Origin of the sequence: Arthrobacter gengyunqii (assembly GCF_023022985.1) — a bacterium.
GTDB lineage: Bacteria > Actinomycetota > Actinomycetes > Actinomycetales > Micrococcaceae > Arthrobacter_B > Arthrobacter_B gengyunqii.
On the sequence record NZ_CP095461.1, the window covers coordinates 167895 to 224267 of the forward strand.

At 63.1% G+C, this 56373-nt stretch carries 51 protein-coding genes, 1 tRNA gene, 3 rRNA genes, 1 other RNA gene and 1 riboswitch (2 of these 57 running past the window's edge); of the genes, 27 read left to right on the top strand and 29 right to left on the bottom strand.

Translation table 11 applies throughout. The features are described 5' to 3' along the window. The 3 genes from MUG94_RS00870 to MUG94_RS00880 all read left to right on the top strand — a co-directional run. On the top strand, positions 1-485 hold the 3' portion of the coding sequence (locus MUG94_RS00870; protein WP_227891084.1) for a carbon-nitrogen hydrolase family protein. 322 nt of this gene lie to the left of the window's left edge; the window shows 485 of its 807 coding nt (coding positions 323-807); its start codon lies off the left edge, out of view; the stop codon is at positions 483-485. A gap of 185 nt (positions 486-670) precedes the next feature. Then, complete coding sequence (locus MUG94_RS00875) at positions 671-1231, top strand: RNA polymerase sigma factor (protein ID WP_227907542.1); 561 nt, start codon at positions 671-673, stop codon at positions 1229-1231. Next, positions 1215-2093 carry a hypothetical protein gene (locus tag MUG94_RS00880; RefSeq protein WP_227891086.1) on the top strand — a complete coding sequence of 293 codons (879 nt, stop codon included), beginning with the start codon at positions 1215-1217 and terminating at the stop codon, positions 2091-2093. Before MUG94_RS00875 ends, MUG94_RS00880 begins: the two co-directional genes overlap by 17 nt. On the opposite strand, the gene MUG94_RS00885 is transcribed toward MUG94_RS00880, so the two are convergent. Further along, positions 2090-2593 carry a CoA-binding protein gene (locus MUG94_RS00885; protein ID WP_227891087.1) on the bottom strand — a complete coding sequence of 168 codons (504 nt, stop codon included), beginning with the start codon at positions 2591-2593 and terminating at the stop codon, positions 2090-2092. The genes MUG94_RS00880 and MUG94_RS00885 overlap by 4 nt on opposite strands. Further along, a complete protein-coding gene (locus MUG94_RS00890; protein WP_227891088.1) occupies positions 2583-3911 on the bottom strand; it encodes an O-acetylhomoserine aminocarboxypropyltransferase/cysteine synthase family protein in 1329 nt (442 codons plus the stop codon). Before MUG94_RS00890 ends, MUG94_RS00885 begins: the two co-directional genes overlap by 11 nt. Positions 3912-4081: 170 nt before the next feature. On the opposite strand from MUG94_RS00890, the gene MUG94_RS00895 reads away from it, so the two are divergent. Further along, positions 4082-4342, top strand: a complete 261-nt coding sequence (locus MUG94_RS00895; protein WP_227907543.1) for a hypothetical protein — start codon at positions 4082-4084, stop codon at positions 4340-4342. Here the strand turns inward: MUG94_RS00895 and acs are convergent. From acs to MUG94_RS00915, 4 genes are all read right to left on the bottom strand, one after another. Continuing rightward, positions 4336-6339: an acetate--CoA ligase gene (gene acs, locus MUG94_RS00900; protein WP_227907544.1), complete on the bottom strand. Its 2004-nt coding sequence runs from the start codon at positions 6337-6339 to the stop codon at positions 4336-4338. The two genes, MUG94_RS00895 and acs, sit on opposite strands and share 7 nt — an antisense overlap. After that, positions 6330-7157 (bottom strand): ABC transporter permease, encoded by an 828-nt coding sequence (locus MUG94_RS00905; protein ID WP_227891091.1) that lies wholly within the window; start codon positions 7155-7157, stop codon positions 6330-6332. The genes acs and MUG94_RS00905 overlap by 10 nt, the downstream gene beginning before the upstream one ends. Further along, positions 7154-8212 (bottom strand): aliphatic sulfonate ABC transporter substrate-binding protein, encoded by a 1059-nt coding sequence (locus MUG94_RS00910; protein ID WP_227891092.1) that lies wholly within the window; start codon positions 8210-8212, stop codon positions 7154-7156. Before MUG94_RS00910 ends, MUG94_RS00905 begins: the two co-directional genes overlap by 4 nt. A gap of 116 nt (positions 8213-8328) precedes the next feature. Beyond that, a complete protein-coding gene (locus tag MUG94_RS00915; RefSeq protein WP_227891093.1) occupies positions 8329-9153 on the bottom strand; it encodes an ABC transporter ATP-binding protein in 825 nt (274 codons plus the stop codon). A 327-nt stretch (positions 9154-9480) separates the two neighbouring features. Further along, positions 9481-9595, top strand: a riboswitch (SAM riboswitch). A 119-nt stretch (positions 9596-9714) separates the two neighbouring features. Between MUG94_RS00915 and MUG94_RS00920 the strand changes: the two genes are divergently transcribed. From MUG94_RS00920 to MUG94_RS00930, 3 genes are all read left to right on the top strand, one after another. Continuing rightward, positions 9715-11094, top strand: coding sequence for an LLM class flavin-dependent oxidoreductase (locus MUG94_RS00920; RefSeq protein ID WP_279324703.1), 1380 nt, complete (start codon positions 9715-9717; stop codon positions 11092-11094). A 69-nt stretch (positions 11095-11163) separates the two neighbouring features. Beyond that, on the top strand, positions 11164-11781 hold the full coding sequence (locus MUG94_RS00925; RefSeq protein ID WP_227891094.1) for an alpha/beta fold hydrolase: 618 nt from the start codon (positions 11164-11166) through the stop codon (positions 11779-11781). A gap of 62 nt (positions 11782-11843) precedes the next feature. Beyond that, on the top strand, positions 11844-12263 hold the full coding sequence (locus MUG94_RS00930; protein ID WP_227891095.1) for a CoA-binding protein: 420 nt from the start codon (positions 11844-11846) through the stop codon (positions 12261-12263). Positions 12264-12267: 4 nt separating this feature from the next. On the opposite strand, the gene MUG94_RS00935 is transcribed toward MUG94_RS00930, so the two are convergent. After that, positions 12268-13095: a DUF1206 domain-containing protein gene (locus tag MUG94_RS00935; RefSeq protein ID WP_227891096.1), complete on the bottom strand. Its 828-nt coding sequence runs from the start codon at positions 13093-13095 to the stop codon at positions 12268-12270. A 112-nt stretch (positions 13096-13207) separates the two neighbouring features. Between MUG94_RS00935 and MUG94_RS00940 the strand changes: the two genes are divergently transcribed. Both MUG94_RS00940 and MUG94_RS00945 read left to right on the top strand, forming a co-directional pair. Continuing rightward, the gene (locus MUG94_RS00940; RefSeq protein ID WP_227891097.1) at positions 13208-13594 is read left to right on the top strand and encodes an MmcQ/YjbR family DNA-binding protein; all 387 of its coding nucleotides are present in this window, start codon (positions 13208-13210) and stop codon (positions 13592-13594) included. Next, positions 13591-14160 carry a DUF1990 domain-containing protein gene (locus MUG94_RS00945; RefSeq protein WP_227891098.1) on the top strand — a complete coding sequence of 190 codons (570 nt, stop codon included), beginning with the start codon at positions 13591-13593 and terminating at the stop codon, positions 14158-14160. Before MUG94_RS00940 ends, MUG94_RS00945 begins: the two co-directional genes overlap by 4 nt. On the opposite strand, the gene MUG94_RS00950 is transcribed toward MUG94_RS00945, so the two are convergent. Further along, positions 14121-14672, bottom strand: a complete 552-nt coding sequence (locus MUG94_RS00950) for a GNAT family N-acetyltransferase (protein ID WP_227891099.1) — start codon at positions 14670-14672, stop codon at positions 14121-14123. The two genes, MUG94_RS00945 and MUG94_RS00950, sit on opposite strands and share 40 nt — an antisense overlap. Before the next feature lie 172 nt (positions 14673-14844). Here MUG94_RS00950 and MUG94_RS00955 point away from each other — a divergent pair, with 172 nt between their 5' ends. After that, complete coding sequence (locus tag MUG94_RS00955) at positions 14845-15807, top strand: hypothetical protein (protein ID WP_227907545.1); 963 nt, start codon at positions 14845-14847, stop codon at positions 15805-15807. A gap of 75 nt (positions 15808-15882) precedes the next feature. On the opposite strand, the gene purL is transcribed toward MUG94_RS00955, so the two are convergent. From purL to MUG94_RS00975, 4 genes are all read right to left on the bottom strand, one after another. Beyond that, a complete protein-coding gene (gene purL / locus MUG94_RS00960) occupies positions 15883-18192 on the bottom strand; it encodes a phosphoribosylformylglycinamidine synthase subunit PurL (protein ID WP_227907546.1) in 2310 nt (769 codons plus the stop codon). After that, positions 18192-18968 (bottom strand): phosphoribosylformylglycinamidine synthase subunit PurQ, encoded by a 777-nt coding sequence (gene purQ, locus MUG94_RS00965; RefSeq protein WP_423724185.1) that lies wholly within the window; start codon positions 18966-18968, stop codon positions 18192-18194. Before purQ ends, purL begins: the two co-directional genes overlap by 1 nt. Beyond that, the gene (gene purS, locus MUG94_RS00970; RefSeq protein WP_104053637.1) at positions 18968-19222 is read right to left on the bottom strand and encodes a phosphoribosylformylglycinamidine synthase subunit PurS; all 255 of its coding nucleotides are present in this window, start codon (positions 19220-19222) and stop codon (positions 18968-18970) included. The genes purQ and purS overlap by 1 nt, the downstream gene beginning before the upstream one ends. Positions 19223-19386: 164 nt before the next feature. Continuing rightward, complete coding sequence (locus tag MUG94_RS00975; protein ID WP_227891102.1) at positions 19387-19797, bottom strand: hypothetical protein; 411 nt, start codon at positions 19795-19797, stop codon at positions 19387-19389. Between the two features lie 152 nt (positions 19798-19949). On the opposite strand from MUG94_RS00975, the gene MUG94_RS00980 reads away from it, so the two are divergent. Continuing rightward, positions 19950-20447 (top strand): DUF4442 domain-containing protein, encoded by a 498-nt coding sequence (locus MUG94_RS00980; protein ID WP_227907547.1) that lies wholly within the window; start codon positions 19950-19952, stop codon positions 20445-20447. Then, complete coding sequence (locus tag MUG94_RS00985) at positions 20440-20724, top strand: hypothetical protein (RefSeq protein WP_227891104.1); 285 nt, start codon at positions 20440-20442, stop codon at positions 20722-20724. Before MUG94_RS00980 ends, MUG94_RS00985 begins: the two co-directional genes overlap by 8 nt. Here the strand turns inward: MUG94_RS00985 and MUG94_RS00990 are convergent. The 4 genes from MUG94_RS00990 to MUG94_RS01005 all read right to left on the bottom strand — a co-directional run bounded on the left by MUG94_RS00990 (position 20687) and on the right by MUG94_RS01005 (position 23223). Continuing rightward, positions 20687-21208 carry a hypothetical protein gene (locus MUG94_RS00990; protein WP_227907548.1) on the bottom strand — a complete coding sequence of 174 codons (522 nt, stop codon included), beginning with the start codon at positions 21206-21208 and terminating at the stop codon, positions 20687-20689. The two genes, MUG94_RS00985 and MUG94_RS00990, sit on opposite strands and share 38 nt — an antisense overlap. 31 nt (positions 21209-21239) lie before the next feature. Then, positions 21240-21776, bottom strand: coding sequence for an SRPBCC domain-containing protein (locus MUG94_RS00995; protein ID WP_227891106.1), 537 nt, complete (start codon positions 21774-21776; stop codon positions 21240-21242). Continuing rightward, entirely contained in the window at positions 21719-22699 is a 981-nt protein-coding gene (locus tag MUG94_RS01000; protein WP_227907549.1) for a 3-methyladenine DNA glycosylase, read from the bottom strand. The genes MUG94_RS00995 and MUG94_RS01000 overlap by 58 nt, the downstream gene beginning before the upstream one ends. Positions 22700-22764: 65 nt before the next feature. Next, positions 22765-23223, bottom strand: coding sequence for a MarR family winged helix-turn-helix transcriptional regulator (locus tag MUG94_RS01005; RefSeq protein WP_227907550.1), 459 nt, complete (start codon positions 23221-23223; stop codon positions 22765-22767). Between the two features lie 87 nt (positions 23224-23310). Between MUG94_RS01005 and MUG94_RS01010 the strand changes: the two genes are divergently transcribed. Next, complete coding sequence (locus MUG94_RS01010) at positions 23311-23526, top strand: hypothetical protein (protein WP_227891109.1); 216 nt, start codon at positions 23311-23313, stop codon at positions 23524-23526. A gap of 139 nt (positions 23527-23665) precedes the next feature. Beyond that, a complete protein-coding gene (locus MUG94_RS01015) occupies positions 23666-23977 on the top strand; it encodes a hypothetical protein (protein WP_227907551.1) in 312 nt (103 codons plus the stop codon). A gap of 53 nt (positions 23978-24030) precedes the next feature. Here the strand turns inward: MUG94_RS01015 and MUG94_RS01020 are convergent, their stop codons facing one another. The 5 genes from MUG94_RS01020 to MUG94_RS01040 form a co-directional block, all read right to left on the bottom strand. Further along, positions 24031-25317: an aspartate kinase gene (locus MUG94_RS01020; RefSeq protein WP_227907552.1), complete on the bottom strand. Its 1287-nt coding sequence runs from the start codon at positions 25315-25317 to the stop codon at positions 24031-24033. 265 nt (positions 25318-25582) lie between these two features. Further along, on the bottom strand, positions 25583-26179 hold the full coding sequence (gene recR, locus MUG94_RS01025; protein ID WP_227891112.1) for a recombination mediator RecR: 597 nt from the start codon (positions 26177-26179) through the stop codon (positions 25583-25585). 127 nt (positions 26180-26306) lie between these two features. After that, positions 26307-29360: a DNA polymerase III subunit gamma and tau gene (locus tag MUG94_RS01030; RefSeq protein WP_227907553.1), complete on the bottom strand. Its 3054-nt coding sequence runs from the start codon at positions 29358-29360 to the stop codon at positions 26307-26309. Positions 29361-29438: 78 nt separating this feature from the next. Next, positions 29439-29534: signal recognition particle sRNA small type (ffs, locus tag MUG94_RS01035), an RNA gene on the bottom strand. Positions 29535-29667: 133 nt separating this feature from the next. Then, the gene (locus tag MUG94_RS01040; RefSeq protein ID WP_227907554.1) at positions 29668-30261 is read right to left on the bottom strand and encodes a GNAT family N-acetyltransferase; all 594 of its coding nucleotides are present in this window, start codon (positions 30259-30261) and stop codon (positions 29668-29670) included. Between the two features lie 635 nt (positions 30262-30896). On the opposite strand from MUG94_RS01040, the gene MUG94_RS01045 reads away from it, so the two are divergent. The 3 genes from MUG94_RS01045 to rrf all read left to right on the top strand — a co-directional run bounded on the left by MUG94_RS01045 (position 30897) and on the right by rrf (position 36546). Next, a 16S ribosomal RNA gene (locus tag MUG94_RS01045) occupies positions 30897-32424 on the top strand. A gap of 540 nt (positions 32425-32964) precedes the next feature. After that, positions 32965-36129: ribosomal RNA gene (locus MUG94_RS01050) — 23S ribosomal RNA — on the top strand. Between the two features lie 300 nt (positions 36130-36429). Continuing rightward, positions 36430-36546 (top strand): 5S ribosomal RNA (rrf, locus tag MUG94_RS01055). Together the 16S, 23S and 5S rRNA genes form the textbook arrangement of a ribosomal RNA operon. A gap of 150 nt (positions 36547-36696) precedes the next feature. On the opposite strand, the gene MUG94_RS01060 is transcribed toward rrf, so the two are convergent. From MUG94_RS01060 to MUG94_RS01075, 4 genes are all read right to left on the bottom strand, one after another. Next, a complete protein-coding gene (locus tag MUG94_RS01060) occupies positions 36697-37419 on the bottom strand; it encodes a hypothetical protein (RefSeq protein ID WP_227909176.1) in 723 nt (240 codons plus the stop codon). Next, entirely contained in the window at positions 37416-38249 is an 834-nt protein-coding gene (locus MUG94_RS01065) for a class II fructose-bisphosphate aldolase (RefSeq protein ID WP_227909175.1), read from the bottom strand. The genes MUG94_RS01060 and MUG94_RS01065 overlap by 4 nt, the downstream gene beginning before the upstream one ends. A 7-nt stretch (positions 38250-38256) precedes the next feature. Then, positions 38257-39216 carry a 1-phosphofructokinase family hexose kinase gene (locus tag MUG94_RS01070; RefSeq protein ID WP_227909174.1) on the bottom strand — a complete coding sequence of 320 codons (960 nt, stop codon included), beginning with the start codon at positions 39214-39216 and terminating at the stop codon, positions 38257-38259. A 91-nt stretch (positions 39217-39307) separates the two neighbouring features. Continuing rightward, positions 39308-40186, bottom strand: coding sequence for an SIS domain-containing protein (locus MUG94_RS01075; protein WP_227909173.1), 879 nt, complete (start codon positions 40184-40186; stop codon positions 39308-39310). A 137-nt stretch (positions 40187-40323) separates the two neighbouring features. On the opposite strand from MUG94_RS01075, the gene MUG94_RS01080 reads away from it, so the two are divergent. The 10 genes from MUG94_RS01080 to MUG94_RS01125 all read left to right on the top strand — a co-directional run bounded on the left by MUG94_RS01080 (position 40324) and on the right by MUG94_RS01125 (position 50781). Continuing rightward, entirely contained in the window at positions 40324-41118 is a 795-nt protein-coding gene (locus tag MUG94_RS01080) for a DeoR/GlpR family DNA-binding transcription regulator (protein WP_227909172.1), read from the top strand. A gap of 181 nt (positions 41119-41299) precedes the next feature. Further along, complete coding sequence (locus MUG94_RS01085; RefSeq protein WP_227909171.1) at positions 41300-42586, top strand: Gfo/Idh/MocA family protein; 1287 nt, start codon at positions 41300-41302, stop codon at positions 42584-42586. A 59-nt stretch (positions 42587-42645) separates the two neighbouring features. Continuing rightward, positions 42646-43917 carry an ABC transporter substrate-binding protein gene (locus tag MUG94_RS01090; protein WP_247098824.1) on the top strand — a complete coding sequence of 424 codons (1272 nt, stop codon included), beginning with the start codon at positions 42646-42648 and terminating at the stop codon, positions 43915-43917. 4 nt (positions 43918-43921) lie between these two features. Next, positions 43922-44902, top strand: coding sequence for a carbohydrate ABC transporter permease (locus tag MUG94_RS01095; RefSeq protein ID WP_227909169.1), 981 nt, complete (start codon positions 43922-43924; stop codon positions 44900-44902). Positions 44903-45062: 160 nt separating this feature from the next. Further along, complete coding sequence (locus MUG94_RS01100; protein ID WP_227909168.1) at positions 45063-45827, top strand: carbohydrate ABC transporter permease; 765 nt, start codon at positions 45063-45065, stop codon at positions 45825-45827. 161 nt (positions 45828-45988) lie between these two features. Continuing rightward, entirely contained in the window at positions 45989-47629 is a 1641-nt protein-coding gene (locus MUG94_RS01105; protein ID WP_247098825.1) for a DUF4832 domain-containing protein, read from the top strand. A gap of 148 nt (positions 47630-47777) precedes the next feature. Then, positions 47778-48698, top strand: a complete 921-nt coding sequence (locus MUG94_RS01110; protein ID WP_341482177.1) for an ROK family protein — start codon at positions 47778-47780, stop codon at positions 48696-48698. A 33-nt stretch (positions 48699-48731) separates the two neighbouring features. Continuing rightward, entirely contained in the window at positions 48732-49886 is a 1155-nt protein-coding gene (gene nagA, locus MUG94_RS01115; RefSeq protein ID WP_227909166.1) for an N-acetylglucosamine-6-phosphate deacetylase, read from the top strand. A gap of 97 nt (positions 49887-49983) precedes the next feature. Further along, entirely contained in the window at positions 49984-50625 is a 642-nt protein-coding gene (locus MUG94_RS01120) for a TMEM175 family protein (RefSeq protein ID WP_227909165.1), read from the top strand. A gap of 68 nt (positions 50626-50693) precedes the next feature. After that, positions 50694-50781, top strand: a tRNA-Ser gene (locus MUG94_RS01125). Positions 50782-50882: 101 nt separating this feature from the next. Here MUG94_RS01125 and MUG94_RS01130 read toward each other — a convergent pair. From MUG94_RS01130 to MUG94_RS01145, 4 genes are all read right to left on the bottom strand, one after another. Next, complete coding sequence (locus MUG94_RS01130) at positions 50883-51572, bottom strand: DsbA family protein (RefSeq protein WP_227909164.1); 690 nt, start codon at positions 51570-51572, stop codon at positions 50883-50885. 198 nt (positions 51573-51770) lie between these two features. Continuing rightward, entirely contained in the window at positions 51771-52352 is a 582-nt protein-coding gene (locus tag MUG94_RS01135) for a GNAT family N-acetyltransferase (RefSeq protein ID WP_227909163.1), read from the bottom strand. 132 nt (positions 52353-52484) lie between these two features. Then, positions 52485-53402: an oxygenase MpaB family protein gene (locus MUG94_RS01140; protein ID WP_227909162.1), complete on the bottom strand. Its 918-nt coding sequence runs from the start codon at positions 53400-53402 to the stop codon at positions 52485-52487. A gap of 104 nt (positions 53403-53506) precedes the next feature. Beyond that, a protein-coding gene (locus MUG94_RS01145) for an ATP-binding protein (protein ID WP_227909161.1) crosses the window boundary here: on the bottom strand, positions 53507-56373 show its 3' portion. 487 nt of this gene lie beyond the right edge of the window; only the last 2867 of its 3354 coding nucleotides appear in the window; its start codon lies off the right edge, out of view; it ends in the stop codon at positions 53507-53509.

Sequence of the window (56373 nt, forward strand, 5' to 3'; positions counted from 1 at the left end):
CCTACCGCAAGCTGCACCTCTACGACGCGTTCAGCTACTCCGAATCCACCCGGATCAAACCGGGCGACGGCGGCGTCAAGGTGGTTGACCTCAACGGCATCAAGGTGGGCCTTATGACCTGCTATGACATCCGCTTTCCCGAGCTGGCCCGCGCCCTGACCGACAAAGGCGCGGACTTGCTGGCCGTTCCGGCCGCGTGGTTCAAGGGTGAGCACAAGATCGAACACTGGGAAACCCTGCTCAAGGCCCGCGCCATTGAAAACACGGTGTGGGTGGCTGCCGCGGGCACTTCCAGCCGCCACACGGTGGGGCATTCGGTGATCCTCGACCCCATGGGAGTGCCGCAGGCCTTCCTCGATGACGAACCCGAGGCCGTGGTCACCGCGGAAATCACCCGAAAACGAATAGATGACGTGCGTGAGTTCCTGCCGGTGTTGAAGAACCGCCGGTTTGCCGCCAACGAACAGATAAATTCCGCCGGGTAGGTACGCCGAAAAGAAATAAAGAAAGTTTCGAGTGGGGCGTAACCTTTTGTCGCTCCGTTGCGATTACTCTCTTGGAACGGCCGCACCGAGGCTTATCCCCCCAACGAGCCCCGGTGCGGCCGTTTCGCTGTGCCTGCAGGATAGGATGTGATACGCCCATCCTTCCGCGAGGGAAAGACCGAGCCTTGGCCACAACCCTGACAGAGGAGATCCTTTCCGCTGCGCGTGGGGGAGAGCCTCAGTCGCTGAGAGAGGTTTACGAGTCACTCGCGCCTTCGATTCTGGCGTATCTCACCGGCAAGGGCTGTGACGATCCGGAAGCGCTTTGCCAAGAGGTCTTTCTGACCCTATTCGGCAAGTTGAAGAATCTCACTGGCGGAATCAGCGGATTGCGGACCTTTGCTTTTTCCGTCGCCCATGCCCGCATGGTCGACGATGTCCGGCGGCGGGAGCGGCAACCCGTGTTGGCGCAGTTCGATCCCCAGGCCGATGCCCGGTTGAGTTCATCCGCTGAAGAAACCGTCCTGGGATCAGGCCCCGGCGTGGCAGCGATGCTCGACGGCCTGCCTGCCCGTCAAAAAGAAGTGCTGCTGCTGCGCGTCGTGGCGGACCTTTCGATTGAAGAAGCGGCCAAAATCATGGGCAGCACCGCCGGGGCCGTCAAGCAATTGCAGACCCGGGCTTTGAGAACCCTGAAGGACCGGATGGAACGAGAGGAGGTGCCCGATCATGAACGAATTGCCTGAGCATGACGACGTCATGATCCGGCGGCTCCTGAAGGAATCGGGAGTCGACGAAAGCCCTGAACTGTTGGAGGGGCTGCGGAGGCTGCGGTCCTTCACCGCCACCCCGGCGCCGGTTCCAGTCGGAGAGCTGGCCGAGCTGCTGTCGGAAACAGCGCAGGACCTGTCCAAGCGGCCGCCGCACCGCCATCGGGGCCTCATCCTGAGCTTTACGCTGGCTGCTGCCATGGCTGCGGGAGCAACGGGGGTGGCTGCCAGCACCGCCACCGGCCTGCGCCTGACCAGCGAATCCCCCGCCCCGGCCGAGGTGCGTGAAGCAGCTCCGGTGCAGGAAGACAACGGAACGGACGCGGAATCGGACATGATTCCCGGCTCCGAAACTCCGGCCGCTCCGGAGGTTGCTTCCCCGGAAACAGTGTCTCCCGAGGAGACGGCCGCCGCGTCGGAACCCCAGACTGAAGCGGACACTGCGCCGGATAACGCGGACGCCAACCTCCCGGCTCCGCCCGCGCCGCCCGCTGACCTCTCCGGTCCGGCAGCTCCGGACGGCAGCGTCCCGGCCCCGTCCGCCGGCGCTGCGCCCGATCCTGTGCCTCAGCCAGTCCACCCGGAGGAAGCCGACTGCGAGCACGGCGACGGGGAGCCTGGTGCTCCAGCACACCGCGGAAAGCCCGAACTTCCGGAAAGTCCCGGCCGGGACCGTGGAGCCGGCGACACCAACCGCAGTCACGCTGGAGAATTTGGTCGCGGAGGAGAACCAGGTCGTGACACCGGGGACGACCCCCGTCACGGCGGTGGCGAGAACGCCGGCAACCACCCCCGCCAGGAGTTCTCAGAAGGAAACCGTGCGTCCGGCAGGCCCTAAACGGTCAGCTGACGCTTCGAGGAGATGACTCCGGTGTTGAATCCGGCCAGATTCAATCCGCCATGGAAGCGGGCGTGCTCGATTTTCACGCAACGGTCCATCACCACGTCCAGCCCGGCGGCTTCCGCGTCGCGGGCCACTTCCTCGTGCCAGGACCCCAGCTGCAGCCACAGCGTTTTCGCTCCAACGGCAATGCTCTCCTGCAGCACGGAGGGCAGGTCATCATGGCGGCGGAACACATCCACGATGTCCGGGACTTCCGGCAGGTCAGCCAGCGACGCGTAGACGGGCCGACCCAGGATCTCCTTGGCCACCGGATTCACAAAGTACACCGTGTACGGCGACGATGAGAGCAGATAGGTTGCCACGAAATAGGACGCCCGTGACGGTTTATCCGAGGCACCCACAATCGCAATCGACCTTGCCCGGCGCAGCAGCGCCAGCCTCTCCGGAGCGCTCGGGCTCTCCCAGGTGCGCGGTGCGGCAGCTTCAGCGGACATGTTCGGACTCCTCAAGTTCACGGACAGAATCGGGTACAACGGCAATCGAAAGGGCCTGGTCCAGGTCCCAGAGAATGTCCTCCAGGTCCTCGAGGCCAACCGAAATCCGGACTAGATCTTCAGCCACTCCGGCGGCGGTGAGCTGCTCCGAAGAGAGCTGTCCGTGCGTGGTGGATCCTGGATGAATGACCAGGGTCCGTGAATCGCCCACGTTGGCCAGATGCGAGGCCAGCTGCAGGGCCTCAATGAAGGTCTTGCCGGCCTCCCGGCCGCCGCGCACACCGAAGCTGAAGACCGAGCCCGGGCCCTTGGGCAGGTACTTCCGGGCACGGTCAAAGTGCGGATGGGAGGGCAGGCCCGCATAGCTGACCCAGGACACCCGCTCATCGGCTTCGAGCCATTCAGCCACGGCCTGCGCGTTTTTGAGGTGCTCGTCCAGGCGCTGCGGGAGGGTTTCCACCCCCTGCAGCAGTGCAAATGCCGAGGTTGCGCTCAGGGAGGGACCGATGTCCCGGAGCTGTTCCGAGCGCAGCTTCGTCAGGAACCCGTATTCGCCGAAGTTCCCCCACCAGGAGATGTTGCCGTAGCTGGCCACCGGTTCGGTCATCGCCGGGAACTTTCCGTTGCCCCAGTTGAACTTTCCGGATTCGACGACGACGCCGCCCAGAGTGGTGCCATGCCCGCCCAGGAACTTGGTGGCGGAGTGGATCACAATGTCCGCGCCGTGCTCAAACGGCCGCACCAGGTACGGCGTGCTTAGGGTGGCGTCCAGGATCAGCGGCACACCGGCGTCGTGCGCCACTTTGGCCAGCCCGGCAATGTCGGTGACCTCGCCGCTGGGGTTGGCGACCACCTCGGCGTAGACGGCCTTGGTATTCTCCCGAATGGCCGCGGCATAGTCGGCCGGATCGGTGCCGGCCACGAAGGTGGTGTCGATCCCGAACCGTCGCAGGGTCACGTCCAGCTGGGTGACGGTGCCGCCGTAGAGCTGCGCGGCCGCCACAATGTGGTCACCGGCGCCGCACAGCGCGGCGAAGGTGACAAATTCCGCGGACATGCCCGACGCCGTCGCCACCGCTCCGATGCCGCCCTCCAGAGACGCGATGCGCTCCTCGAAGGCCGCCACCGTGGGGTTGCCGATCCGGGAATAGATGTTGCCGTACTTCTGCAGCGAGAACAGGTTTGCGGCGTCGTCGGTGTCCTTGAAAACAAAGGACGTGGACTGGTAGATGGGCACGGCACGGGCGCCGTGCGTGGCGTCGGGGGTGCCGCCGGCGTGCAGGGCACGGGTACGGAAGCCGAACTGGCGATCACTCATGAAATGAGTGCTCCTTCCTGGTGTGCCGCCGCAAAGCGGCGGGTGGATCGTTGCAAGTAGAGGGCGGCGGACGAACAATGGGGAACAGGACTGCAAGGCTGGGCAGGACCGCAGATCCGAGACGGACAGCGGCGGGGGAGCCGGACGGCACGACGAAGGGCAAGATCCCAATGGACCAATACGTGGTTGTCATCGAGACCGGCTACAAAGTTGCCGCCGCAACACACAAGGTCACCGCAACAGATCCGATGCCGCAGGTGGAGGCGAACCGGCTGTTCCTGGAACTGCTGGAGGGCATGCACGCTGACCTGCTGCCGGCCAAGGCGGACACCACCATGCTGGAGGTTTCCGCCACGGAATTTGTGCGCATCCACCGCCTGATGGGCGGAGTGGTGGTGCTGGACCGGGTGACTCTGGCCCGCGTTCACTGACCCGCCCCGCGGCGGCGCGCTTCGCACACATTCTCGATGTCCGCGATGCACGGTTCATTCTGCAGGCTGGTGGTGTCGCCCAGTTGCGTGCCCTCGAAGAGCTGGGTCAGCAGCCGGCGCATGATTTTCCCGGACCGGGTCTTGGGAACATCAGGAACCACGACGACGGCGGCCGGCTTGGCGATCGGTCCGATCTGGCGGGCGATATGTTGCCGAAGCTCCGCCGTGACCAGCCGGGCGAAATCCGGGTCAGGTGCGGTCGTCGGTTCAGTTCCCGCGGCGGGCGCCGCGGAGGACAGCACGACAAACGCGGCAATGGCATGTCCGGTCTTCGGATCCGCGACCGGGCAGACACCGGCTTCGGTGACCCAGGGGTGGGACACCAGGGCTGACTCGATCTCGATTGTGGAGAGCCGGTGCCCGGAGACGTTGAGGACGTCGTCGGTGCGCCCCAGGATCCAAGTGTCGCCGTCGTCGTCGTATTTGGCGCCGTCCCCGGCGAGGAACCAGCCCTGCCGCGCGTACTGCCGCCAGTAGGAAGCCAGGTAGCGCTGCTGATCGCCCCAGACGGTGCGGGCCATGGCCGGACCGGTCTTGTCCACCACGATGAACCCCTGGGTGTTTGGGGGCACGGGGTTTCCACCCTCGTCCACAATCCGGGTGGACACCCCGGGCAGGGCGCGGGAGGCGCAGCCGGGTTTGAAACCGGTGTCGGTGGGACGCGGGGAGAGGATGGTGGCGCCGGTTTCGGACTGCCACCAGGTGTCAATCACGGGCACTTCACCGCGGCCGAGCTGCTCGCGCATCCACCGCCACGCCTCGGGATTCACCGCCTCGCCCACGGTGCCAAGCAGCCGGATGGAGGAGAGATCCCAGGTGTCCGGCACGCCGTCCGGGAACCAGCCCATCAGCGACCGGACCAGCGTGGGAGCGGTGTAGTAGCTGGTGACTTTGTAGCGTTCGATGATTTCGAAGTGGCGTCCCGGATGCGGGGTGTTCGGGGTGCCTTCGAAGATCACCTGTGTGGCACCGTTGGAGAGCGGCCCGTAGATTTCGTAGGTGTGCGCGGTGACCCAGGCCAGGTCCGCGGTGCACCAGTGAACGTCCGCTTCCCGTGCACGTTCGTCCGGGTTCGCGAAAAGGAACTCGTAGCTCCAGGACGCCTGGGTCAGGTAACCGCCCATGGTGTGTACGAGGCCTTTGGGACGTCCGGTGGTTCCGGACGTGTACATGATGAACAGCGGCGTTTCGGCGTCGAAGGCCTCGGCTGCGTGGACGTCGGAGGCGGTGTCCACGGTCTCGTGCCACCAGAGGTCGCGGCCCTCGGTCCAGGCGATGTCGCACCCGGTGCGGCGGACCACCAGGACGTGTTCGACGGCGTTGGTCCCGGCGACCGCGGCATCGGCGTTGTCCTTGACCGGCACGGCGGTGCCGCGGCGGAACTGGCCGTCGGTGGTGACCAGCAGCTTGGCGCCGGTGTCCTCGACCCGGAATTTCAGGGCTTCGGCGGAGAAGCCGCCGAACACCAGGGAGTGGACGGCGCCGATCCGGGCACACGCCAGCGTGATGACGATGGTTTCCACGATGACCGGCAGGTAGATGACCACGCGGTCACCTTTGCCGATGCCCAGGTTCAGCAGTGCGTTCGCGGCGCGGCAGACCTCGCGCTGCAGATCCGCATAGGTGACGGTGCGCCGGTCACCGGGCTCGCCCTCAAAGTGCAGGGCCACCTTGTCCCCGCGGCCGGCGGCAACGTGGCGGTCCACGCAGTTCACGGCCACGTTCAGGGTTCCGCCGGCGAACCACTCGATGGCCGGGACGCTGTAGTCGGCGTCGGACTCCGGGATCTCCGGTCCGCTCAGCCGCTGCGGCGGGGTAAACGTATGCGCGGTGTGCCAGGGCTGCTCCCACTGCAGCTGCCTGGCTGCGGCTTCCCAGAACGCGATCCGCTCGGTTTCGGCGGTTGGGTCCGCAGTAAGAGTGGATGTCAGGCCCATTTTGCCACCGCCCATTTTTCCGCCAGGCCGAGCAAAGCATCGGTGATCTTGCCGATGACGGCCAGCAGCACGATGGCCAGCAGCAGACGGTCCGTGCGCCCGTTGTTCTGCGAATCGATCAGCAGGAATCCCAGACCCATGGACGATGCAATAAGTTCAGCGGCAACCAGGAACAGCCAGGCCTGTGCCAGTGCCAACCGCAGGCCGGAGAACACCGCCGGCACGACGGCGGGCAGCTGCACCGTTCTCAGTAGCTTCAGCCCGTTGAGTCCAAAGGCGCGGGCAGCCTCCACCAGGTTCCGGTCCACGTGGCGCAGCGCCAGGGACACGGTGGTGAACACGGGAAAAAACGCGCCGATGGCAATCAGGGTGATCTTCGAATCCTCGCCGATCTTCAGCCACAGGATCAGCAGCGGCACCCAGGCCAGGGACGGCACCGCGCGCAGCGCGCCGATCATCGGACCCAGCAGGACTTCCGCCAGCCGGGACAGCCCCAGCACCGCGCCCAGCGCTAGGCCCAGCAGGGCGCCGATGGCAAAGCCGACCAGCACCCGCTGGGTGGAAATGGCAACGTGCAGGCCAAGCTGTCCACGGCCGATCAGGTCAACCGCCGCGGTGTAGACGGCCGACGGCGAAGGCAGCTGGACCGGGCTGAAGATCCCGGCCGCCGTGGTGATCTGCCAGGCGGCCAGTACCAGGGCGGGAACCACCAGGCCCAGACCCGCGCGGGTCCAGCGACTGGTCAGGATGGTGCCGGCCGGCGCTGTATTCCCGGCACCGGCGCTCGCGGATGCCGGGGTCTTCAGGACCGAACTCATTGTGCATCCGAAATGGACTCGGGATCAGCGGACTTCACGAAGGAGTCATCGAACAGGCCGTCCAGTGCCTTGTCCACGGCGTCCTGGCCGGCCACGTCTCCGGTTTCCACCAGTGTGGGGCCGATTTTCTCCAGCACGCTGCGCTGGGCCTCACCCGGGGCGGGGTCCACGTCGAGGTTGCTGCGTTCCAGCACCACGGTCTGGGCCACTGCCAGGTCCAGGCCGGCAACATCGGCCAGGATCTGCGCCGTTTCCTCCGGGTTTTCAGCAGCCCACGCGCGGGCCTTCTCATATGCGTTGACCACGGCCTGGGCCAGTTCCGGATCCTCTGTCAGGAAGGATTCGTTGGCGGCAAGGATGCCGTAGGTGTTGAAGTCCAGGTTGCGGTGGATCAACCGGGCACCGTTTTGTTCGGCACCCGCCATGATCGGGTCCAGCCCTGCCCAGGCATCCACTGATCCGTTTTCCAGGGCGCTCCGGCCATCCGCGTGCTGCAGTTGCTCAACGGTGACGTCCTCCAGAGTCAGGCCGGCCTCCTCCAGCGCCTGCACCAGGAAGAAGTAGGGGTCGGTGCCCTTGGTTGCGGCGACCGACTTGCCCTTGAGGTCCGCTACCGAGGTGATGGCGGAGTCGGCGCCCACCGCCAGGGCCGCCCATTCCGGCTGGGAGAAAATGTCGATGGCCTTGATCGGGGATCCGTTGGCGCGGTTCAGCAGGGCTGCGGACCCTGCGGTGGAACCGACATCGATTGCCCCGGAGCGCAGGTTCTCATTGGCCTTGTTGGAGCCGGCGGACTGCACCCACTCCACCGTGACGCCGTCGTCGGCCAGGGCGGATTCCAGCCAACCCTGGTCCTTGATGATCAGGCTCAGCGGGTTGTAGGTGGCGAAATCGAGCGTGAGGGTTCCGCCGTCGGCTGCGCCTGCGTTGGCGGCGGCATCGGAATCCTCGCCTGCCACGCACCCGGTCAGCAGCAGGGAAGCCGCGGCGGCAACGGCGGCCAGGGTTCTAAGGGTGGTGCGGGCGGGGCGGGAACTGTGGGAACGGCTGTTCATGGGAGTTCTTTCTGAAGAGTTGGCTGCGAATAGTCGCGGTTCAGGCGCAAAAGGGGCGCAGAACTGCTGATGGAGCGGCCCCAAGCAAGGAGGGGGCGACGCCGGGGAGGAGCGGCTTAGTGGCGATCGACGCCGAGGCGGGCCAGGAGTTCGCCGCGCATTCGGGCCAGCTCCGCCGAGGCGCGGTCTCGTGGACGCGGGCCGGGCACGGTGATGGTCTCGGTGATGGCGGCCCCGGTAACACCGGGTTCCTTGCCCAGGATGATGATGCGGTCGGCCAGTTGGAGGGCCTCATCCACGTCATGGGTCACCAGCAGTACCGTGGTGGGGCTGGCGCGGTGCACCGCGAGCAGCAGGTCCTGCATCTTGAGTCGGGTCAAAGCATCGAGCGCGCCGAACGGCTCATCCAGCAGCAGCACCCCGGGGGTTCGTGCCAGGGCCCGAGCCAGGGAAGCGCGCTGCGCCATACCTCCGGAGACTGCCCGCGGCCGGTGCTTGGCAAACGCCGCCAGTTCCACCAGCTCCAGGAGTTCGGCCACTTTGGCCTTACCGTTTTTAGCGCTCATGCTCTTGGGCAGGCCCATGGCAATGTTGGCCTGCAGAGTTTGCCAAGGCAACAGCCGCGGTTCCTGGAACGCGACGGCGCACCGGTCATCGATGCCGCGGACCGGTGTTCCGTCGATGCGGACTTCTCCGGTCGTTGGAGCATCCAGGCCGGCGGCGGCGCGCAGGAGCGTGGACTTTCCGCAGCCGCTGGAGCCCAGAATGGCCAGGACCTCACCGGCGTGAATGTCAAAGGTTATGTCCCGCAGCACCTGATGAGTTTCACTGCCGGAGCCGAAGGCGCGGCCCAGCGAGGAAAAGGTGACGGGCAGTGCGGAGCCGGCGGTGCGCCCGTGGGGCGGCGCGGCGGCAGGGGACTGTGAAGCCAGAGCGGTCATGTTAACTCTCCATCGGTCCTGGCAGTAGCACCCTACGGATAACACCTTGGGCCGTTGCGGGCCTCCTGCGGTGCTGTCCTCGCTATTGCCGTTCCTCAAGGAGGAGGGACGGCAACCAGGGTTGCTGCGGCTTCACTGATCCAGGTCTCTCAGCCGCTCGGGATGGTCAAGTGCAACTAAACGCTCGATTGCGGAAAGCGGCAAGTCCCCTGCGTAATATTTCGACGCCGCCTTCACCGCAGGCACCTGGGCCGCCGTCTGCCGTTACGCTCCGTGACGGCTACGGCTTGCCCGCTGATCAGCGCTGTGCGAATACTGGAGCCGAAGGATCATGAGTCCCAACGCAAAGCTCTGGCTGGTTGGGCGGCAACCCTCTTTCCGTAGCGGGGTGCCCCAGATGAGGATCCGGCCGTGTCGCGTCCGCGAACGGCAAGTACGGCGCTCCTTCGCAGGTGCGTCCCGTTTCCGAAGGATGTCCCCGTGGCCAGCCTGCCCAGCCAATCCGACCAGTCCAGCCAGTCCGAGCCGGTCGAACAGCTCGACCAGCGCACCCCGCGGCAGATCCGGTTCAACGCCTTCGACATGAACTGCGTGGGCCACCAGTCGCCCGGACTCTGGCGCCACCCTGAAGACCGCTCGGCTGACTACACCAAGCTCAGCTACTGGACGCATCTGGCCCGGACCTGCGAACGCGGCCTGTTCGACGGAATCTTCATTGCCGATGTCCTGGGCACCTATGACGTCTACGGGTCCTCCAACGATGCCACCCTTCGCCAGGGCACCCAGGTGCCGGTGAATGACCCGCTGCTGCTGGTCTCCGCCATGGCCCTGGTCACCGAACACCTCGGCTTCGGCGTCACGGCCGGCACCGCGTATGAGCACCCCTACCCGTTTGCCCGGCGCCTCTCCACCCTGGACCACCTCACCAACGGCCGGGTCGGCTGGAACGTGGTGACCGGGTATCTGCCCTCGGCGGCACGCAACATGGGTGCCGAAGACCAACTGGAGCACGACGAGCGCTACAACCACGCCGATGAATATCTTGAGGTGGTTTACAAGCTGCTTGAAGGATCCTGGGAGGACGACGCCGTTGTCCGGGACCGGGAGACCGGCGTGTTCACCGATCCGGCGAAGGTCCACGACATCAACCACGAGGGCAAGTACTTCAAGGTCCCGGGCATTCACATCAGCGAGCCCTCGCCGCAGCGCACTCCGGTGATCTACCAGGCCGGTGCCTCACCGAGGGGCATCGCCTTTGCTGCCGGGAACGCCGAAGCAGTGTTTGTCGGCGCGTCCACGGTGGAGAAGCTCAAGGAAACCGTCACCAAAATCCGCGACGCCGCCGAGGCCGCCGGCCGGGACCGGCACTCCATCCGGATTTACACCCTGCTGACCATCATCACGGCCGCAACAACGGAGGAAGCCGAAGCCAAGCACCTGGACTACCAGAGCTACATCAGCGACGAGGGCGCCCTCGCCCTGATGTCCGGCTGGATGGGAGTTGATCTCTCCACCTACGAACTCGACCAGCCGCTGGGCGCCGTGAAATCCAATGCCATCCAGTCCGCGGCCGCCAACTTCCAGAAAGTAAAGGACGACGGCGAACCCTGGACGGTGCGGGACATCGCCGAGAGCGCCGGCATTGGGGGCCTGGGCCCGAGGCTGGTCGGATCCGGTGCGGAGGTGGCCGAGGAGCTGATCCGTTGGGTGGAGGAGACCGACGTCGACGGCTTTAACCTGGCCTACGCCGTTACTCCGGGCACGTTCGAGGATGTGGTGGAATTCGTGGTTCCCGAGCTGCAGAAGCGCGGGGCATATCCCACGGAGTACGCTCCCGGGACCCTGCGGAATAAGCTCTTCGGTGCCGGGGACAAGCTGCCGGAAAACCACCGCGGCGCGTCCTTCCGGCTGCAGAAGGCTGGTTCGGTGCGGAGCCATTGACCGGGGACGGACCGCCTCTTTACGTTTGAAGGGTCCGCGCAGCGCCCCTTCAGCGAGCAGGAGTCCGCCATGGAACCCTCACCCAGTGCCACCGGCATGGCCCTTTCCGCAGACGGCACCCGCATTGCCTGGTCCCGGCAGGGTGACGGACCGCCGCTGGTGATCGTGGATCCGTTGACCGCCGACCGCAACAGCTCCAGCACCCGTGCGCTGGCCGAGCTGCTTTCGAGCAATCACACCGTCTACACCTATGACCGCCGGGGGCTGGGTGAAAGCGGCGTCGGTGAGGAGTACACGGCGGAATCCGACGTCGATGACCTGCTGGCGGTGGTGCAGGTGGCCGGTGGAACCGCTGACCTTTACGGCTTCGCTTCGGGTGCCTTCCTGGCGCTGCGCGCTGCCGAGGAATCCGCGGTGATTACGCGCGTCGTTGCCCTGGAACCGACGCTGGCCCTGAACGAGGGCGACGACGAGATGCTGGTCCTGCAGACTGAACTGGAAGGACTCGGCGGCGTCCAGGTTCCGGTGCTGGTGCTGGCCGGGAACGCCAGCGGCGACGAGACGCAGGACCTCGCACGCCAGGCCGCCGATGCCTTGGAAGAAGGAGAGTTCCAGCTGCTGGAAGGAAGCAGTGTCAGTGTGCCGGAGGAAGCCCTTGCTGAGGCAATCGAGTCTTTCCTGAGCTGAGCCGAGGCACAGCGGCGGGCGTAAGCTGGAGCCCGATCCAGCACCCCACCAAAGGACGGCCGATGCCACACGTCAATGACTCCGCAGTTGTCGAATCCCTCCTGAGCAACAGGGGTGCCCGCTGGGCGGTGGTGGGACTGTCCAACAATCCGCGCCGCACCGCCGTCGGGGTGTCCCGCTACATCCAGGACCACCTGGGCATGGAAATCATTCCGGTCAGCCTCAAGGGCGACGACGTCCACGGCAACACGGGTTACCGGCGGCTCAGCGAGGTTCCCGGGCAGATCGACGTGGTCGACTGCTTTGTAAACTCGTCCCGTGTCGGGGACATCGTGGACCAGGCCATCGAAGCGGGCGCCAAAGCCGTCTGGCTGCAGCTGGGCGTCATCGACGAGGCGGCTGCGCAGCGTGCGGCCGACGCCGGATTGGACGTGGTCATGGACACCTGTCCGGTCATCGAGGCGCCCGGCTTCGGCCTGTAACCGGCTACAGCTTGGCGAACCGGGCGCGCAGGATCCCGGTGTACAACCCGTAACAGATCATTCCCGCGCCCACGGCTCCCAGCGCCAGCCCGCCGAAGGGCTGCTCGCGCAGGGCGTGGAGTGCGCCGTCGAGCCCGGTGGACTTCTCCGGGGCGGCCGTGAAAGCGGCCACCATCACCAGGATGCCCAGGATAGCCAGGGACACTCCCTTGGCGACAAAGCCCAGCGTGCCGGTAATGGTGACGGCGCGGTCCCAGGTGCCCGCCGGGATCGCCGACAAATCCTTGCGGAAACGTCCGGTGGCGCCCTTGAAAATGAAATATCCGCCAACAACGACGATGCCGAGTCCCACCAGGCCCAGCAGGACGGCGCCCGCCGGCTGAGCCATCAGCTTGGCGCTCCAGCCTGCGGAACTCTCGCCGCTGTCCGTGCCGCCGCCCAAGGCAACGGTGCCGAAGGATACGCCGATCGCACCGTAGGTGATGGCCTGGGTGGCCGCGGAGCCGCGCACTTTCCAGGCGTCTTTGCCCTGCAGTCCGCGGCCGTCCAGCCAGACGCGCGATGCCTGGAATAATGCGAGGGCAAGGCAGCCCAGGAAACAGATCCAGAGCAGGATCAGTCCGCCGGGCTGGGCAGCCAGGGCAGCGACGGCTCCGGAGGAATCCGCACTGCCGCCGCTGCCGGAGGCGATCTGCAGGGCAATCACGCCGATCAGCAGGTGCAGCACTCCGCTGGCGACGTATCCAACGCGCGCGGCCCGCTCAAATCCCTGTGAATCCGCCGCTTTTTCTGCGGCCGAAGCGAGCCGGTCCCCATGTCCTGTGTGAGCCAAAACTGTCCTCCGTCAGGTGAGCACACGTGCGGTGTGTGCCGGGTTGCTGCTGGTCTGGTTTCCATTTTGTCACCTGTGGCGCTGCGGCGTGGCAGCGGACTACGCTCGAATGATGGACGCGGCAGAAGTGAGGCGGGTATGCCTGGGGTTCCCGGGCGCTTACGAGGATTTCCCGTTTGGCCCGGAATCGTCTGTGTTCAAGGTGCAGGCAACCGGTGGCAAAGCGAAAATGTTTGCCCTGTGTGCGTTGGCCGGCATGCCCCTGACGATCAGCCTGAAGTGTGAGCCGGAGCTGGCCCAGCAGCTGCGGGCCGCCCATCCGCAGATCAACGGAGCCTGGCACATGAACAAGAAACACTGGAATTCCGTGGTGCTGGATGACGGACTGGAGGACGGGCTGGTGCGTGACTTGGTGGAGGATTCCTACGATTTGGTAGTGGCGTCGCTGCCGGCCCGGGACCGGGAGTCGCTGGCCTGGAAAGGGCTGGCGGGCGGATGAGCCGGGAACTGACTTATTCGGAAAGCGGCTACACGCGCCGGCCCTATCCGAGGCCGCTGACTGACCGGTGGCCTGAGGGCTACCGGCTGGTGCTGCGCCGGGAGAGCCTGGATGTCCCGGATCCGGCGGCCGGGTACCTGCGGCTGGCGAACGGGATCCTGAACTGGGATCTGCACCGGAAGGCCGGACTGTGGGTGGTGCCGGGCACGCCGCGTGCGGCTCCGGGAGTGGAGGTGGCCTCGGGCATCGGCGTGGGCCCGCTGCGCTACTACGCTCCCTGCCGGGTGCTGTGGGCTGAGGAACCGGCAGTGGACGACGACGGCATGCCGGTTCCCGGCCAGCGGGCAGGTTTTGGCTACGGCACGCTTCGCGGCCATCCGGAACGGGGAGAAGAGGGTTTTTATGCGGAGCTGGACGGCGACGGAAAACTCATCTTCCGGATCGCCGCCTACAGCCGCCCCGCCAACCGGGTGATGGCTGCCGGGGACTTCGCGAACCGCGGTGCGCAGGCGTTCTTCACCCGGCGCTACTTGGCCGCGGCCTCCGTGCTGGCTGCCGGCAGCTGATCGCGGAGCAGGACAAACGCCAGTCCCAAACCGGGAACTTCCTCCGGCATAAAACCGGCGGTGAGCAGGAGTTCCTGCGAGGCGGTGTTCTCCTCCTCCGTGTGGGCAATGACCCGGGAGACTACGGGCTCGTCCAGGGCCACCCGGGCGAGCGAAATCAGTGCCTCAGTGGCGTAGCCACGGTTCCTGCGGGAAGGAACCACGCTGTAACTCACTTCCACGTCACCGTCTTCGGGCAGCAGCAGGAAACCGACGGTCCCCACCACCTCACCCGTCTCTTGCTCGCGGATAAGTCGCGTCGCCAGAGCAGCAGGCGCAGCGGTGTGAATTCCCTGCTCAAAAAACTGGCGGGCGGCGTCGAGGTCGGTGGGCTGGGGAAAGTCCTCAGCCCAGCCGGGCAGTCGGGAGTGGGAGATGAGGGCATCCATCTCCGCTGGGGACACGGGGTCCAGGCTCAGGCGGTCAGTGATGACGCCGGAAGCCGGTGCCGGGAGGTCGGGAGTTAGAGTCACAGCACAATTGTGCACGGTCGGCGGCGATTTCCCCCATTTCATGGGACACCTACCCCTACTCGCGAACTAGCAGAAGGTGTCCTTCCCAGCGCTGAGACGTGCATCGTTTGTCATCTCGGCGGGACTGTGGATATCTTTTGCAGCGGCACGGGGAAAGGGCCATTCTTGCCGCATGCGAATCCCCGAGCCGTTGCCTGCTCCCTTAAGCTTCGAACCGTTCACCGTCGACGAGGCCGATGCCTACGGTGTCAGCCGCGGCCGGCTCCGGCACGGCCGGATTGTTCGGTTGAGCCGGTCCATCAAGTGCGTGGACGCCCTGGACCTGGCGGATCAGCAGCAGTTGCCGCCGCACCGCCGCTACCGGGCCTACACCCGCGTGACTCTGTATTCGGTGGCCTCCCACCGCACGGCCGCCGAGGTGTGGGGTTTCCCCCTGCCGGCCGCGCAGAACGATGGGCTGCTGCACATCCTTCGTCCGGCCGGGATGGCACCACAGCGGCGCGAGGGGGTATGCGGGCATACCGGCCGACTGTTCAGCGGCGAGGTCTGCGTTGTGGACGGGCTTGCCCTCACCTCAAGGGAAAAGACTTGGCTGGATCTGGCCCACCGGCTCAGCATTGTCGACTTGACGGTGATTGCCGATTTCCTGATCCGGGTGCCCCGGCCCGAATACGACCAGAGGGTGGCGCCTTATGCCACGAAGTCGTCACTGCAGGCCATAATCTCCCGGCACGGCGGAAAACGGGGGATTCGCAAGGCCCGGCTGGCGCTGGAGCTGAGCCGGGTTGGCGCGGACTCACCGCCGGAAACCCGGCTTCGGCTCGCCCTGGCGGAGGCGAGCCTGCCTGAGCCGCAGGTGAACGAGCCAATTCAGGATGACGACGGCGGCCTCCACCACCAGCCCGATCTCTCCTATCCGCTGTACCGGGTTGCGGTGGAATATGAGGGCGCCGGGCACAGTCGAACAGATCAGGTGGAGCGGGACATCGGACGGGAGGAGCGGATCCGCGGCCTCGGCTGGACGGAGGTCCGGATCTCGCGCCGGCACATGCTGGGGGACGCCCGTGCCGCGGTCAACAAAGTCCGGGCAGCGCTAGCCGCCGCTGGCTGGCGGCCCGGTCCTTCCCCCGCCTAAACGCCGCGAGATGACAGAAGGTGCACGTCTCAGGGCTGAGACATGCACCTTCTGCTATTTCGAGGGTGGGGGGCCTTAGCCGAAGTGCTTCGGCAGGGTTCCCTCGTAGGCTTCCTTCAGTTCCGACAACGGCAGCGAGAAGCGGCCCTGGAAGTCCAGCGCCTCAATCTCGGTGTCCACCACGCCAATGCGCATGTGCGCGTAACCGCGCGCCGAGCACATGTCCTTGAACCGGACCTCTTCGCTGCGGGCCACGGCCACCAGGGCACGGGACTGGGATTCGGAGAACAGCATCGTGAACAGGTCCACACCGTCCCGCTCGCAGACTTCGTCCAGCCCAATCCGGGCTCCGACGCCGAAGCGCAGCGCCATTTCGGACAGCGCGGCTGCCAGTCCGCCCTCGGACAAGTCATGCGCGGCGTCGATCATGCCGTCGCGGGAGGCATTGACCAGCAGTTCGCCGAGCAGTTTCTCCGTCTTCAGGTCCACCGCGGGCGGCTGTCCGCCGAGGTGGCCGTGCAGGTTCGCGAATTCCGAGCCGTCCAACTCGTCCTTCGTGACGCCCATCAGGTAGATGGCTTGGCCGTCCTCGCGCCAGCCCGACGGCGTGCGGCGGGCGACGTCGTCGAACACGCCCAGGACACCCACCACGGGGGTGGGGTGGATGGCAACGCCGCCGGTCTGGTTGTACAGCGAGACGTTGCCTCCGGTGACCGGAATGCCCAACTCCCGGCAGCCGTCAGCCAGGCCGCGGACGGCCTCGGCAAACTGCCACATGACCTCGGGATCCTCGGGGGAACCGAAGTTCAGGCAGTCGGTGACTGCCAGCGGGGTGGCCCCGGAGGTGGCCACGTTGCGGTAGGACTCGGCCAAGGCCAGGCGGGCACCCTCATACGGATTGAGGTAGGCGTACCGGCCGTTGGCGTCGGTGGAGATGGCCACACCCAGACCGGTGGTTTCATCCACGCGGATGACGCCGGCGTCGTCGGGCATCGCCAGCGCGGTGTTGCCCTGCACGTAGCGGTCAAACTGGTTGGTGACCCAGGACTTGTCGCACATGTTCGGCGAAGCCATCAGTTCCAGGATGGACTTCTTGATGGCTTCGGCTCCGAACGGGCGCTCCGCCGCGAAGGAATCCGACTGCAGCTGATCCTGCCACTCGGGGCGGTGGAAGGGGCGGTTGTACACCGGTCCCTCGTGCGCCACGGTCTTCGGATCGACGTCGACGATCGTTTCGCCGTCCCAGTCGATGATCAGCCGGCCGGTGCCGGTGACCTCGCCGAGCCAGGAGTATTCCACGTTCCACTTGTCCATGATGGCTTCGAACGCCTCAACGTTCTCCGGCGTGACCACGGCCATCATGCGTTCCTGCGACTCGGACATCAGGATTTCGCCCGGGGTCAGGGTGGGATCGCGCAGCAGCACCTTGGTCAGTTCTACGTGCATGCCGCCGTCGCCGTTGGATGCCAGTTCCGACGTCGCGCAGGAGATGCCGGCCGCACCCAGGTCCTGGATGCCCTCCACCACTGAGGACTTGAACAGTTCCAGACAGCACTCAATGAGCACCTTTTCGGCGAACGGATCGCCCACCTGGACGGCGGGCCGCTTCGAGGGCTTGTCCGCGTCGAAGGATTCCGAGGCCAGCACTGAGGCGCCGCCGATGCCGTCGCCGCCGGTGCGGGCTCCGAAGAGCACCACCTTGTTACCGGCGCCGGAGGCGTTGGCCAGCCGGATGTCCTCGTGCCGCATGACGCCCACGGCCAGGGCGTTGACCAGCGGGTTGCCCTGGTAGACGGAGTCGAAAACGAGTTCCCCGCCGATGTTCGGCAGGCCCAGGGAGTTGCCGTAGCCGCCGATGCCGGAGACGATGCCGTGCACCAGGCGGGCGGTGTCGGGGTGGTCGATGGCGCCGAAGCGCAGCGGGTCCATCACGGCCACCGGGCGGGCGCCCATGGAAATGATGTCGCGGACAATGCCGCCGACGCCGGTCGCGGCACCCTGGTAGGGCTCCACGAAGGAGGGGTGGTTGTGGGATTCCACCTTGAAGGTCACGGCCCAGCCCTCGCCGATGTCGACGACGCCGGCGTTTTCGCCGATGCCGACCAGCAGGTGTTCCTTCATTTTCTCGGTGACCTTCTCGCCGAACTGCGAGAGGTGCACCTTGGAGGACTTGTAGGAGCAGTGCTCGGACCACATGACCGAGTACATGGCCAGTTCTGCGGCGGTGGGGCGGCGGCCCAGGATCTCAACGACGCGGTTGAATTCGTCTTCCTTCAGGCCGAGTTCGGCCCAGGGAAGGTCGGTGTCCGGGGTGGCGGCGGCGTGCTCGACGGTGTCGATGCGGAATTTCTTCGCGCCGGCGGTGGAGTCTGCGGACACTGTCATTATTTGCCTCCGGCAACGAGCGAGGTGAGAACTGAGGTGAAGATGCCCAGGCCGTCGGTGCCGTAGCCCAGCCCGACCTCGCCGTAGGCGGAGGAGTCCGGGCCGAAACCCGGCTCCACTGCGTGTTCGGGGTGCGGCATGAGGCCGACGACGTTGCCGGCGGCGTTGGTGATGCCGGCAATGTTCCGGCGGGAACCGTTGGGGTTGGCGCCGTCGTAGCGGAACACCACGCGGCCTTCACCCTCGAGCTCGTCCAGTGTCTTTTCATCGGCGACGTACTGGCCGTCCTGGTTTTTCAGGGGAATGACCATGCCGGAGTTCTTTTCGTAGGAACCGGTCCAGGCCGTGGTGTTGTTTTCCACGCGCAGCAGCTGGTCCGCGCAGGAGAACTTGAGGTGGTTGTTTTTGATCATGGAGCCGGGCAGCAGATGTGCCTCGGTGAGGATCTGGAAACCGTTGCAGATGCCCAGCACGGGCATGCCGCCCTTGGAAGCATCCACCACTTTGTCCATCAGCGGCGCGAAGCGGGCAATGGCGCCGGCGCGGAGGTAGTCCCCGTAGGAGAAACCGCCGGGAATAATGACGGCGTCAACGCTTTGCAGGTTCGCTTCGTTGTGCCAGAGGCCGACGGCGGTGCCGCCGGCGAGGGTGACCGCACGGGCGGCGTCGCGGTCGTCGAGGGTGCCGGGGAAGGTGATGATGCCGATCCGGACGGCCCGCAGGGCATCATTTTCGGGGGCGACTGAGAAGTCGCCAATCAGGGGAGTACTCAAAATCAGGCCTCCGGGATTACTTCAACGCGGGTGACGTCCTCGATGACGGGGTTGGACAGCAGCGTGGCGGCTGCCGTGCGGGCCTGCTCGAGGACTTCTTCAGTCACGTCGCCGTCCACGGTCAGTTCGAAGCGCTTGCCCTGGCGGACGCCGGTAAATCCGGTCAGGCCCAGGCGCGGGAGGGCGCCGGCGATGGCCTTTCCCTGCGGATCGAGGATTTCGGGTTTGGGCATAACGTCAACAACGATCCGGGGCATCCGGGCAACTCCTGTGAGAGAAAAATGGGTGGCCGCGGACCCTGCCGTCTCACGCTGATTCAGCGCTCCGCGAGCTTGCACTGTTCAGTCTAGCGGCGTTTTTCGCGCCCGTCCTTTCGTGTCTTTTGCGGACGGTGAAGAGCCACGGGGGAGAGCTGGCCGGGTCAGGCCGGAACGCTGATCTGGAAGCCGCACCGGCACCGCAGCACTGTGGTGTCGATCTGGACTTCCGGAACGGGTGCTCCGTCCGGATCGGTAAAGACCGGTTCATAAATGGACGATGTGGAAGTGTCCTTCGGCTGCATCGGCTCTCCGCAGTGCAGGTACTGGGCGGTGGTGCTTTCCGCATTCAGTTGCCGTGCCCGAACGGAGGAGTGCCGCACCGGATGCCCGTAGAAACGGTCGCATTCCGAGCAGGTGTAGCTGATTTCCAGGAACTCCGCAGCATCTTCGCCGATGGCCGGTTCCACGGATTCAATGATGAGGTAGTCATCCGTTCCGCAGTACGTGCACCACGGAACGAAGGGTTCCTGGGCAGGGTCGGCTTCGTCTTCGGGTCTGGCCTGCGTTGACAATTGTGCCTCCAAAGAAGGTCCGGGCCGGAAGTCACCGCCCGGAGAGGATACTAAGCATGCTTAATGATTTTACGTAGCGAAGGGGCAGGCAACAAGTCTCCGGAGGTAGGCGGGCGGAAGGTGGGCTGCGTCACAGTCGTTAGAGTGGGTGCGTGAAAGCTCTTACCGTGAAGCCGGGCGTGATGCGCCGGTGCATAAATCTCTGGCCGCCCTTTGTTTTCGCCGGCATTCACATCACGCATCTGGGCGCCGACTCCCTGTCCGCAGAGGTGCGGCTGCGGTTGCACTGGTGGAACCGCAATGTGGCGGGGGTGCATTTCGGCGGTTCACTTTTCGCCATGACGGATCCGTTTTGGATGATGCTCCTGCTGCGCCATCTGGGTGCGGACCACGTGGTGTGGGACCGGGCGGCGGAAATCGACTTCATCAAGCCGGGCCGCGGCGATGTCACGGCGCGCTTCGTCCTCGCGCCGGCCGACGTGGAGCGCCTCAGGAAGCTGGCCGCCGGCGGAGACAAGGTCCTGGAGTGGTTCTCCGTGGACGTGGTGGACGCCGACGGCGGCGTGGTGGCGCGGGTGCGCAAGCAGGTGTACGTCCGCCGCAAGCCGGAGCGGACCAAGGCAGCAAAGGAAGGGCAGGCCCATGGATGACGCAGCGAATCCGCTGATCCCGACGTCGAACGAGCTGCTGGTCTACGGCATCTGGGCGGCGCTGCTGGTTCCGCTCGTAGTCGCCGTTCTGATGCTGGCCTGGTCTCGGGTCGTGACCGGGCGGGAGCGGTTGGGTCTGCTGCTGGTCTGCCTGTGCCTTCCCCTGCTGGGTTCGGTCCTAACGCTGATGCTCCTGCATCGGCGGCGCAAGCAGGCGGACCGGAAGCAGGACCGGGCCGCTACAGGTTTCCCTCCGCCGGGCCCAGCAGGGCGGTAAGGCTCTCCCAGCGGCCGATCTGGCAGCCGTCGCGCAGGGAGAAGGTCTGGTCCACGGCTTCGCCGTTCACGGTGCCGGTGACGCGGGCGCGCTGCTGCCCCTTGATTATCTGGGTGCACATCAGGTTCGCGTCCGGTGCTGCGAACAGTGCGGTTCCCCGGTCCGCCAGTGCGGCGCAGGCCGCAGCCGGATCCGGGGCATCGGAGCTCCCCTCGGGGGTGGCGCCGTCGCACTGCAGCGTCCAGGTTGTGCTTGTGCTTTCTCCGTCCTCCCGGTAATCCACGGTCAGCGACGTCCCGGCTGACGAAGGAGCCGGTGCCGGCGTTCCGGCGGCTGACGGAGACGCCGATTCAGAGGCGGACGGAGAAGCAGAAGCAGAGGCTGACGAAGGATCGTCGGGCGGAGTGCCGGCGGAGCCGCCGCACGCCGACAGGACAAGGGCTGCAACACCAAGGACCAGCAGTCCTCGAAATGGACGGAACATGAGTGAGACCTCCGGATAGGGTTGCCTCAGCCTAGCCAATTCCTCGGCCGGTTTCGTCCGCCTCGGCCGCGGCCCGCGCCTGAGCCAGAAAATATGCTCCCTGGCCTGGGTAATAGTCGCCAAACTCAGGAACCGTGCCGCCGCTGCGGACTGCCGCAAGCCGGTCCAGATAGTATTCCCAGCCGGGGCCTACGCCTTCTGCGGCCAGCGGATCATCCAGATGCTGAGTGAAATCCAGCCGAGTGCCGCCTGCACTGGACCGGAAGCGGATCTCCAGGTCCCAGCTGCCGTACTCATCCTCCACCAGCAGGCGAAGCAGTTCAGGGGCGGTGCATTCGGAAACCTGCAGCCGACTCCACGGCGATCCATCCTCATAGAGCATCTGCAGATCGGTGCTTTGCCCTCGGACGGGTGCCCCCTCCCAGCGGCCAAACCAGGAGGCTGCCTGGGATGAATCCGTGAAACTGGACCAGACGGCGGCCGGTGGTTCGGGAAACGTGCGGGTAAGGGTCAGGTCGTAGGATTCCGGTCCGGTGCGGATGATTCTGCCGGTGGGCTCTGGCTCCATCGCTGCTCCTGAAAGGGTTCCAGCAGGCCGAGGATGCCGGCCCGCAGCTGTTGCGACTCTTCGCTGAACTGCCGCTGGGCAGCAGCATACTCACTGCGGCCTGCCGGAGTCTCCACTGGAATCGGAGAATAGCCCCAATCCTGCAGATCATAGGGAGAAGCGCGCATATCCATGGTCCGGATACGCCAGGACAGCTCAAAACAGTCCATGACCAGCTCGCTGGGCAGCAGCGGCACCAACTTGTAAGCCCATTTGTACAGGTCCATGTTGGCGTGCAGGCAGCCCGGCTGCTCCAGGTCGGGCTGGTTCTTGCGGGTGGGCTGAAGCTCGTTCAGGGGAGTGGCCTGCGGTGCATAGAAGCGGAAGGCGTCAAAGTGGGTGCAACGGATTTTGCTGCGCTCCACCAGCTCATCGGTCCCCTCTGGGCCAAGGCGGAGCTGCAGGTATTCGTGCCGGATGCCGTTGGTGTCCGACTTGTAGGCCATCGCCCACTCATGCATGCCGAAGCAGCCCAGCGTCGGCTTCCTGGCGGCAGTGCGCGACAGCAGCATGGAGGTGAAGGCGGCAGCCTCTCCCCGCGCCGCCGCAAAGGCGGGCAGGTCCACGGTCACCGCCGTCGTGCCGCCGTCGAGCCCTGCCGCAGCAAGCTCCGGTTTGCTGAGGGTGCGGTAAAACTTCCAGTCCCTGCGCTCGCCGGCTGCCGCTCCGCTGAGGACGACGCCGGCTCCCGGATGCCAGCGCAGCAACTGTCCGGGCTTCTGGGAATAGTAGGTGAAGAGGAAGTCCTCCACCGGGTGTTTGTGCCCCGCCGACCGGCGGGCAAGGAAGCCCTCCACGAATGGCTGTACGCGCTCGCGGTGTTTCCGGGCAAGCGGCAGCCACTGATCCTCTGAGAGGACGGCGGAGAAACCGGAAGAAGTCACCACACCATTATCCCGCTTCGGGCAGCCGGGCGCAGTGTTGTTCCCTGCGGCACCGGTGTCCCGGATCAGCGCGCGTCCGATGCTACAGCCATCTGGGCTGCGGCAATGAGGCGGCGCATGGCTTCATTGAGCTCCTGCACCTGCTCCCGGGTCAGGTCCAGCCGTTCCATCATGGTGCCCGGAACTTCGGCGGCTTCCCGGCGCAGCGAACGGCCGGCTTCCGTCAGTTCCACGGCCAGGGAGCGGTCATCTTCCGGCGCGCGGTTGCGGGTGAGGAGCCCGGCAGTCTCCAGTCGTTTGAGCATCGGAGACAGTGTGGCCGGCTCCATCGCCAAGGCCGCGCCGAGGCTGCGGACGCTGCGCGGGCTCTGCTCCCAGAGGGCAAGCATGACCAGATACTGCGGATGGGTCAGGCCCAGTTTCTCCAGCACCGGCTTGTAGGCGCCGACGACGCTTCGGGAAGCTACGGACAGGGCAAAGCACAGCTGATGTTCCAGCAGGAGGTCCTCATCGGCCCGGCTCATGTCCTCATCCCTTCGCGAAATCATTAGTGCACTAATGATTAGCGTACTATGGGCTGCAGGCGAAGATGTCGCGGAAAGGTGCAGGACATGGAGAACAAAGAGAGTTTTACCTCGAAATTCATGCGGACCACCGGGAGGGTCCGGAAGATTTTCGGTCCGGCACAGACCAGTTCCCTGGACCATCCCATGACTGATGAAAACCAGAAGCTGCTCAAGGAGCAGCAGGCCCAGGAGAAGGCCCTCTGGGAAACCGTCACGCGCGCCGACGGCAGCAGCTACATCGTTTCGCGCAAGTCGGAGTAGCATCTCCCGCCGGTTCGACGTCAATGTTTTGCGTTGTCCACCAGCAACGCGGGGGTGGCACGTAGGGTTGATTAACCCGGAATCCAGGTGACCAGCGCCTGGACGGAATTCCGGCCTTCAACCGCACAAGGAACTTTCCATGAGCGATGAAATCCCTCGCCGGCCGGCACCTTTTTCCCACGGTGGCGGCACGTTGGGGCGGCTCGCCAACCTGGTCTCGGTGTTCTACGGCGACGCCGCACGTGATCGGGTGACCGAGCCGGTCCGGCATTTGCACGATGATCTGGAAAACGAGATCGACGCGCAGCTGGGGGCAATCCGAGTACTGACGGATAAAGCGGGCAACCACTATGCCGTTCGGATTACTGCCCCGGCGGAACCTGATCCACCGGGACCGCCCCTGTCCTACCGGAACTATTCACTCCGGCCGCCCCTGCGTCCGGACGACTGACAGCGCCCTGCCGGGCAGCCAAGGGATCCCGGCAGGGAAAGCGGCAGAAGCCGCTAGCGGCCGGTGCCGCCGTACACGGTGGCCTCGGCATCGCCGTCGAGCCCGAAGGCCGCATGGACGGCGCGGACAGCAGTGTCCAGAAGCGCGGCGTCTGTGACCACCGAGATGCGGATCTCCGAGGTGGAAATCATGTCGATGTTCACCCCGGCCTCGTGCAGCGCCTGGAAGAAGCGGTGCGAAACTCCCGGGTTGGAGCGCATGCCGGCGCCGATCAGGGAAAGCTTGCCGATCTGCTCGTCGTAATCGATGCTGTCGAAGCCCACGGTTTCCTTCGCGGCGTTCAACGCATCAATGGCGTCCTTGCCGTCAATGATCGGCAACGTGAAGGAGATGTCCGTCTTGCCCGAGCCCTGGGTGGAGACGTTCTGGACGATCATGTCGATGTTGGAGTTGGCCCCGGCCACGATGCCGAAGATCTCCGCGGCCTTGCCGGGAATGTCCGGAACGCCGATCACCGTGACCTTGGCTTCGGAGCGGTCATGTGCAACGCCGGAAATGATGGGCTGTTCCAAGGGTTCTCCCTCTTGAATCTTGATCTTGTCATCGGGGCTGGGCAGCACCCAGGTTCCCTCTTTTTGGCTGAAGGAGGAGCGTACGTGCAGCGGAACGCCGAACCGGCGGGCGTACTCCACGCAGCGAAGGTGCAGGATTTTGGCACCGGAGGCAGCCATTTCCAGCATTTCCTCGCTGGAGATGGTGTCTATTTTCTGCGCGGTCGGCGCCACGCGGGGATCGGCGGTGTAGATGCCGTCCACGTCGGTATAGATCTCACAGACATCCGCGCCCAGGGCGGCGGCCAGTGCGACGGCGGTGGTGTCCGAGCCGCCGCGGCCCAGGGTGGTGATGTCGTGGCTGTCCCGGCTCATGCCCTGGAACCCGGCAACAATGGCGACGTCGCCCTTTTCGATGGCGGTCTTGATCCGGTGCGGTGAAACGTCGATGATGCGGGCCTTGCCGTGGATGGCATCGGTAATCATGCCGGCCTGGCTGCCGGTGAAGGACTGGGCCGATCCGCCGCGTTCATTGATGGCCATGGCCAGCAGCGCCATGGAAATGCGTTCGCCTGCGCTCAGCAGCATGTCCATCTCACGGGCATTTCCGCCGGAGGTAATCTGTGCTGCCAAATCCAGCAGTTCATCGGTGCTGTCGCCCATGGCGGAAACCACCACCACCACCTCGTTGCCTGCGGCGTGCGTATCCACCACCCGCTTGGCAACGCGCTTGATTCCTTCGGCGTCCGACACGGAGGAACCGCCGAATTTCTGAACAATCAGGCTCATGCGTACACGCTCTCTGAATCACTTCCGGTTTGCTGCCCGGCGACGTCCTCGGCGCGGTGCATCTGATGTCATCCCCGGCAGTCCGGGGAAGCCGGGCCACGGATACTGTGGCCAATCATCAAAAGTCTAGCGTTGCGGCCTGAACGCACCGAAATAGAAGGGACATATGCACTTAACGTCACTCTTATGTCCGGACATGCCCCGAACCCGCATGAGGCAAATTTGTCCCGCCGCCAGTCTGGGCAGGTTTTATCCGGGTTGCCGCTTAGGACATGCTCCGGCGGCCCTCGAAGGCCCGTCCCAGCGTAATTTCGTCGGCGTATTCCAGATCTCCGCCCACCGGCAGCCCGGAGGCCAGCCTGGTGACATTGATGCCCAGCGTCTTGAGCATCCGCGACAGGTAGGTGGCGGTGGCTTCGCCTTCGAGGTTGGGGTCCGTGGCGATGATGATTTCCGAGATCTGCTCGTCCGAGAGCCGGCTCAGCAGTTCCCTGATGCGCAGCTGGTCCGGGCCGATCCCGGCAATGGGATTAATGGCGCCGCCCAGCACGTGGTAGCGGCCGCGGAAGGAACGGGTACGTTCCACCGCGATCACATCCTTGGACTCCTCGACCACGCAGATCATGGTCGGATCGCGGCGGCTGTCGCGGCAGATGGTGCAGGTTTCCTGCTCGGTGACGTTGCCGCAGATGCTGCAGAACTTCACCTTGTCCTTGACGGTGACGATGGAGGACGCCAGTTTCCGCATATCCTCGGGGTCGGCTTCCAGGATGTGGAAGGCAATGCGCTGGGCGGACTTGGGGCCAATCCCCGGAAGTCTGCCCAGCTCATCAATCAGTTCCTGAACGGCGCCTTCGTACACGTGACCTTCTCTGCTGGTTGACTGTGCGCCGCCGCGGGGGCTGCGCTGGTAATTCCGGTGCCGGCCGAACCTGCCGGTGAAGGTGCGCCGGCCGAGGCGCCGGAGTGAGGTTGTCGGAACGGAACGGTTATCGGCCGTCGACGCTGCGTTCCTCGATCAGCCGGCCGCCCAGGATCCGCTCGATGGCTTTCCTGCCCACCAGCCCGGAATCTTCAAGCCTGATGTCATCCGCGCTGGGGATGTCCTCCACCAAGTTTACGTTGCTGCGTCCGGCTGCTGCGGTTGCCGACCCGCTGCGCGCGGCAGCTTCATTGAGCAGTTTTTGGTAACGGCTCAGCGGCCGGCCATCATTGCCGCCGGGGCCGGACCCGTGTGGTGCCGCCGCCTGTGCCTGCGGCCGAGTCGGTGCGGCCGACGACGGCGCGGGAGCCGGCGCTGCCGCAGCAGGCCGGGAGGGAACTGCGGTCCGTGCTGCCGGTTGTGCGGATGAGTCGGCTGCCGGGTTTGCTGCCCGTCCTCCTGTCGCTGCCGAGGACGCTGGTGCATTGTCGCCGCGGCCGTCGGCCGTGCGGGCAGGGGAAGAATCGGTTCCCGCCCAGTTGGTGGCAGCCCACTCGCTATCGGACAGGTTCCCGGCCGAGTAGACATCGGTCGGCGGCTCGGCCTGTTCCCAGGCGTTGCTTTCCGGTCCGCCGGCGTAGGGGTCCTCGGGCGGCTCCTGCTGCCAGTCTTCCGGTAGGGGACCGGGAGCTGCGGCACCGCTGTTTCGGCTGCTGCGCGGCTGGGACCGTGAAGAGGACGGGCCCTGCTGCGCGGGTGCGGACTGATCGTTCGAACCCTGCTGGGGAGTTTGTCCGCGGCGACGGTTCAGCGCGGCTGCTGCCGCGGGACCGGACACCACAGCTGATGATCCGTTGGCACTCGGCCGCTGCGCCGACGCTGCCGGGCCGGTCTGCAGAGCAGGGCTTCCCGGGGCTGCTGCAGCAGGGGCCGCCGAAGCATCCGGGGTCGCCTGAGCAACCGGAGTTGCTGGAGCCGGTGTCTCCGACGCTGCTGCCGGCGCGTCGGTTGCCGTCGGGACAGTGGCCTTCGCCGCCCTCGATGCTGGAGCGGCGGCCGAAGCCGTTGCCAATGCCGAAGGCGCGGCGTGTTGTGGGGACGGAGCCTGGACCTGCGCGGGAGCCGGCGCCGGGGTTAACCGGCTACCTGCTTTTGGGCCCGACTCACCCGCCGAACTGTCGTGCACCACATTGACCTGGCAATCCACTCCAAGGACCTGGCTGACCGCCTTTCGGAGGTTCTCCAGATGATCCGGGCGGTTGAAGTTGGTGGCTGCGCCCTGGTTGCTGAACGCCAGCTGCAGGATTCGCCCGTCGAAGGACTTGGGGCTGGCATTCTTGCTGACGTTCAGCCACGTAGCGCGGCGGATTCCCGTGAGGGCGTCCATGATTTCAGGCCACGCGCGGCGGATCATTTCGATCTGGCCGCCCGGGGCATCGCCGGCGCCGGCGACGCCCGTCTGCGGCGCGGCAGGAGCCGGTGTTGCCGGTGCGGAGGTTGCAGATACAGGGGCTGCAGAAGCTGGAGCGGCAGAGCCGGGAGCGGATGTTGCCCGAGAGTCCTGTGCCGGGGAAGGCGCCCGCCGGTGATCCTGTTCCGCAGCTGGGGATGCGGCCGGACCGGCAGCCGTGGCCGGAGGAGTTGCACCGTTGCCGGCAAATCCGGACGGGGCGGTCCCCGCGGATCCGTTTGACGTGTTTGTTGCACCCTGCGGTTCCGGTGCGGTGGCCCAGGTTCCGCCCCAGTCCAGGGGGGAACTGTCCGAAGCACCTGAAGCACCTGAAGCACCTGAAGCAGCGGCTGCCGGGACGGCGTCCGGCCGGGGTTCAGCCGGCGCCGCCGGTGCATCCGCAACCACGGCGGGTGTCTCCGGTGCCGCCGTCGGGCGTGCCGCGGGGATGGATTCCACCGGCGACGACGCCGCTGCAGCCCGGCCCACGGCCTCGGTGCTGTCCCCGGCGTAGCTCAGACGCCGTTCGATCCGGTCAACACGTGCGGCAGTGCCGCGTTCGGTCTGGTCCGAGGCCGGCAGCAGGATGCGTGCACACAACAGCTCCAGGTGCAGCCGCGGGGAAGTGGCGCCGGTCATTTCCGTCAGCGCGGTGTTGGTGATGTCCGCGGCGCGGGAGAGCTCGGCGCCGCCGAGCTGGGTTGCCTGCGTGCTCATCCGGTTGATCTGGTCTTCCGGCATCCCGCGCAGCACCGCGGCGGCGCTGTCCGGCATGGCGTGGACAACGATCAGGTCGCGGAAGCGTTCCAGCAGGTCCTCGACAAACCGGCGGGGGTCCTGGCCGGTCTGGATAACGCGGTCCACGGCACGAAAGACGGTTGCGGCGTCTCCGGCTGCAAAGGCGTCAACGACGTCGTCGAGCAGTGAGATGGGCGTGTAGCCCAGGAGGTTGACGGCCAGCTCGTAGTCCAATCCGGATTCTCCGGCGCCGGCCATCAGCTGGTCCAGCACGGACAGCGAGTCACGCACAGATCCGCCGCCGGCACGGATCACCAGAGACAGGACGCCGGGGGCAACCGGAACGTTTTCCTGCTGGCAGAGCTTGTCCAAGTAGGCCAGGAGCGGTTCAGGCGGAACCAGGCGGAACGGATAGTGGTGGGTGCGGGACCGGATGGTGCCGATCACCTTGTCCGGCTCCGTGGTGGCGAAGATGAACTTGATGTGCTCCGGGGGCTCTTCCACGATCTTGAGCAGGGCGTTGAAGCCGGCCGAGGTGACCATGTGGGCTTCGTCAATGATGAAGATCTTGTAGCGGTCGCGGACCGGGGCAAAGGTGGCGCGTTCGCGCAGGTCGCGGGCATCGTCCACACCACCGTGGCTGGCGGCGTCAATCTCGATGACGTCCAGGCTGCCGGATCCGTTGCGGGCCAGTTCAACGCAGCTGTCGCACTTGCCGCAGGGGACCGGCGTCGGGCCTTCGGCGCAGTTCAGGCAGCGCGCGAGGATGCGCGCGGAGGTGGTTTTTCCGCAGCCGCGGGGACCGGAGAAGAGATAGGCGTGATTCACGCGGTTTTTGGAGAGCGCCGCCATCAGCGGCTCAGTGACGTGCTCCTGCCCGATCACATCCGCGAAGCTCTCGGGACGGTAGCGGCGGTAAAGGGCTGTACTCACAGATAGAACCCTATCGGTTGGCACTGACGGTTTGCATCCCGGCGCCAGGGGCGGGGAAAACCTGTTGGTCCTGAAAAAATTAAAGACCCCCCATGCACCTGCCAGAGCCCGCTTACCCTTGCTACCTTCCGGTCCTGGGGGAGTTCACAGGATGACACCACATGAGGGGCCGCGAACCAGTCTACCCGATTTTTGGAGTGCTTTTGCGGGGGTGGGTTTCAAGAGGTTCTGCCTGCGCTCCGAGGCCCTTGTTTGCCCCTGAATGCGCCCTGTATATAGGAGAGCCGCAGAGGAGGCGGATCCGGGGTCAGAACGGTGTCCGTATGTAGCGGTACATGTCCTTCCACTGTGCCCCCACCTTCTGCCAGGAGGGCAGCAGTGCGTCCCTTCTGTAGCCGGCTCGTTCCGCCGCACGCCAGGACCCCTCATTCCATGGCTCTATATACAGGTGGATTCGGCGCATGTTCGCTTCGGTCAGGGCCCACTCCGTCAGCAGGTCCAGTGCGGCACCGGCATAGCCCTGTTTCCGGTGGTTCGGGCCGATCCAATATCCGATGGTGTCCGGGTTGCTGGTCCGACGGGAGGATTGCCCCGGCCACAAGCCGATCTGACCCACGGCAGCATCGGAGGCGGCATCGGTAATGGCGAAGGACCAGCCGGCTCCGCTGATTAGCCGCTGATGCTGACGCTCAATGAACGCCAGTGCTTCGGGCCGTCCCGCTGTGGTGGGAACGGAAGTGATCAGGGGAATCAGGGGATCCCGGGATGCAGATTGGATAATTCCGACGTCGGCGGCTGTGAAAGCACGCAGCGTCACCCGGGTGCCGGCAGTGTGGGAGGGGGTCGTAAGAAGAGGGAGTTCGAGGGGAAGGCTCAGTGCTCGCTTATGGGACGACGGCATGGCGCTCCTCCTTTTATGGGACGTTCACATGCGCACCCGTTTCTGCCCACGTGTTCCTACCTATAGTGCAGTGCTCAGGTCTCACCTCGAGTACCCCGCCGCAGTCTCGGGAATCAGGTTCGGAGTGGTTCGGGAGATGTCCTCAGGACGACCAGGAGGCGATTTGCAGGTGGGCTGAAACCTGTGTAGAGTCTTCTAAGTCGCCGCGGCCGGGAGTTGGAAAACTTACCGAGCAGGGCGGCCAAACCCCACCAAAAACATTCTGGTGATCCTGCCTGTGCCGAGTGCACGGACACGGAAAGCCGGGGCTTTTGCGCGGGCTCAGCCGGACAAAATGAAGCAGACTTCGGGAATTATCCCGAATTGCCAAATAGGGTCCGGATGAAATAGAATAAAGAAACACTGCAGCGAAGAGAAAAGAAAAACATTGTTTGTTTTTCCGAGTATTTCGGATGCATCTGTTGTTTGAGAACTCAATAGTGTGCCAAGTTTATTGATACCAATTATTTTAATTGGTTGAACTGGTTGTTACCGCCCACCCCGTGGGTATGGGACAGCTTTTTTAGCTGGTTTCGAATTTAGTGCAGGACTGTGCAGCCAATTTTCCTTGGCTCCGGTGCTGTGTCTGTAACACATTTACGGAGAGTTTGATCCTGGCTCAGGATGAACGCTGGCGGCGTGCTTAACACATGCAAGTCGAACGATGACTTTTGTGCTTGCACAAAATGATTAGTGGCGAACGGGTGAGTAACACGTGAGTAACCTGCCCTTAACTTCGGGATAAGCCTGGGAAACCGGGTCTAATACCGGATACGACGGATCCCCGCATGGGGGTTCGTGGAAAGCTTGATGCGGTTTTGGATGGACTCGCGGCCTATCAGCTAGTTGGTTGGGGTAATGGCCCACCAAGGCGACGACGGGTAGCCGGCCTGAGAGGGTGACCGGCCACACTGGGACTGAGACACGGCCCAGACTCCTACGGGAGGCAGCAGTGGGGAATATTGCACAATGGGCGAAAGCCTGATGCAGCGACGCCGCGTGAGGGACGAAGGCCTTCGGGTTGTAAACCTCTTTCAGCAGGGAAGAAGCGAAAGTGACGGTACCTGCAGAAGAAGCGCCGGCTAACTACGTGCCAGCAGCCGCGGTAATACGTAGGGCGCAAGCGTTATCCGGAATTATTGGGCGTAAAGAGCTCGTAGGCGGTTTGTCGCGTCTGCTGTGAAAGCCCGGGGCTCAACCCCGGGTCTGCAGTGGGTACGGGCAGACTAGAGTGCAGTAGGGGAGACTGGAATTCCTGGTGTAGCGGTGAAATGCGCAGATATCAGGAGGAACACCGATGGCGAAGGCAGGTCTCTGGGCTGTAACTGACGCTGAGGAGCGAAAGCATGGGGAGCGAACAGGATTAGATACCCTGGTAGTCCATGCCGTAAACGTTGGGCACTAGGTGTGGGGGACATTCCACGTTTTCCGCGCCGTAGCTAACGCATTAAGTGCCCCGCCTGGGGAGTACGGCCGCAAGGCTAAAACTCAAAGGAATTGACGGGGGCCCGCACAAGCGGCGGAGCATGCGGATTAATTCGATGCAACGCGAAGAACCTTACCAAGGCTTGACATGAACCGGAAAGACCTGGAAACAGGTCCCCCACTTGTGGCCGGTTTACAGGTGGTGCATGGTTGTCGTCAGCTCGTGTCGTGAGATGTTGGGTTAAGTCCCGCAACGAGCGCAACCCTCGTTCTATGTTGCCAGCGGGTTATGCCGGGGACTCATAGGAGACTGCCGGGGTCAACTCGGAGGAAGGTGGGGACGACGTCAAATCATCATGCCCCTTATGTCTTGGGCTTCACGCATGCTACAATGGCCGGTACAAAGGGTTGCGATACTGTGAGGTGGAGCTAATCCCAAAAAGCCGGTCTCAGTTCGGATTGAGGTCTGCAACTCGACCTCATGAAGTTGGAGTCGCTAGTAATCGCAGATCAGCAACGCTGCGGTGAATACGTTCCCGGGCCTTGTACACACCGCCCGTCAAGTCACGAAAGTTGGTAACACCCGAAGCCGGTGGCCTAACCCCTTGTGGGAGGGAGCCGTCGAAGGTGGGACCGGCGATTGGGACTAAGTCGTAACAAGGTAGCCGTACCGGAAGGTGCGGCTGGATCACCTCCTTTCTAAGGAGCACCTCAAAGTGGCCCGTCCTTCCACAGTGTTGGATGTGTGCTTTGCAGGAGATGCCCATGTCGGAAACGTTTGTTTTCCGGTGGGTGCTCAAGGGTGGAATATCAATAGGCAGGTGCCCGGCGTTGAGCCCGGCAGCAGAGTACGCCGTACTCCTGGTCTTCTTTTTCTTCGGAAAAGGGCGGTCCACGGGGGATGGTTGGAAATGGTGTCCGGTGTCTTCAAGTACCGGGTTTTTCCGTTTGGCACACTGTTGGGTCCTGAAATAACAGGACCGAAGAATTTTCAAGCCTTTTTTGGAAGGGTTGGGAAGGGCACGGGTTCCGTGTTGTTTCTGATTGTTCCTGCGCAGGCCTGAAGTCATCCACGGTGAATACGTGGTGGTGGAGGGGTGTGACGGGGTTGTTGTTTGAGAACTACATAGTGGACGCGAGCATCTTAAATTATTAAGTGCAATTTCAGATAAACCTGGTGACCGGATTTGTTTCCGGCCTCCATGGTTTTCTCGATAGCGATAATATATTGATCTTTGTGGTCAAGTTTTTAAGGGCACACGGTGGATGCCTTGGCATCAGGAGCCGAAGAAGGACGTAGGAATCTGCGATAAGCCTGGGGGAGTTGATAACCGAGCGTTGATCCCAGGATGTCCGAATGGGGAAACCCCGCCCGGCGCGCGAGTGACCGGGTGACCCGCATCTGAACACATAGGGTGCGTGGAGGGAACGTGGGGAAGTGAAACATCTCAGTACCCACAGGAAGAGAAAACAACAGTGATTCCGTTAGTAGTGGCGAGCGAACGCGGAAGAGGCTAAACCAGTGGTGTGTGATAGCCGGCGGGCGTTGCATCACTGGGGTTGCGGGACTTTCCGTATCGATTCTGCCGGATCGGTGAAGTGAGTGCAGGTGCATAGGTGAACGGGTTTGAAAGCCCGGCCGTAGAGGGTGTTAGCCCCGTAACCGGAATGTATGCTGCCGCTTGGAGAGGATCCCAAGTAGCACGGGGCCCGAGAAATCCCGTGCGAATCTGCCAGGACCACCTGGTAAGCCTAAATACTCCCTGATGACCGATAGCGGACAAGTACCGTGAGGGAAAGGTGAAAAGTACCCCGGGAGGGGAGTGAAACAGTACCTGAAACCGTGTGCCTACAATCCGTTGGAGCAGGGCGATGCCACTTGTGGTGTTGTGCTTGTGACAGCGTGCCTTTTGAAGAATGAGCCTGCGAGTTAGTGTTACGTCGCGAGGTTAACCCGTGAGGGGAAGCCGTAGCGAAAGCGAGTCTGAACAGGGCGATGCAGTGGCGTGATCTAGACCCGAAGCGGAGTGATCTACCCATGGCCAGGTTGAAGCGCGTGTAAGAGCGCGTGGAGGACCGAACCCACTTCAGTTGAAAATGGAGGGGATGAGCTGTGGGTAGGGGTGAAAGGCCAATCAAACTCCGTGATAGCTGGTTCTCCCCGAAATGCATTTAGGTGCAGCGTTGCGTGTTTCTTACCGGAGGTAGAGCTACTGGATGGCTAATGGGCCCTACAAGGTTACTGACGTCAGCCAAACTCCGAATGCCGGTAAGTGAGAGCGCAGCAGTGAGACTGTGGGGGATAAGCTTCATAGTCGAGAGGGAAACAGCCCAGACCACCAACTAAGGCCCCTAAGCGTGTGCTAAGTGGGAAAGGATGTGGAGTTGCTCAGACAACCAGGAGGTTGGCTTAGAAGCAGCCATCCTTGAAAGAGTGCGTAATAGCTCACTGGTCAAGTGATTCCGCGCCGACAATGTAGCGGGGCTCAAGTACACCGCCGAAGTTGTGGCATTCAAATATTAGCCAAGCGGATGGTTTATCCATTTTCGTTCAAGCGTTTGGATGGGTAGGGGAGCGTCGTGTGGGCAGTGAAGTCGCGGTGTAAACCAGCGGTGGAGCCTACACGAGTGAGAATGCAGGCATGAGTAGCGAAAGACGGGTGAGAAACCCGTCCGCCGAATGATCAAGGGTTCCAGGGTCAAGCTAATCTGCCCTGGGTAAGTCGGGACCTAAGGCGAGGCCGACAGGCGTAGTCGATGGACAACGGGTTGATATTCCCGTACCGGCGAAAAACCGCCAATACCAAGCGGGGGATACTAACCGCCCAATACCTGACCGGCCGCCCTTGTGGCGACCCGGTTTTTGGTGGAGCGCGGGACCGTAACCTGGGAGGTAAGCGTATTAACAGGTGTGACGCAGGAAGGTAGCCGGGCCGGGCGATGGTTGTCCTGGTCTAAGGATGTAGGGTCAGCGATAGGTAAATCCGTTGCTGTGTCTTTGATGACGATCCTGAGATCTGATGGGACCCCTTTAGGGGGGAATCCGGTGATCCTATGCTGCCTAGAAAAGCATCGGCGCGAGGTTTTAGCCGCCCGTACCCCAAACCGACACAGGTGATCAGGTAGAGAATACTAAGGCGATCGAGAGAATTATGGTTAAGGAACTCGGCAAAATGCCCCCGTAACTTCGGGAGAAGGGGGGCCCCAACCTTGATGGACACTTGCTGTCCGGAGGGGATCGGGGCCGCAGAGACCAGGGGGAAGCGACTGTTTACTAAAAACACAGGTCCGTGCGAAGTCGCAAGACGATGTATACGGACTGACTCCTGCCCGGTGCTGGAAGGTTAAGAGGACCGGTTAGCCCTTACGGGCGAAGCTGGGAATTTAAGCCCCAGTAAACGGCGGTGGTAACTATAACCATCCTAAGGTAGCGAAATTCCTTGTCGGGTAAGTTCCGACCTGCACGAATGGAGTAACGACTTCCCCGCTGTCTCAACCATAAACTCGGCGAAATTGCAGTACGAGTAAAGATGCTCGTTACGCGCAGCAGGACGGAAAGACCCCGAGACCTTTACTATAGTTTGGTATTGGTGTTCGGTGTGGCTTGTGTAGGATAGGTGGGAGACTGTGAGACCCGGACGCCAGTTCGGGTGGAGTCATCGTTGAAATACCACTCTGGTCATACTGGATATCTAACTTCGGCCCGTAATCCGGGTCAGGGACAGTGCCTGATGGGTAGTTTAACTGGGGCGGTTGCCTCCTAAAGAGTAACGGAGGCGCCCAAAGGTTCCCTCAGCCTGGTTGGCAATCAGGTGGCGAGTGTAAGTGCACAAGGGAGCTTGACTGTGAGAGAGACATCTCGAGCAGGGACGAAAGTCGGGACTAGTGATCCGGCGGTACATTGTGGAATGGCCGTCGCTCAACGGATAAAAGGTACCTCGGGGATAACAGGCTGATCTTGCCCAAGAGTCCATATCGACGGCATGGTTTGGCACCTCGATGTCGGCTCGTCGCATCCTGGGGCTGGAGTAGGTCCCAAGGGTTGGGCTGTTCGCCCATTAAAGCGGTACGCGAGCTGGGTTTAGAACGTCGTGAGACAGTTCGGTCCCTATCCGCTGCGCGCGCAGGAAATTTGAGAAGGGCTGTCCTTAGTACGAGAGGACCGGGACGGACGAACCTCTGGTGTGTCAGTTGTACTGCCAAGTGCACCGCTGATTAGCTACGTTCGGATGGGATAACCGCTGAAAGCATCTAAGCGGGAAGCCCGCTTCGAGATGAGATTTCCATACACCTTGTGTGTGAGAGGCCCCCAGCCAGACCACTGGGTTGATAGGCCGGATGTGGAAGCGGGGACTAAAGACCCGTGAAGCTGACCGGTACTAATAGGCCGATAACTTACACCACACCATGATCTGGGCAGGAAACGACTTCAAACGTTCCCGCCAAAGAAGGATCATGTTGATCATGCTGCTTGCGTCCACTATGTGGTTCCCGGATAACAAACCCGTTGTGTGGTTTGTCACCGAAGGAACTGGTACTGAATCATCTGTTATGGGTGGTTTGGTGCCGTAGAATAAAGGAAGTGTTCATTCTTACGCGTGAATACTTTTTCATGACAGGCACCCCTGTGAAGGGTGTGTTTGGTTGTGACCCATGTTTTCCCCTCCACCGGGTGTGTTTGGCTGGTGGTGCGGGTGGTAGGGTTACGGCGGTCATAGCGTGGGGGAAACGCCCGGTCCCATTCCGAACCCGGAAGCTAAGACCCACAGCGCCGATGGTACTGCATCCGGGAGGATGTGGGAGAGTAGGTCACCGCCGGACAATATTTTGGTTGAGAGGTTGAGGCCCGTACCCTTTTGGTACGGGCCTCAACTGTTTAAGGCCCCGCCTGGTTGGCGGGGCCTTACCTGTTTAACCGCCAGTTGTGACGGGCCTGGCCGTTTCCAGACCAGCGGTTGAGGGGAAGGTCTCTCAACGCAGTGTGCCGCGGGGCTCCGACCAATGAAAGCCGGCGCGCAGGCGGGCTATGACCAAGCGCTGGACACTGGTTGATGGTACAAACTTGTTTGGGTCGAGAATCTCCTGGAGTGGGCGTTTGAACACGAACTTCGCTACGGCGAGGTCTGCCTCTTCATCAGCGTTGAAGGCACCGATCTCAAATCGCTGGGCGAAGTTCACGATGTTGCTCGTCGCGGGCAAGGCCTGCAAGGACGGATCCAAGAGCCACGACGTGCACACAATCGGATCTTCACCGAAATATGTCCTCGCTGATCCGAGGGATGAGTCGACTACCGCGGGATGCAACGGGCGCCCTTCGGGAATGTGCATTGCCCGAGTGCCGGCCGTCAAGGTGCGCTCGAACTGGAGGCGACCTAAAGTCAGGACATCCCCGCGAAGCACTCCGACTAGCCAGGACAGTTCGGCGGCAGCACCGTATGCTCTGATCTTGCGGCCGACATCCGCCAGACTGGCCTGAGTAACCCCAATCGGTATAGCCAGGCACTTATGGCGGTTTACGGCGAGAGCTTCGACTTCTCGCAGTGCCGCCGTCAGCGCGCCAAGCGTGTAGGGAACGTCGATTAGATCGTGATGTTTGGTTGAAGAATCAATGGCACGTGCCAAATTCGATATGAGGACCGGGTCGGCGCACCGATCGGTACCGGTGTCGGGCAGCTGGAGAAAGGAACCGCTCACGGCGCGAGCATACACAACAGGCGATCGACTTCTGTCGCCATCGCAGCGCGTGCGGGAGCAATATAACGGCGCGGATCGATGAGGCTGGCATCAGCATTTAGCGCCAGCCTTGCGGCAGAAGTGAATAGTCCGTTGAGATGAGTCGATATGTTTATCTTTGTCATTCCCGAACGAACCGCGCCGAGCAGCTCGTCGTCGCTTAACCCCGAAGACCCGTGCAGAACCAGGGGGACACCGGCACTTTCGGCAAGTTCCTTGATCAACTCGCGATCGACAGTTGCAACACGGGTAGTCATAGCGTGCGAAGTCCCGACCGCGACGGCGAGGGCATCGACACCGGTAGCGGACACGAACGCAGCTACTTCGTCCGGGTGGCTGCGAGCCCCGGGTGCATGTACCCCGTCCTTTCCGCCGACTTCACCCAGCTCGGCCTCTACGAAGACGCCGTGCGCGTGACAGAACTCCACAACCTTTCGAGTAGTGGCAACATTCTCTTCATAGTCCAGAGTTGAACCATCAAACATCACGCTTTGTACACCGAGTTCGACGGCGGAGTAGACCAGCTCAAGGTCTTCGGCGTGGTCTAGATGGACGATGGCAGGCACCCCGGCTGCCCGTGCTATCGCGAGACTCGCTGTAGCGATGGGCTCCAACGCTCCGTGGTACCTCGCCGCGTTTTGGCTGATCTGAAGAATGACGGGCTTTCCGGCGCTCTCTGCTCCGGCTACGATCGCCTCCGCGTGCTCAAGCAGAACCACATTGAAGGCACCAATACCCTGACGGGCGGCGTTGGCGTTGGTTACGAGTGCGAGCTCGGTGGATGTATTCATGAATACCTCAGGTTTTATGTAGTGATGAGTCTTTTGGGGTTGGAAGCTGATCGGCGAAGGCGTCGAGGCGTGCGTCAAGCACGGCCAGATCGGATGGAAGGATCTCACCCGCCGTCGGGGAGAGGACCGCTGCCGCGCCAGTAATGGCCGCCCGTCTAAGCGCAGTTCGCTGGCTCGCACCGCCAAGGAGCGCTGACACAAGGCCCGCAGTGGCAGCATCTCCGGCTCCGGTCGGGTTGCCGAAGACTCCCGGGACTCCGATCTGAGATTCCCTGGCCCCATCGGCTGAGACGAGCTCGAGGCCAGCCGGTCCCCGTGATATGAGAACAGCGCCTGCGCCCAGCGTCAGCAGCTGGGAGATCCCGGACTCCAGATTCACTGACCCAGAGGCTTCGAGCAGTTCCTCCTCGTTGGACTTAACCAAGTGCGCTGCGGCGTTGGCGGCGGCGATGAGCGCTGGCCCGCTTGCATCAACAACGACGAATGCACCGGCTGCCCTCCCCTCGGCGACAAGTGAACCGATCTGGTTGGAGGTGGTGCCGGGTGGGTAAGATCCTGCGATTACGAGAAAGCCTCCTGGTTCGCAATGGTTAGCGATCGCGTCGAGGAGCTGGACCCAGACCCGAGAGCTGAGCTTGCCTCCAGGTTCTGCGTAAAGCGTTGGATGCTCCATATCGTCGACAACCGCGACTGTTGTGCGGGTCTCCTGGCCAGCATCGATGTTCACTGCCGCAATTTCATCCTCGGCGAGTTGATTACGTATTGCCTCACCCGTGGCACCGCCAAGAGGCTGAACAGCAAGGGCGTCGACATCGAGTGAGCGAAGCACCCGCACAACGTTGATGCCCTTGCCGCCCGCGCGGCGCTGCACGCCGAGAACGCGTACCGTTGCGCCGACCAGCTGCTGTGCGACACGGTAGGTGACGTCGACAGCTGGGTTGGGAGTCAGAACGACTACGCGAGCCATGAGCTGGACTTCCGCAGACGCGCATTTCCGATTCCCCATACTGCAACTTGGGTGGCACTGGATGCCGTGAAGAGCAAGCCGCTCAACATGGTCATGCCAAGACGACGGAGCGTGTCAGGGAACGGGGATGGTCGGGATCAAGACCGCGCGACTTCGCCAGGCCTACAGCGAAGCGTTGCGCTACGACAAGCGCAGCCTGCGGGTCCAAGTCGTGATGGACGAACCGGGCACCCGTGGCGCTGACTTCTTCTGCGAGCCCTGCGGGAGGCTCTCCCAGACTCCAGACCAATCTGCCAGGCTCTGCGATTGAGATCGGACCATGGCGGTAATCCATGGCAGGGTAAGACTCCGACCAGAACTGAGCAGCCTCACGCGTCTTAAGGGCTGCCTCGAACGAGAGCCCAACGGCGAAGCCGCGTCCAACGAAAGTGCACTGATCCGCAGTGAGCAAATCGTCAACAGGTATTTCAAGAGCAGCCTGCACTTCTGTGATGAGTGATTGGACGTCTCCGCCGAGATGGACACGCAGCACCGTCAGTACTGAAGTGGCAAAGCGTGTCTGGACAACCGACTGCTCGTCTGCGAAGGGCATGGCGATGGTTTCACTGGCTAAGGCCGCCGCGGGCGAGTCAGCCACTGCAGTGATGAGCGTGGTGGGGGTCGATTCAAGATCCCTCAGAAGGTTAATGATCTCTGTGGTGGTGCCGGAGCGAGAAATGGCGATCACGCGGTCATAATCCCGGCTGGAGGGATACTCGCTACCTGCGAAGGCATCGGTCAAGCCGTGGCCTGCACTCTCTCGAAGGACTGCGTAAGACATGGCAATGAACCAGCTGGTTCCACATCCGATGACAGCGACGCGCTCGCCTCTGCATGGAAGCCAGCTGGCGATGTCGGGAACCAACTGGGCGGCAAGCCTCCAGGTGTCGGGCTGGGAGGCAATTTCTGCTTCGACGAAGGTGGAAGGCATTGGCTTCTTTCGGTCACTTGAGGTCTGAACAAAGTTAGATTGGTTTTGATTGATCTACCTGTATTTGAGCAGAACTGATCATCGTAAGCAAGGGTGCGTGTGCGAAAATGAGCGTATATCGAAAGGTTGACCGACCAATGACCCAGCAACAGCGCCTAAATGTGGTACTCGACCTCGTGAGTGAACGGGGAAGCATTTCCATCGCAGAGGTGAGCGAAGCACTCGGAGTTTCCACGGCTACTGTGCGGCGCGACCTCAACACCCTCGCTGAACAGCGGCTCGTCACTCGCACCCATGGGGGCGCATCGGCCTTGGGGTCGGGCTATGAGCTGCCGTTGCAGTACAAGATTGCGCGTCAGGCCGACGCAAAGATGGCGATCGCCAAGGCTGTAGCGGAGCTGATCCATCCAGGCGAGTCCGTAGGCCTGAACGGCGGAACCACTACCAGTGAAGTCGCACGGGTGCTGGGTCGTAGTGAGCAGCTGCGTCCGGCAGGCGATGCCCCCGGTGTCACGATCGTGACCAACGCGCTCAATATCGCTTACGAGATGTCAGTACGCGAACACATCAAGATAGTTGTGACGGGAGGGGTTCCTCGACGCCAGTCCTATGAGCTGATAGGACCCCTTGTGGCTGCTTCGTTGAGGGACTTCACCATCGATACGGCGGTTCTTGGGGTCGACGGTTTAAGTGCAGCTTTTGGTGCGACCACACTGCATGAGGGTGAGGCGGAGGCAAGCCGGGCAATCGCCGCGGTTGCGCGGCGGCTCGTTATCGCCGCGGACGCCACCAAGCTCGGCCGCAGCACCTTTGCTCGTATTTGCCAGCTCAAGAGCATTGACGTTCTCGTCACTGACCAACCGCTCTCACCTGAACTCGCCAACGAGTTTTCAAATGCGGGAGTGGACGTCATAGTCGCAAGTTCCCGGTAAATCCGGGCCGGTCTGGGCTTACCGCGCCGGGACGAGTGAGCCACCTGCGTCCAAGTCAGGTTACGAGGATATTAACAATTTCGATATCGCTTTGAGCCTGGAGTCTCCTGCCTTATTGTCACAACATGCTCATTTTCCATAAGTTAGTGACAAATACGTGCAAGTGCTGCAGGATGGCGTCATGCACAAAGTTGTGGACACCCAAAGCATGACAGGCCCCGCCGCCAATGCCGACTCGCTTCGCGTTGCCGTAGTTGGCTTCGGAGCTCGCGCCTCGATTGCTGAGAACGTGGCCCGTGCCCGCACGGGTGCTCGGGTCGTCGCCATCGTGGACCCAGACCCCGCCGGCCGGGACCGGGCCCGGCGCGTATACCCCGATGCCACGGTCTATTCGGAGCTCAACAGTCTGATACATGAAAGCGGCATTGACGCCGCGATAGTGACCACACCGGACAACACCCACGAAGAGATAGCGGTGGGACTGCTGAACGCAGGTATCGCAACCTATCTCGAGAAACCGCTGGCCATCACGCTCGATGGGGCCGACCGCGTTCTCACCACCGCGGCCAAGACAGGAACGCCGCTGTACGTCGGCCACAACTTCCGACACTCCGGCGTGGTGCGGGCAATGCGCGACATTATCGATCGAGGTGAGATCGGAGAAGTCAAAGCCGTGTGGGTTCGGCATTTCGTTGGCAACGGTGGCGACTACTACTACAAGGACTGGCACGCCGACCGTTCGAAGACCGGCACTCTGTTGCTCCAGAAGGCCAGCCATGACATCGACGTTGTCCACTATCTCGCCTCGGGATACACCCGTCGGGTAGTAGCCATGGGAGATCTGATGGTCTACGGCAACATCACTGACCGTCGCCACCGCAAGGGCGAGACCATGCCCGACTGGTTCTCATATGATAACTGGCCTCCGGCCGAGCAAACCGGGCTGAACCCCGTGGTGGATGTGGAAGACATATCAATGATGCTGATGACACTCGATAACGGAGTGATGGCCAGCTATCAGCAGTGTCATTTCACCCCTGACTACTGGCGCAACTACACGGTGATCGGGACCCTGGGACGGCTTGAGAACATCGGTGACACTGCCGGAGGGGTTATCAAAGTCTGGAACAGGCGCCACGAATGGCAGGTGGCCGGTGACCTCGAGTATCCCATCGAGGGCGTAACCAGCGGTCACGAAGACGCTGACCTGCTCACTATGACTGAGTTCTTCAACAGCTTGGTCGACGGTACGCCGACACTCGTCAGCCCTCTCGCTGCCCGGGAGGCGGTCGCTGCAGGCTACCTTGCCGTCGAGTCCCTCCGTAACGGCTCGCGGCCATTCGACGTACCCAAGTTGCCGGCGCACGTAGCCCTGCAACTCTCGCATTCTCCCTCGACACCGACGGACTCCCAGTCGACTGCCTCCATTCAAACCTCGCAATCAACCCTTGGAAGGACCTCTTCATGAGAAACATGTCCCCTTCTCCCGCTCGGCCCGCCGCCGGCCGGCGCAAACCAACCCGACGCATGGCCGCCGGGCTCGCGCTGAGCGTCGGATTGGCTATGGTGGCCGCTGGATGTGGCTCGGATACAGGATCTGCCGAGCCTGCTGAGTACGCGACCGGTGACAAGGACCTCGCAGCAAACATCACTTATGGCGTCTGGGACCAGAACCAGGTGGCGGCGATCGACGAGAACATCGCTGCTTTCAATGAGGAGTACCCGAACATTGATGTGACCGTCAACGTCACTCCCTTTGCGGAGTACTGGACGAAGTTGCAAACACAGGCTTCGAGCGACACTCTTCCGGACCTCTTCTGGATGAATGGTCCGAATATTGGCCTCTACGCCTCAAATGGCAAGCTTGAGCCGATCACGGGTGCCATGGATGCAGGCGACATCGATCCGGCGAACTATCCGGAGGCGCTTGTGGACCTGTACACCATCGACGACGTGCCATATGGGGTGCCCAAGGACTTCGACACGATAGGCATTTGGGCCAACAAAGCACTTTTCACGAAGGCGGGCGTAGAGCTGCCCGATGGTGACTGGACCTGGGCCGAGTTCCAGAAGACGGCGTCCGACATCTCAACGGCGCTCGCAGCTGACGGCGCGTATGGCGGTGCAGCCGGCATGGATGGACAGACAACCTACTACAACACGATCTTCCAGGCCGGCGGCGATGTGGTGGACGAGGGTACATCGGGCTATTCCTCTCCGGAAGCACAGGCAGGAATCCAGTTTTGGACTGACCTCATTGCCAACGGCGGTTCACCCTCCATCCAACAGCTCACTGATACCACAGCGGATCAATGGTTCACTTCCGGCAAGCTTGCGATGTATTGGGGCGGCAGCTGGTTCCGCTCGGCGCTGACCGACACGGAGCTTGAGAGTGACGTAGTTGTGTTGCCGCTGCCGCAGGGGGAAAAGCAAGCCACCGTAATCCACGGGGTTGCCAATGTTGTATCGGCCGCGTCCAAGGAAAAGCAAGCGGCGCAGGCGCTGCAGGCATTCCTCGCCAGCAAAGATGCGCAACAGCAACAGGGCGACGCCGGAGCGGTTATTCCCGCATTCGACGGAACCCAGAGCGCATTCACGGGCTCAATGCCGGAGGCAAATCTCCAGGTATTCCTCGATGCGCTTGAATACGCGGAGCCGCTGCCGGTGAGCAAGAACTCTGCTGTATGGAACGCCTTTGAGGCCGATCTGCTGCCACAGGCCTTCTCGGGGGAGAAGCCCGTGAAGGAGATAGTGGATGAGCTCGCGAACAACATGGACGCGGCCCTCGCTGAGGAATGATGCAATGACGACAGCTGAACATCCTTCGGGCCCGCCCGCGCCGCCCTTTGCGGGCGGGCCCGGGCGGGTCAGACCGATCCTGCCGCCCTCCCCCGCAAAAAACAACAGACGCCGTGGCGGAGACGGCCTGTGGCCCTGGCTCTTTATCGCCCCCCTGGTGCTCGGGATCGCAGTTTTCTATCTTTGGCCGATTGTGCAGACCGTGGCGACGTCTTTCACGGAGACAGGTCCGTTCGGCGGGTCAACTTTCTCAGGCATCGAGAATTACGTCGAGTTGTTCACCGACCCCCAGTTGTACCGCTCTTTAGGCAACACCCTGCTCTACACGGCAATTGTCATGCTGGGTATCCCCATCGCGGTTTACCTCGCGAGTCTGCTGAACCTGCCGGGTCTTCGATTCGCATCTCTTTACCGGGTGCTTTTCTTCCTCCCCTACGTTGCTATGCCCACTGCGGTGGCGATGGTGTGGCGACTTATCTTTAACGGCGATTTCGGGCTGTTGAACTACGGTCTGGGATTTCTTGGCATCGACGGACCCTACTGGATCAGCACGCCTGTGTTTGCCATGGTGGCGGTGGCGATCGTGGGGCTGTGGTCGTCGCTCGGGTTTAGCCTGATCGTGCTGGCGGCTGGGCTTAAGAACATTCCCCCGGAGCTCTACGAAGCCGCTGAGCTTGATGGCGCAACCCGCTGGGGACAGTTCCGATTCATCACGGTTCCGCTGCTCTCGCCCAGCGTTTTCTTCGTCACGATCGTAACGGTCATTTCAAGTTTCCAGCTTTTCGATCTGCTCTACGCGATCCTGGGCAGCAGCAATCCCGTGCTGCCGAAGAGCATGTCACTCGTCTACTTCTTCTACAGAGAAGGATTCGTCAACAACGACAAGGGCTTCGCAGCGGCGATCGCCATGGTGATCCTCGTGATCATTGGCATTGTCACGCTGCTGCAGTTCCGATTCCAGAAGAAGTGGGTGCAGAGTGATTGACCCGATAACGCCAGTGCGAGCGCCCATAGCCAGCACCGGCCCCGCACTTGGTGTGGAACTGCGCTCGGCAATGAGGCAGCCCCGTTCCAGTGCGAGAGCGCGGGCGCCAAGGCGGGGTGGCTCGCATCTGGTCGCACATATCGTGCTTGGATTCGGCGCCATGGTCATGGCCTTTCCCTTCGTTTGGCAAATCATCATGTCGCTGTCGACGAATGCCGAAGTTCAGAGCGTTGCGCCAGTGTTCTGGCCGGCTGAGCTGCAGTGGTCGAACTACGTCGAGGTCTTCGAGCGGCTGCCGTTCCTGGGCCAGCTGCAGAATTCCGTGATCATCACAGTGGTCCGGACCTTGGCGCAGATCCTGTTCTGCACGCTTGCTGGTTACGCTTTTGCCCGGATGCGCTTCCGTGGTCGGTCGGTCCTGCTCGCGCTTGTCCTGTCAATCCTGATGGTGCCCTCGCAGGTGTATCTGCTTTCTCAGTATCAAATTGTGCAGGGCCTGGGTCTGCTCGACAGCCTGGGCGGTCTCGTTTTGCCGGGTCTTTTCAGCGCCTTCGGCACTTATTTGATGCGGACGGCTTTTCTGGCCATGCCCGCGGAGTTGGAGGAAGCGGCTCGGCTCGACGGAGCGAACCCATTTCAGATCTTCTGGCGGATCATGCTGCCGCTGGCTAGGCCCACGATGAGTGTCTTGGCCATAACGACAGTGTTGTGGTCATGGAATGAGTTGCTCTGGCCGTTGGTGGTCACCACCTACAGCGACCGGATGCCTTTGTCTGCGGGGCTGGCTACCCTGATCGGTGACCGCACCACTGACTACCCCGTTGTTATGGCAGCGAGCTTGCTCGCCATGGCCCCGGTGCTTCTCTTGTTCATCTTGTTGCAGCGCCGGGTTATCGACGGCCTGGCCTCAAGCGGACTCAAATAAACCTCGACACCTGGAGAATCATGAAAAGACCAATAACGGCTCTTCTTCTGGCAGGCGTGGTTGCCGTTTCAGGGCTGCCTGCGTCCGCCGTCGCCCTTGAATCTGCACCCTCGGACGTTCCTGCGCCATCCATCTTTGTGCCGGGAGACACGGTCGCCAGCGTGGCGTACGAACCCAGCGATGAGGTGATCGCGAACCCGCAGCGCGGTTTTTACCACCACACTGAGACACACTACCGCGATGATGGCTCGGGCTACGTTCCGCTCGACGGAACGGCTCTGGCAGGATTCCGGTCGGAGGGCATTACCCAGATCCTGCGTGTCTTCTATTTGGAGAAGTTCGCGGCGAATCCGATTCTCGATGACGAGTTTCTGTCGCTGGTGCAGGCAGACTTCGACACGGCGCGAGCCGCTGGAGTCTCAGTAATTACGCGGTTTGCCTACCTGCAAGGTGGCGCGTGGCCGTACGAACCGCCCTACGGAGACGCTCCCGTTGACGTTGTTCTTGCGCATGTGAAACAGCTTGGGCCGGTGCTGCGCGAGAATGCCGATGTGATTCCCGTGGTGCAGAACGGACTCATCGGTTTGTGGGGAGAGGGCTACTACACGGACCACTTCGTTACAGACCCGGCGAATCCTGGCGTTGTGACGCCGCAGGACTGGGCTAAGCGTTCTGCCGTTACGCAGGCACTCCTTGAGGAGCTCCCTGCCGACCGTGGTGTGCAGGTGCGCACGATGGCATCGAAACAGCAAATGCTAGGCGTGCCCGCTGCAGCGTCGAGTGCAGTAACGGGCGCCGAAGCGTTCACGGATACAGCGCTCGCCCGTGTGGGACACCACAATGATTGCCTGCTCGCTGCTCCGGATGATTGGGGAACCTTCCTCTCAGACCCGATTACCTTGGATCAGGAGTATCTGGAGGCCGACAGCCTGTACGTTCCGATCGGCGGCGAGACTTGTAACGTGAACCCGCCGCGGTCAGAGTGGGACAGCGCCTCGGCGGAGTTGGCTCGCTATCACTACAGCTATCTCAACAGTGACTACAACCGAGACGTGCTGAATTCCTGGGGAGAAGCAGGGCTCGCTGAGACAGCGAAGAGGCTCGGCTATCGGTTCGTTATGGAGTCTTCATCGGTAGCGCCGGCTGACGAGTCCGTCACGGTCTCCGTAGATGTGCGCAATGATGGGTGGGCAGCTCCCTATGTCCCTCGAGAAGCAATGCTCAAGCTGACGGGCAGTGACGGGGCAACACTCTCAGTTCCGTTTACATCGAACGCTGATGTCCGCCGCTGGCTCCCCGGAACGACAACCACGTTGTCGACCACTCTTAATTTGTCCGATCCGGCGCTGGCTTCCCTTACGGAAGGCAGCTATGAGCTCTCGGTTGCGTTGCCCTCATCTGACGCGGGTACAGCCTCGGATACCCGGTTCTCTGTGCGGACGGCGAATGCGGGGACATGGAACGAGTCTGAGGGTACGAACTCGCTTGAGCAGACTGTGATGATTGGCGCCAGAGACGTCAGTCCGGGGGAGGTTGAGCCCGTGCCGTCGGTGTCGCCAACGCCAAGCGCAGCCCCCACTCCACGGGATCCCGAGCCGTCGGTGTCACCAACGCCAAGCGCAGCCCCCACGACGGTCCCCACCGAGCCGTCGGCATCTCCAACCCACACAGGTGCTCTTGCAGCTACGGGTGGTGATCTGACGCCCGCCACTGCAATCGGTTTGGGATCTGTTGCCCTCCTATCTGTTCTGCTTGGCAGTGCAATCCTGATGTATCGGCGTAGGTTGATGCAGCATAACTAACGGTCACCGAACACAGTGCTCTGCGACCTCGCTCGTGACGGAAATTAGCCGGTGCATGAAGATCAATATGGGGAACAACAGGCGATGGACTTCATGACTCTCAGTGGAACGGACTAGAACCATGTCAGTGCCAGTAATATCACTGGGTGTGTGCTCATCAGCAGTTCTGGCTTTCGATGTCGGCGGAACATACATCAAGGCCGGAGTGGTCGATGACTCCGGCAAGGTGCTGGAGTTCTGCCGTGTCCCGACTCCCGTGGACAAGGCCAAGCCCGCAGAAGCAGTGTTGGATCGAATCGCTGCGCTGGCCCGCGATTTCACTTTGGAGCTCCCACAAGTCCGAATAGGTGCTGTGGGACTCATCGTTCCCGGGATTGTTGACCCGGCAACGGGAACAGCTGTCTACTCCGCCAACCTCGGATGGCGGGACTTCCCCTTTGCCAAGGAAACGGAACGGCGCTTGGGGATGCCGGTGGCTTTCGGCCACGATGTCTCTGCGGCAGGGGACGCTGAACTTTGGGTGGGAGGGGCAAAAGGTTTCCGGGACGTTGTGGTTGTGATCATCGGAACCGGCATTGCCGCAGCTGTTTTCTGCGAGGGTAAACGAGTCACCGCTGGTGGCTATGCAGGCGAAATCGGGCAGGCCCTCGTTCCGGCCGCCTCAGGGAACGGCACTGCAGTTCTTGAATCCATTGCGTCCGCAGCCGCAATCACACACAGGTATGCAGTGCGGTCAGGAAACCAAGTGGACGGCTCCAGAGAGGTCCTGGCCCGTGCCCGTGACGGGGATGCGACTGCTAAGCAGGTCTGGAACGAGGCTCTGGATGCGCTTGCGTTCAGCATCGCGCAGTGCGTCAACATTATCGGAACAGAAGCGTTCATCATCGGTGGTGGGCTATCCCAGGCCGGTGATGAACTCCTTGCGCCCCTTCGCGATCGTGTGGACAACTTGCTCATGTGTTATCGGCGCCCTGAGATCCTGCCCGCCAAACTGGGGCAGGATGCCGGCTTCATCGGGGCGGCTCTGAACGCGCGGGATTTGCTGGTGACAACCGGTGTACCCTCGTGACCAAACGGCGGCCACCAGAATCGGATGTTGTTTATGATCATCGAAGCTTCAACAGTCCTCACCCCCGACGTCGAGTACAAGCCAGGCTGGATCGAGGTAAAGGGCAAGGACATCATCTGTGTGGGTTCCGGTGAGCCTCCCCGCCCGGCTGAATACAGTCTCGAAGCCACAGTCGTCCCGGGATTCATAGACGCGCACGTCCATGGCGGAGGTGGATACTCCTTCACCGATCAGGATGCACATGCTGCCGATCATGTTGCCGCGATCCACCTCCTGCACGGGACAACGTCGATGATGGCGAGCCTTGTTACACGCCCCCATGAAGAACTTGTTGCCAGCGTCCGACGGCTTTCAGGAAAAGTACTGCAAGGGGTAATTGTTGGAATCCACCTTGAAGGCCCGTGGTTAAGCGTTGACCATCGGGGCGCACATGATCCCCAATTCTTGAAGAACCCAAGAATTGGGGATGTAATGGAGATTCTTGAAGCCGGTGCAGGTGCAATTCGCATGGTGACGCTGGCGCCCGAACTGGAGGGCAGCCACGAGGCTATTCGTGAAATCAGAGACCACGGAGCAGTTGCGGCCATTGGCCACACAGGTGCGAGTTACGACCAGACCCGCGCCGCTATCGATGCGGGCGCGCGTGTCGGTACACATGTGTTTAACGGAATGCGCCCCATTCACCACCGTGAACCCGGACCTGTGGGGGCACTCTTGGAAAACAGCGCTGTATTTTGCGAAGTCATAGCTGACGGCGTGCATCTACACCCAGTAGCTATTCGCGCAGTCTTTAACAGCCCATGCAAGACGGTTCTCGTGACTGACGCCATGGCCGCTGCATGCGCATCGGAAGGTCGTTATTATCTTGGCGGGGTCGCGGTGGATGTTCAGGATGGGCAGGCAAGAGCAGTCGACAGCGGAAGCATTGCCGGGAGTACCCTGACTCTCGACGCCGCTCTCCGCTATGCAGTGAAGAGGGCAGGCATACCTTTACCGCTTGCGGTCAGGTCGCTGACCGAGAACCCGGCGGCGATGCTTAATCTCAGCCATGTGGGACGAATCGAAGCCGGCAAGCGCGCTGATCTTGTTGTTCTGGACCCAAACCTGATGGTGCGGGCCGTCATGCGTGAGGGACAGTGGATAACCAGCCCGGCAGCCAGGCAGAAAATGTCCGCTGGCCGAACATAAGCCATTGCATGCGTATTCCCCTCCGCTGAGGTTGATCCGGCCGTCCCGGAGTGACGCCTGCCGGGGCACCGGCAAGGATGGACCTGTGCCAGGGAATATGCATCAGTCCTATACCCGCCGTATTACTTCCGGCTCCGATATCGAACGCACCACCTTCTTCAGCGACGCCGTCTTTGCCATTGCCATGACGCTGGTGGCCGTGGACATCAAGATTCCGCAGGTTCCGGGCAACGAAATGGGACGGGCGGTCGCTGAACAGTGGCCGGAATTCGCTGCCTATCTGCTGTCCTTCGCCGTCGCCGGCACGTACTGGCTCAGCCATCATCGGCTCTTTCGGCTGCTCAAGGGGTTCACCGCCGGGCTCCAGCGACTGAACCTGGTGCTGCTCTTCTTTATCGGCCTGCTCGGTTATGCCACCGACATGTTGGCTTTCCATTCCGACCGGGCGATCGGCGTCGTCATCTACGCGGCCACGCTTGGGTTCATCGGCGCAGCCAACACGTCGCTGTGGCTCTATGCGGGCCGTCGTCGAATGTTCAAGGAAGACGTGGATCCGCGGCTGATCACCTATGCCCGTGTGCGCGCACCGGTAACTCCCGCTGTTTTCCTCGTTTCCATCCCTGTGGCGTTCATCAACCCGGTTGCAGGCATCGTCACTTGGCTGGCCATTCCACTGGTCGACATGGGTCTGCGGTTATGGGGCAGTAAGCTCCCGGACGCCGTGCAAGCAGACGACTGAAGCACACGATTCGTTGGTTTGACTCTTTGTCGGGTAGTCTTATATCTGCTTCTTCGGGAGCAAAGCCTGGAGGATTCGCCTAGCGGCCTATGGCGCACGCCTGGAACGCGTGTTGGGTTAACGCCCTCGGGGGTTCAAATCCCCCATCCTCCGCCAATAAGAAACACCCCGGTCCCTTGGGCCGGGGTGTTTCTTTGTCTGTGCGGCGTTCGTGCCGGTCCAGCCGGGCGTGTGGGCCGCCTATTAGGCGCAAGTACTTATTTGCCGAGTGCGTTGTCCAGCGGGCCGGAAATCTCGCTGTAGTCGCCGGCCTGCATCTGCACGGCCGTTCCGTCCAGGTACAGCGTGGGGGTGCCTTTGACCTCCAGATCCTGGGCGTCCTGCAGATCCCTGGCTACGCGCTCCTTGATGGCATCGGAGGAATAGTCGTACCGGAACTGCTCCATGTCCAGGCCAAGGTCCTCGGCGTAGGAGGCGAACAGGTCATCCACGTTGGACTCGTTCTTCCAGTCTTCCTGGTGTTCGAAGACCTTGGCGGCCATGGTCTCCAACTTGCCCTGCTCCGCAGCGGCTTCGACGGCGCGGGCGGACGGCTCGGCGTTCTTGTGCTTGGGGAGCGGGTAGTTCCGGACGACGATGCGGACCTCGTCTCCGTAGTCGGCCTTGGCCTGCTGGATCAAGGGGTCCATCATGGCGCAGTAGGGGCACTGGTAATCGGTGAAGAGCACCAGGGTGGCCTGCGGGTCCGCCGGGTTGGTAATGGCCCGGGCGTCCGCGGGAACCAGCTGGTCCATCTGGTCCGCCGGTACGGTGACTTCCGGGGAGGGGGAAGCAGAGGCGCTGACCGAGGTATCGGGGGAGGAAGAATCTCCGGAGGTTCCGCAGGACACGACGCCGCCGCTTACCAGCAGGCCGGCGATGATCAGTGACGGTACAGCTTTGTGCATAGTTCCTTTCCTGCATGGGGAGCGCGCGCCGATGCGCGCCGGATACGGGTTGGGAGTTGCTGTCCTTTAAATGGTTCCACCGTGCCCGGGGGGATTGGAAGGGGGCTTTCCGCCCGCTTCTTGTGATCTTGATCAGCTTGGCCTGTGGCTCACATGACAGTGACAGTGACGGTGGCAGTGACCCCGTGACCACGCCGGTTACCGTGGCTCGATGCTGATGCGCATGACGGTCTTGCGCTTGCCGATGTGCCGCTCGAAGGTGAATCCGGCCTTCTCGAACATGGCCCTCGTGCCGTTGTGGAGGAACGAGGACGAGGTTCTCTTGCCGGGGACGAGTTCGTTGGGGAACGAGACCACCTCGCCGCCGCCGGCCCGGGCGATCAGCTCAAGCGCACCGTCCAGTGCCTCCCGGGCCACACCGGAGCGCCGGTGGTCGCGGTCTACGAAGAAGCACGTGATGCGCCACGGTGCCGGTCTCTTTTCGCCCGCGTCGTACTGCTTGCGGTGGTAGATCCCCGGAAGCTCGTCCGGACTGCCGTACTGGCACCAGGCAATCGCCGCGTCGCCGTCGAACACCAGAGCCGCGTGTGCTGCACCCTCGCCCACGAGCCGCTGCTTGAAGGTAGGCCCGTCGTACTCATTCTTGACGGTGTCCTGCGTGTCGCCGTGGAAGTACGAGCAGTAGCACCCGCCCCACACCCCGTTGTGCTTCTGCGCGAGGGCAAGCCACGCCGGATAGGTCTCCGGGGTGAGTGGTTTGATGACGTGTGCCTGTGCCATGCCCGCCTCCAGGGTTGCCGCGGGGTCACGCAACCCGCGTTGTGTGCGAACAGTACATCCGATGCCGGGCCGCCCTTCAAGATGAACCGCTCACTGCTGCACTGTTTCGGGAGCGGACTGCCGCCCGCAGGCTCAGCCGTCCTGCCTGTCCAGCCCGTTCACCCGCTCAATGCGCTCGCGGGCGGAGCGCTCGCTGGGGCCCATCGGGCCGAGCCCGAACCGGATGACGCCCAGCACCGCCTTGACCGGCAGCCGCATTGGTACCCGGAACGGTCCCAGCCGGGGTTCCTTCAATCCCAGCAGTTCCCGGTGCTTTGGTTCCAGGGATGCGACGGCGCCGGCGAAGAGCACCCGGTAGCCCATGAGCTGGGATCGCGGCAGGGGAGGGTGGCGGAGGAAGCCCACGGCTTCCCGGACGTAGTCGCTGTTCCGCAGTTCGCCGTCGTACGTTGCCATTTGTGCCCGCAATTCCTTTTCGGAGCGGGGCGGATCCTCGATGCGCATCAGCTCTCCGGCCACCGCCCACTCGTTCACGTAGGCGTCCGGGCCGCCCGGGATGGGGCCGCCAAACCGCTGATGGGAACTCAGGAAGGCATCGGTGAACGCCAGATGCACCCAGCGGGCAATTTCAGGATCGTTGGCCGAGTAGGGCCGTTCCTGTCCGGCGGCGTCCTCATAGGTGCCGTGGACGCGTTCGTGCAGCCGCAGCACCCAGTCGGAGCCGGACTTCGCCGCCGTCGTACCCCCGTAGGTGACCGTGAAGATCCAGCGGATGGTGCCGGCGAGCCGGCCCAGCGGATCGTTCTTGTAGTCGGAGAAGTCGTGGACCCCCGCCATAGCGCCGGGATGAAGCGCCTGCAGCAGCAGTGCGCGGATGCCAGCGATGATCGGGGTCATGGACCCGTGCACCGCCCAGACGGCGGATTCCGGACCAAAGTGCCCGACGTCGTCGCCCTTCGCCAACTCCAGCTCCCACTGCGGAACCTCGGTCGCGTTGTTGCTGAAGGTGCCGATCAGCTGCCGGCGCCAGGTGGAGAATAGGTTGGCCATCGTCCCAGTATGGCCCGTGCCGCTGAACGTGAACTGGCAGCGAGCATGGCGGTGAGCGGGCCAGCAGCCGGCAGCGGGCCCGCCGCCGGGCCGCCGCGGGCCGCCTAACGCAGCAGGATGTTCACCGGCACCGAGCCGGAGCCGCGGCGGATGTCCCGTTCCAGCACGCCGGACCGGTTGGCGGCGTCGTCGCGCAGGATTTCGGTGACCGAGCCCAGGAAGCGGGACAGGTCCACCTTGTCCTCCGGGGCGGCGAGCAGCAGCTGGAAGCCGAACTCGTGCAGCGCGTTGATGGACGCCTCGGCAAATGAGAGCGACGACTTCACAAACGCCTCATCCATCATTACCGTGCCGTAGGTGCTGAAACCCTGCGAGACGATGCCCAGCTGGTACGCCAGCGCCGACGCCATGATGAACGCGGTGAACCGCTGCCCCTCGCCGCCGGACATCAGCGACGCCTGCAGGTTGGTGTACGCCTGGCCGTTGGCGAGGCGGTGCGTGCAGGTGATGGTCACGTGGGAGCGCACGTCGAGGACCTCGGCCCGCCAGCGGCGTTCCTCCGGATCCTTTAGCCGGTCCACCAGGTTCTCCAGCGCGGTGTACCGGGCGTCCATATCCGCCTTGTTCTGCCGCATCCCCATCATCGGCAGTGCATTCTTCAGTTCGGTGCGGAACTTGTGCGCGGCGTCGGGAACCGTGGTTTTGACCTCGATCTCCAGGTGGCTGTCCACGTGGTATTCCACCCGCTGCAGCACCGAGTTCAGCGGCAGCAGGCGCGAGGAAATGCTGCGCCGTTCCTCATCCAGCAGGGCGAGCAGGTCGCTGAACCGCTCATAGGTGCGGTTGTTGAAGTATTCGCGGAATTCGGTTTCATGCTGCGGCAGGCCCTCGGACACGATGCTCTCGAATCGCTCCGCATACGCGCCGGCGGCGTCCACCGAGGTGCCGAAGTCCGAGCCCCACTTGTCCGTGAACGTCTCGAAGGTCCGCTCGAGCCGGTTCTTCGTTTCCAGCAGCGTCTTCTCCAGCCGGGCGCCCTCGGTGATCAGCGTCCGCTCCACTTCGGAGGCTGCCTCCTGCAGGCGCACGACGTCGGTGATCTCGCCGAAGGGGGCGAAGAGTTCCTCCAGCGCCTCCTGCAGGGACTCATCCAGGGCACCCAGAGCCTTGGCGGCCAGGGTGTCCCGGCGGGCGGTGGCGGCGGCAAGCTGTTCCCGGGTGCGGGCCAGATCGCCCTTGAGCACGCCGATCTTCTCGATCGCGGCGGTGTGGTCCAGCTCCGCGGTGTCCAGCTCGAAGCGGATCTGGTCCAGGTCCGTGTTCGCGTCCCGGGCGGAATCGAGGGCATCGGTGGCGGCAGCAACGGCGTCGCGCTGCGCGGAGGCGGACAGCTCCTCCCAGGTGCGGGTGTCCGCTGCGACGCGGCGGACCGCGGCGAGCCGGCTGACCAGCTCGGCCTGGGTCTGGGCCTGCGCCTGGGAGCGGGTGTCGGCTTCGGTGAACCGGTCCCGCAGGGCCAGCAGTTCATTGCCGAGGGCGGCAACGGTGTCCTTGTTGTCGAAGCCCAGGACGTTGTCCGAGGCCTTGGCGTGCCGGTCATCCTTCTCCGTGGTGGAGGAGTTGCGCTTGACCGCGCCACCCAGGCTCACGCCGCGGGACAGTCCGGCGAGCTCATCCGGATCCTCCACGCAGACAAAGTCATAGTGCGCGGTGATCTTGCGGGCCACCCAGCGGCCCATCTCGGAGTCCTGGGTAACCAGCTTGGTGATCAGGTCCCGCGGTCCGGGCTCGGACGGCCCCTCCACCGGAACGCTGACGTCAATGCAGCGCAGGAACCCGTTGAGTTTGGTCTCGGAGAGGTAGCGGGTGACGGCGCGCATGTGCTCGCCGGGCACCAGCAGCGCGGTGGCCAGGGAGCGCAGCGTGCGTTCCGCGGCCGGACGCCACTGCTGCTGTTCCGGCTCCAGGTCGATCAGTTCGGCGGCGAACGGCAGGTCCGCCTCGTCCAGGCCGGTGGCGGCGCAGATCTTGGCGCGCTGGTCCAGGGATTCCTGCCGGATGTTGGAGGTGCGGCGGCGGAACGAGCCGATGTCGTTTTCCAGCTTGGCGATCTGCCCCTTGAGCTGCCAGGCCTGCCCGTGCGCGTCGGAGCTGCGTTCGCGGGCTGCCTCCACCTCCAGGGTCAGGGACTTCACCAGCTCGGCGGCGCGGCTGCGGGCGGTGACCAGACCGGCGGGGGAGAAGTCCACCTCGATGCCGGCTGCGGCCAGTTCGCCGCGGGCGGTTTCCTCCAGCGCGACGCGGGAGTTCAGCTGCACGACGGCGGCCGCCAGTTCGCGCTCGAGCGTGGCGATGGTGCCGCCGCCCTCTTCGCTGTACCGGGCGGTGAGGGCGTTCAGCTTCTTCTTCAGCTCGTTCCGCCGGCTTTCCGCGGCAGTGAGTTCCCGGGCGCCGGTCTGCTCCTGCGCGGTGAGCCGTGCGACGTCGCGCTCGTGGCTGGCCAGGGTCAGGCGCTGCCGGTAGGCGGGCAGTCCGTCCTTGGTGAGGGCGCGGTTGTGCCGTAGTTCGGTGTCGGTGGCGGTGTAGAGCCGGTGCAGGTCCGGAACGTCGGCGAGATGGTCGCGCTGCTGGCGTGCGCGCTCGAGCTGCCGGCGGATGCTGCGCAGGTGGCTGAAGTCCTCCACCGCTTCATCGGCGGCGGCCAGGGTTTTGGGGGTGTCCAGCACGTTGGTGCGGAAGAAGTCGTTGACCGTTCCGCCCAGTCCCTTGCCGGTCTGCAGGATGCGCAGCAACCCGAAGGCCTTCTCGTCCTCCACGCCCAGGGCGGTGCGGAAGCGTTCGGCGAACATCTTGTGGGAATCGAAGATGGCGGCGCCGGGCAGCAGCGCTTCGAGGCTGCCCTTGGTGAAGCGGCCGCGCATTTCGGTTTCCAGGGTGCGGATATCCAGCGGCCGGTTGTGCACGGCGTAGA

What these genes read in the sequence shown, in the direction of transcription:
- MUG94_RS01090 (WP_247098824.1), top strand. Translation starts at nt 42,646, where the DNA reads ATGGCCGCCGGGCTCGCGCTGAGCGTCGGATTGGCTATGGTGGCCGCT.
- MUG94_RS00910 (WP_227891092.1), bottom strand. Translation starts at nt 8,212, where the DNA reads ATGAACAGCCGTTCCCACAGTTCCCGCCCCGCCCGCACCACCCTTAGA.
- MUG94_RS01130 (WP_227909164.1), bottom strand. Translation starts at nt 51,572, where the DNA reads ATGCACAAAGCTGTACCGTCACTGATCATCGCCGGCCTGCTGGTAAGC.
- MUG94_RS01005 (WP_227907550.1), bottom strand. Translation starts at nt 23,223, where the DNA reads ATGAGCCGGGCCGATGAGGACCTCCTGCTGGAACATCAGCTGTGCTTT.
- MUG94_RS00925 (WP_227891094.1), top strand. Translation starts at nt 11,164, where the DNA reads ATGGAACCCTCACCCAGTGCCACCGGCATGGCCCTTTCCGCAGACGGC.
- MUG94_RS01070 (WP_227909174.1), bottom strand. Translation starts at nt 39,216, where the DNA reads ATGGCTCGCGTAGTCGTTCTGACTCCCAACCCAGCTGTCGACGTCACC.
- MUG94_RS00890 (WP_227891088.1), bottom strand. Translation starts at nt 3,911, where the DNA reads ATGAGTGATCGCCAGTTCGGCTTCCGTACCCGTGCCCTGCACGCCGGC.
- MUG94_RS00995 (WP_227891106.1), bottom strand. Translation starts at nt 21,776, where the DNA reads ATGGAGCCAGAGCCCACCGGCAGAATCATCCGCACCGGACCGGAATCC.
- MUG94_RS01095 (WP_227909169.1), top strand. Translation starts at nt 43,922, where the DNA reads ATGACGACAGCTGAACATCCTTCGGGCCCGCCCGCGCCGCCCTTTGCG.
- MUG94_RS01040 (WP_227907554.1), bottom strand. Translation starts at nt 30,261, where the DNA reads ATGCCGTCGTCCCATAAGCGAGCACTGAGCCTTCCCCTCGAACTCCCT.
- MUG94_RS01140 (WP_227909162.1), bottom strand. Translation starts at nt 53,402, where the DNA reads ATGGCCAACCTATTCTCCACCTGGCGCCGGCAGCTGATCGGCACCTTC.
- MUG94_RS00895 (WP_227907543.1), top strand. Translation starts at nt 4,082, where the DNA reads ATGGACCAATACGTGGTTGTCATCGAGACCGGCTACAAAGTTGCCGCC.
- MUG94_RS01085 (WP_227909171.1), top strand. Translation starts at nt 41,300, where the DNA reads ATGCACAAAGTTGTGGACACCCAAAGCATGACAGGCCCCGCCGCCAAT.
- MUG94_RS00985 (WP_227891104.1), top strand. Translation starts at nt 20,440, where the DNA reads ATGGATGACGCAGCGAATCCGCTGATCCCGACGTCGAACGAGCTGCTG.
- MUG94_RS01120 (WP_227909165.1), top strand. Translation starts at nt 49,984, where the DNA reads ATGCATCAGTCCTATACCCGCCGTATTACTTCCGGCTCCGATATCGAA.
- MUG94_RS01075 (WP_227909173.1), bottom strand. Translation starts at nt 40,186, where the DNA reads ATGCCTTCCACCTTCGTCGAAGCAGAAATTGCCTCCCAGCCCGACACC.
- MUG94_RS00940 (WP_227891097.1), top strand. Translation starts at nt 13,208, where the DNA reads ATGGACGCGGCAGAAGTGAGGCGGGTATGCCTGGGGTTCCCGGGCGCT.
- purS (WP_104053637.1), bottom strand. Translation starts at nt 19,222, where the DNA reads ATGCCCCGGATCGTTGTTGACGTTATGCCCAAACCCGAAATCCTCGAT.
- MUG94_RS00945 (WP_227891098.1), top strand. Translation starts at nt 13,591, where the DNA reads ATGAGCCGGGAACTGACTTATTCGGAAAGCGGCTACACGCGCCGGCCC.
- MUG94_RS01020 (WP_227907552.1), bottom strand. Translation starts at nt 25,317, where the DNA reads ATGAGCCTGATTGTTCAGAAATTCGGCGGTTCCTCCGTGTCGGACGCC.
- MUG94_RS01100 (WP_227909168.1), top strand. Translation starts at nt 45,063, where the DNA reads ATGGTCATGGCCTTTCCCTTCGTTTGGCAAATCATCATGTCGCTGTCG.
- MUG94_RS01135 (WP_227909163.1), bottom strand. Translation starts at nt 52,352, where the DNA reads ATGGCACAGGCACACGTCATCAAACCACTCACCCCGGAGACCTATCCG.
- MUG94_RS00880 (WP_227891086.1), top strand. Translation starts at nt 1,215, where the DNA reads ATGAACGAATTGCCTGAGCATGACGACGTCATGATCCGGCGGCTCCTG.
- MUG94_RS01010 (WP_227891109.1), top strand. Translation starts at nt 23,311, where the DNA reads ATGGAGAACAAAGAGAGTTTTACCTCGAAATTCATGCGGACCACCGGG.
- MUG94_RS01065 (WP_227909175.1), bottom strand. Translation starts at nt 38,249, where the DNA reads ATGAATACATCCACCGAGCTCGCACTCGTAACCAACGCCAACGCCGCC.
- acs (WP_227907544.1), bottom strand. Translation starts at nt 6,339, where the DNA reads ATGGGCCTGACATCCACTCTTACTGCGGACCCAACCGCCGAAACCGAG.
- MUG94_RS00915 (WP_227891093.1), bottom strand. Translation starts at nt 9,153, where the DNA reads ATGACCGCTCTGGCTTCACAGTCCCCTGCCGCCGCGCCGCCCCACGGG.
- MUG94_RS00885 (WP_227891087.1), bottom strand. Translation starts at nt 2,593, where the DNA reads ATGTCCGCTGAAGCTGCCGCACCGCGCACCTGGGAGAGCCCGAGCGCT.
- MUG94_RS01015 (WP_227907551.1), top strand. Translation starts at nt 23,666, where the DNA reads ATGAGCGATGAAATCCCTCGCCGGCCGGCACCTTTTTCCCACGGTGGC.
- MUG94_RS00955 (WP_227907545.1), top strand. Translation starts at nt 14,845, where the DNA reads ATGCGAATCCCCGAGCCGTTGCCTGCTCCCTTAAGCTTCGAACCGTTC.
- purL (WP_227907546.1), bottom strand. Translation starts at nt 18,192, where the DNA reads ATGACAGTGTCCGCAGACTCCACCGCCGGCGCGAAGAAATTCCGCATC.
- nagA (WP_227909166.1), top strand. Translation starts at nt 48,732, where the DNA reads ATGATCATCGAAGCTTCAACAGTCCTCACCCCCGACGTCGAGTACAAG.
- MUG94_RS01080 (WP_227909172.1), top strand. Translation starts at nt 40,324, where the DNA reads ATGACCCAGCAACAGCGCCTAAATGTGGTACTCGACCTCGTGAGTGAA.
- MUG94_RS00930 (WP_227891095.1), top strand. Translation starts at nt 11,844, where the DNA reads ATGCCACACGTCAATGACTCCGCAGTTGTCGAATCCCTCCTGAGCAAC.
- MUG94_RS00990 (WP_227907548.1), bottom strand. Translation starts at nt 21,208, where the DNA reads ATGTTCCGTCCATTTCGAGGACTGCTGGTCCTTGGTGTTGCAGCCCTT.
- MUG94_RS00905 (WP_227891091.1), bottom strand. Translation starts at nt 7,157, where the DNA reads ATGAGTTCGGTCCTGAAGACCCCGGCATCCGCGAGCGCCGGTGCCGGG.